At 64.0% G+C, this 57671-nt stretch carries 47 protein-coding genes and 4 tRNA genes (1 of these 51 only partly in view); 32 read left to right on the plus strand and 19 right to left on the minus strand.

Features of this window, described 5'->3' with window-relative positions; translation table 11 throughout:
* Positions 1-182: 182 nt before the first annotated feature.
* Positions 183-1205, plus strand: coding sequence for a UDP-glucose 4-epimerase GalE (gene galE, locus JS533_RS00850; protein ID WP_241512682.1), 1023 nt, complete (start codon positions 183-185; stop codon positions 1203-1205).
* Between the two features lie 146 nt (positions 1206-1351).
* Here galE and JS533_RS00855 read toward each other — a convergent pair whose 3' ends face one another.
* Both JS533_RS00855 and JS533_RS00860 read right to left on the minus strand, forming a co-directional pair.
* On the minus strand, positions 1352-1663 hold the full coding sequence (locus JS533_RS00855; RefSeq protein ID WP_241512683.1) for a hypothetical protein: 312 nt from the start codon (positions 1661-1663) through the stop codon (positions 1352-1354).
* 6 nt (positions 1664-1669) lie between these two features.
* Entirely contained in the window at positions 1670-2290 is a 621-nt protein-coding gene (locus JS533_RS00860; protein WP_241512684.1) for a hypothetical protein, read from the minus strand.
* On the opposite strand from JS533_RS00860, the gene JS533_RS00865 reads away from it, so the two are divergent.
* A complete protein-coding gene (locus JS533_RS00865; RefSeq protein WP_241512685.1) occupies positions 2277-3587 on the plus strand; it encodes a glycerate kinase in 1311 nt (436 codons plus the stop codon). The two genes, JS533_RS00860 and JS533_RS00865, sit on opposite strands and share 14 nt — an antisense overlap.
* 132 nt (positions 3588-3719) lie before the next feature.
* Here JS533_RS00865 and JS533_RS00870 read toward each other — a convergent pair whose 3' ends face one another.
* Positions 3720-4082 carry a hypothetical protein gene (locus JS533_RS00870; RefSeq protein ID WP_241512686.1) on the minus strand — a complete coding sequence of 121 codons (363 nt, stop codon included), beginning with the start codon at positions 4080-4082 and terminating at the stop codon, positions 3720-3722.
* 517 nt (positions 4083-4599) lie between these two features.
* Between JS533_RS00870 and JS533_RS00875 the strand changes: the two genes are divergently transcribed.
* The 4 genes from JS533_RS00875 (at position 4600) to JS533_RS00890 (ending at position 8271) form a co-directional block, all read left to right on the plus strand.
* On the plus strand, positions 4600-5163 hold the full coding sequence (locus JS533_RS00875) for a papain-like cysteine protease family protein (protein WP_241512687.1): 564 nt from the start codon (positions 4600-4602) through the stop codon (positions 5161-5163).
* Complete coding sequence (locus tag JS533_RS00880) at positions 5136-5981, plus strand: hypothetical protein (protein WP_241512688.1); 846 nt, start codon at positions 5136-5138, stop codon at positions 5979-5981. The genes JS533_RS00875 and JS533_RS00880 overlap by 28 nt, the downstream gene beginning before the upstream one ends.
* Before the next feature lie 173 nt (positions 5982-6154).
* Positions 6155-7705 carry a glycoside hydrolase family 30 protein gene (locus JS533_RS00885; protein WP_241512689.1) on the plus strand — a complete coding sequence of 517 codons (1551 nt, stop codon included), beginning with the start codon at positions 6155-6157 and terminating at the stop codon, positions 7703-7705.
* A gap of 152 nt (positions 7706-7857) precedes the next feature.
* Entirely contained in the window at positions 7858-8271 is a 414-nt protein-coding gene (locus tag JS533_RS00890; RefSeq protein WP_241512690.1) for a hypothetical protein, read from the plus strand.
* 143 nt (positions 8272-8414) lie between these two features.
* Here JS533_RS00890 and uxuA read toward each other — a convergent pair whose 3' ends face one another.
* The 3 genes from uxuA to uxaC all read right to left on the minus strand — a co-directional run bounded on the left by uxuA (position 8415) and on the right by uxaC (position 12788).
* The gene (gene uxuA / locus JS533_RS00895; RefSeq protein ID WP_241512691.1) at positions 8415-9545 is read right to left on the minus strand and encodes a mannonate dehydratase; all 1131 of its coding nucleotides are present in this window, start codon (positions 9543-9545) and stop codon (positions 8415-8417) included.
* 153 nt (positions 9546-9698) lie between these two features.
* On the minus strand, positions 9699-11333 hold the full coding sequence (locus JS533_RS00900; RefSeq protein WP_241512692.1) for a mannitol dehydrogenase family protein: 1635 nt from the start codon (positions 11331-11333) through the stop codon (positions 9699-9701).
* 36 nt (positions 11334-11369) lie between these two features.
* A complete protein-coding gene (uxaC, locus tag JS533_RS00905; protein WP_241512693.1) occupies positions 11370-12788 on the minus strand; it encodes a glucuronate isomerase in 1419 nt (472 codons plus the stop codon).
* A gap of 240 nt (positions 12789-13028) precedes the next feature.
* Here uxaC and JS533_RS00910 point away from each other — a divergent pair, with 240 nt between their 5' ends.
* From JS533_RS00910 to JS533_RS00930, 5 genes are all read left to right on the plus strand, one after another.
* A complete protein-coding gene (locus tag JS533_RS00910) occupies positions 13029-14060 on the plus strand; it encodes a LacI family DNA-binding transcriptional regulator (protein WP_241512694.1) in 1032 nt (343 codons plus the stop codon).
* An 81-nt stretch (positions 14061-14141) separates the two neighbouring features.
* A complete protein-coding gene (locus JS533_RS00915) occupies positions 14142-16928 on the plus strand; it encodes a 3-keto-alpha-glucoside-1,2-lyase-like domain-containing protein (protein WP_241512695.1) in 2787 nt (928 codons plus the stop codon).
* Positions 16929-17101: 173 nt separating this feature from the next.
* Positions 17102-20269, plus strand: coding sequence for a family 78 glycoside hydrolase catalytic domain (locus JS533_RS00920; RefSeq protein WP_241512696.1), 3168 nt, complete (start codon positions 17102-17104; stop codon positions 20267-20269).
* Positions 20270-20488: 219 nt separating this feature from the next.
* A complete protein-coding gene (locus JS533_RS00925) occupies positions 20489-21256 on the plus strand; it encodes a hypothetical protein (protein WP_241512697.1) in 768 nt (255 codons plus the stop codon).
* Positions 21257-21467: 211 nt separating this feature from the next.
* Positions 21468-23660: a right-handed parallel beta-helix repeat-containing protein gene (locus JS533_RS00930; protein WP_241512698.1), complete on the plus strand. Its 2193-nt coding sequence runs from the start codon at positions 21468-21470 to the stop codon at positions 23658-23660.
* Positions 23661-23788: 128 nt separating this feature from the next.
* Here the strand turns inward: JS533_RS00930 and JS533_RS00935 are convergent, their stop codons facing one another.
* Both JS533_RS00935 and JS533_RS00940 read right to left on the minus strand, forming a co-directional pair.
* On the minus strand, positions 23789-24646 hold the full coding sequence (locus JS533_RS00935; RefSeq protein WP_241512699.1) for a helix-turn-helix transcriptional regulator: 858 nt from the start codon (positions 24644-24646) through the stop codon (positions 23789-23791).
* Positions 24643-25692 (minus strand): LacI family DNA-binding transcriptional regulator, encoded by a 1050-nt coding sequence (locus tag JS533_RS00940; RefSeq protein WP_241512700.1) that lies wholly within the window; start codon positions 25690-25692, stop codon positions 24643-24645. The genes JS533_RS00935 and JS533_RS00940 overlap by 4 nt, the downstream gene beginning before the upstream one ends.
* Before the next feature lie 491 nt (positions 25693-26183).
* Between JS533_RS00940 and JS533_RS00945 the strand changes: the two genes are divergently transcribed.
* From JS533_RS00945 to JS533_RS00975, 7 genes are all read left to right on the plus strand, one after another.
* Positions 26184-27809 (plus strand): type 2 periplasmic-binding domain-containing protein, encoded by a 1626-nt coding sequence (locus JS533_RS00945; protein ID WP_241512701.1) that lies wholly within the window; start codon positions 26184-26186, stop codon positions 27807-27809.
* Positions 27810-27952: 143 nt separating this feature from the next.
* Positions 27953-28933 (plus strand): ABC transporter permease, encoded by a 981-nt coding sequence (locus JS533_RS00950; protein ID WP_241512702.1) that lies wholly within the window; start codon positions 27953-27955, stop codon positions 28931-28933.
* Positions 28934-28968: 35 nt separating this feature from the next.
* On the plus strand, positions 28969-29925 hold the full coding sequence (locus JS533_RS00955; protein WP_241512703.1) for a carbohydrate ABC transporter permease: 957 nt from the start codon (positions 28969-28971) through the stop codon (positions 29923-29925).
* A gap of 451 nt (positions 29926-30376) precedes the next feature.
* A complete protein-coding gene (locus JS533_RS00960; protein ID WP_241512704.1) occupies positions 30377-31480 on the plus strand; it encodes a glycoside hydrolase family 43 protein in 1104 nt (367 codons plus the stop codon).
* A 97-nt stretch (positions 31481-31577) separates the two neighbouring features.
* Entirely contained in the window at positions 31578-32714 is a 1137-nt protein-coding gene (locus tag JS533_RS00965) for a glycoside hydrolase family 43 protein (protein ID WP_241512705.1), read from the plus strand.
* A gap of 177 nt (positions 32715-32891) precedes the next feature.
* A complete protein-coding gene (locus JS533_RS00970; RefSeq protein WP_241512706.1) occupies positions 32892-35078 on the plus strand; it encodes a glycoside hydrolase family 31 protein in 2187 nt (728 codons plus the stop codon).
* A gap of 128 nt (positions 35079-35206) precedes the next feature.
* Positions 35207-36268 (plus strand): LacI family DNA-binding transcriptional regulator, encoded by a 1062-nt coding sequence (locus JS533_RS00975; RefSeq protein ID WP_241512707.1) that lies wholly within the window; start codon positions 35207-35209, stop codon positions 36266-36268.
* A 650-nt stretch (positions 36269-36918) separates the two neighbouring features.
* Here the strand turns inward: JS533_RS00975 and JS533_RS00980 are convergent.
* Together JS533_RS00980 and JS533_RS00985 are read right to left on the minus strand one after the other, a co-directional pair.
* Positions 36919-36992: transfer RNA gene (locus tag JS533_RS00980), tRNA-Lys, on the minus strand.
* Between the two features lie 152 nt (positions 36993-37144).
* Positions 37145-37741 (minus strand): TetR/AcrR family transcriptional regulator, encoded by a 597-nt coding sequence (locus tag JS533_RS00985; RefSeq protein WP_241512708.1) that lies wholly within the window; start codon positions 37739-37741, stop codon positions 37145-37147.
* Positions 37742-37929: 188 nt separating this feature from the next.
* Between JS533_RS00985 and JS533_RS00990 the strand changes: the two genes are divergently transcribed.
* Positions 37930-38220, plus strand: a complete 291-nt coding sequence (locus tag JS533_RS00990; RefSeq protein ID WP_241512709.1) for a hypothetical protein — start codon at positions 37930-37932, stop codon at positions 38218-38220.
* Between the two features lie 147 nt (positions 38221-38367).
* Positions 38368-39978 (plus strand): oleate hydratase, encoded by a 1611-nt coding sequence (locus JS533_RS00995; protein WP_241512710.1) that lies wholly within the window; start codon positions 38368-38370, stop codon positions 39976-39978.
* A 317-nt stretch (positions 39979-40295) separates the two neighbouring features.
* Here the strand turns inward: JS533_RS00995 and JS533_RS01000 are convergent, their stop codons facing one another.
* Positions 40296-41777, minus strand: a complete 1482-nt coding sequence (locus JS533_RS01000) for an FtsX-like permease family protein (protein ID WP_241512711.1) — start codon at positions 41775-41777, stop codon at positions 40296-40298.
* Positions 41774-42646 carry an ABC transporter ATP-binding protein gene (locus JS533_RS01005; RefSeq protein WP_241512712.1) on the minus strand — a complete coding sequence of 291 codons (873 nt, stop codon included), beginning with the start codon at positions 42644-42646 and terminating at the stop codon, positions 41774-41776. The genes JS533_RS01000 and JS533_RS01005 overlap by 4 nt, the downstream gene beginning before the upstream one ends.
* A 225-nt stretch (positions 42647-42871) precedes the next feature.
* On the opposite strand from JS533_RS01005, the gene JS533_RS01010 reads away from it, so the two are divergent.
* Positions 42872-43954, plus strand: a complete 1083-nt coding sequence (locus JS533_RS01010) for a VanZ family protein (RefSeq protein ID WP_241512713.1) — start codon at positions 42872-42874, stop codon at positions 43952-43954.
* Positions 43955-44098: 144 nt separating this feature from the next.
* Here JS533_RS01010 and JS533_RS01015 read toward each other — a convergent pair.
* From JS533_RS01015 to JS533_RS01025, 3 genes are all read right to left on the minus strand, one after another.
* Positions 44099-44170: transfer RNA gene (locus tag JS533_RS01015), tRNA-Thr, on the minus strand.
* Between the two features lie 530 nt (positions 44171-44700).
* Positions 44701-44788 (minus strand) — tRNA-Ser (locus JS533_RS01020).
* A gap of 323 nt (positions 44789-45111) precedes the next feature.
* Complete coding sequence (locus JS533_RS01025) at positions 45112-45528, minus strand: glycerophosphodiester phosphodiesterase (protein ID WP_241512714.1); 417 nt, start codon at positions 45526-45528, stop codon at positions 45112-45114.
* A 245-nt stretch (positions 45529-45773) separates the two neighbouring features.
* Between JS533_RS01025 and JS533_RS01030 the strand changes: the two genes are divergently transcribed.
* The 3 genes from JS533_RS01030 to JS533_RS01040 all read left to right on the plus strand — a co-directional run bounded on the left by JS533_RS01030 (position 45774) and on the right by JS533_RS01040 (position 48525).
* Positions 45774-46079: a hypothetical protein gene (locus JS533_RS01030; RefSeq protein WP_241512715.1), complete on the plus strand. Its 306-nt coding sequence runs from the start codon at positions 45774-45776 to the stop codon at positions 46077-46079.
* A 22-nt stretch (positions 46080-46101) separates the two neighbouring features.
* Complete coding sequence (locus JS533_RS01035; protein WP_241512716.1) at positions 46102-46662, plus strand: hypothetical protein; 561 nt, start codon at positions 46102-46104, stop codon at positions 46660-46662.
* Positions 46663-47010: 348 nt separating this feature from the next.
* Positions 47011-48525, plus strand: a complete 1515-nt coding sequence (locus JS533_RS01040) for a hypothetical protein (protein ID WP_241512717.1) — start codon at positions 47011-47013, stop codon at positions 48523-48525.
* Positions 48526-48527: 2 nt separating this feature from the next.
* Here JS533_RS01040 and rlmH read toward each other — a convergent pair whose 3' ends face one another.
* The 3 genes from rlmH to JS533_RS01055 all read right to left on the minus strand — a co-directional run bounded on the left by rlmH (position 48528) and on the right by JS533_RS01055 (position 51331).
* On the minus strand, positions 48528-49007 hold the full coding sequence (gene rlmH, locus JS533_RS01045; protein ID WP_241512718.1) for a 23S rRNA (pseudouridine(1915)-N(3))-methyltransferase RlmH: 480 nt from the start codon (positions 49005-49007) through the stop codon (positions 48528-48530).
* 12 nt (positions 49008-49019) lie between these two features.
* Positions 49020-50198 carry a UDP-galactopyranose mutase gene (gene glf, locus JS533_RS01050; RefSeq protein ID WP_241512719.1) on the minus strand — a complete coding sequence of 393 codons (1179 nt, stop codon included), beginning with the start codon at positions 50196-50198 and terminating at the stop codon, positions 49020-49022.
* Positions 50199-50317: 119 nt separating this feature from the next.
* Complete coding sequence (locus JS533_RS01055; RefSeq protein ID WP_241512720.1) at positions 50318-51331, minus strand: ribose-phosphate diphosphokinase; 1014 nt, start codon at positions 51329-51331, stop codon at positions 50318-50320.
* Positions 51332-51531: 200 nt separating this feature from the next.
* On the opposite strand from JS533_RS01055, the gene rpsF reads away from it, so the two are divergent.
* The 6 genes from rpsF (at position 51532) to JS533_RS01085 (ending at position 55190) form a co-directional block, all read left to right on the plus strand.
* Complete coding sequence (gene rpsF / locus JS533_RS01060; protein WP_241512721.1) at positions 51532-51828, plus strand: 30S ribosomal protein S6; 297 nt, start codon at positions 51532-51534, stop codon at positions 51826-51828.
* 48 nt (positions 51829-51876) lie between these two features.
* On the plus strand, positions 51877-52569 hold the full coding sequence (locus JS533_RS01065; RefSeq protein ID WP_241512722.1) for a single-stranded DNA-binding protein: 693 nt from the start codon (positions 51877-51879) through the stop codon (positions 52567-52569).
* 68 nt (positions 52570-52637) lie between these two features.
* A complete protein-coding gene (gene rpsR / locus JS533_RS01070) occupies positions 52638-52886 on the plus strand; it encodes a 30S ribosomal protein S18 (protein ID WP_033496388.1) in 249 nt (82 codons plus the stop codon).
* A gap of 18 nt (positions 52887-52904) precedes the next feature.
* Positions 52905-53351 carry a 50S ribosomal protein L9 gene (gene rplI, locus JS533_RS01075; RefSeq protein ID WP_241512723.1) on the plus strand — a complete coding sequence of 149 codons (447 nt, stop codon included), beginning with the start codon at positions 52905-52907 and terminating at the stop codon, positions 53349-53351.
* Positions 53352-53606: 255 nt separating this feature from the next.
* Positions 53607-53680 (plus strand) — tRNA-Lys (locus JS533_RS01080).
* Positions 53681-53876: 196 nt separating this feature from the next.
* Positions 53877-55190 (plus strand): tyrosine-type recombinase/integrase, encoded by a 1314-nt coding sequence (locus JS533_RS01085; RefSeq protein WP_241512724.1) that lies wholly within the window; start codon positions 53877-53879, stop codon positions 55188-55190.
* On the opposite strand, the gene JS533_RS01090 is transcribed toward JS533_RS01085, so the two are convergent.
* Complete coding sequence (locus JS533_RS01090; protein WP_241512725.1) at positions 55162-56433, minus strand: hypothetical protein; 1272 nt, start codon at positions 56431-56433, stop codon at positions 55162-55164. The genes JS533_RS01085 and JS533_RS01090 overlap by 29 nt on opposite strands.
* Positions 56434-56581: 148 nt before the next feature.
* On the opposite strand from JS533_RS01090, the gene JS533_RS01095 reads away from it, so the two are divergent.
* Together JS533_RS01095 and JS533_RS01100 are read left to right on the plus strand one after the other, a co-directional pair.
* Positions 56582-56830 carry a helix-turn-helix domain-containing protein gene (locus tag JS533_RS01095; RefSeq protein WP_241512726.1) on the plus strand — a complete coding sequence of 83 codons (249 nt, stop codon included), beginning with the start codon at positions 56582-56584 and terminating at the stop codon, positions 56828-56830.
* Positions 56831-57512: 682 nt separating this feature from the next.
* Positions 57513-57671, plus strand: partial view of a hypothetical protein gene (locus tag JS533_RS01100; RefSeq protein WP_241512727.1) — the beginning only. It continues 162 nt past the right edge of the window; 159 of the gene's 321 nt are visible here — the first part of the coding sequence; the start codon lies at positions 57513-57515; the stop codon falls past the right edge of the window.

Genomic DNA, 57671 nt, shown 5'->3' on the forward strand with positions numbered 1-57671 from the left:
TGTGGCGTACGTGCGCGGGACAACATGGCCCGAACATTTCTTGTGCGTTTTTGGTAGAACGTGGTAAAAAATGTTTGCTTGTGGTATGATGGGTGTCACTGGGACATAGAGCGGTCAGCAAGCGGCGGCGTGCCGGTTCGGCCCGTCCGCCTGATCCCACAGATGATGACAAGGAGAACGTCATGACAACCATTCTGGTCACCGGCGGCGCCGGATACATCGGTTCGCACACCGACGTCGAACTGCTCGAGCAGGGCTACGACGTGGTGTGCGTCGACAACTACTGCAACTCCTCCCCGAAGGCGCTCGAGCGCGTCGAGGAGATCACCGGCAAGAAGGTCAAGTCCTACGAGGGCGACGTGCGCGACGAGGCCTTCATGAACAAGGTCTTCGATGAGAACGACATCGACTGGGTCATCCACTTCGCCTCGCTCAAGTCCGTCGGCGAATCCGTCGCCAAGCCGATCGAGTACTACGACAACAATCTCAACAGCACCATCGTGCTGCTCAAGGCCATGCGCAAGCACAACGTGAAGAAGATCATTTTCTCGTCGTCCGCCACCGTCTATGGCACCCCGAAGCAGCTGCCGATCACCGAGGAGACCCCGACCGGTGGCACTACCAACCCGTACGGCACCACCAAGCTGTTCGAGGAGCAGATCCTGCGCGACGTGCACGTCGCCGACGACTCGTGGACCGTCGTCATCCTGCGCTACTTCAACCCGGTCGGCGCGCATCCGTCCGGACTCATCGGCGAGGATCCGAAGGGCATCCCCGCCAACCTCACCCCGTACGTCGCCAAGGTCGCCATCGGCGAGCTCAAGGCCGTGCAGGTCATGGGCGACGACTACGACACCCCCGACGGCACCGGCGTGCGCGACTACATCCACGTCGTCGACCTCGCCAAGGGCCACGTCGCGGTCATCAGCAAGATCGACAAGCCGGGCGTGTTCACCTACAACCTCGGCACCGGCCACGGCTACTCCGTGCTGCAGGTCATCAAGGCGTACGAGAAGGCCGCCGGCCACGAGATCCCGTACGTGATCGTGCCGCGCCGTCCCGGCGACATCGCCGCCTGCTACGCCGACTCGTCCAAGGCCGAGCGCGAGCTGGGCTGGAAGGCCGAGCTGGGCATCGACGACATGGCCGCCTCCTCGATGAACTGGCAGACCAAGAACCCGAACGGCTACCGCGACGCCGAGTGACGTTGCGGCCGATCAGGCCTAACGTTCACCGCATAACTGTCGCATGACTCCGCCGACGCGCATATGATCGCGCGTCGGCGGAGTTTGTATTATGCGCGTTCGAGTTTGGCGTAGCGCAGCCTGTGGCCATGTGGATCGCTCGACGGTCAGTGGCTGTACTGTTTGCGGACGGCCTCGCCGCTGATGTTCATCAGTTTGCCGATGTTGTTCCATGATTCGCCGCGGCGTCGCAGCTCATCCACGATGATGCGTGTCTGCCGTCGGTTTTCCTGTTCGAAGACCTGCTTCTGGTAGACGAGTCGTTTGAGGCGTGCGCCGGGGTTGGGATCGTCAGCGATGTCGACAGGTTCGGGATAGTCGGTTGACTCCGCTTCTTCACTGATGAGATCTCCGAGCCGTTCATAATAGGCACGGTTGATCCGCGGGTTGTCATGCTGGCCCTGCGGTGTGCTGGTCATCGCGGTCTACCTCCATATCGCATTCCAGTACCGGTTCTGATAACTTCGCCTCGCCGGCATGGCGTGACAGATCATGATTCTGCCGGCATCGGCTCCGTAGGGGGCCTCAAAGTATCCGATCTCATAGAGTCGGTTGCCTTGTGGGTCAGGACCGACCACCATATAGGTGGGCGGATCACGGTGCGCGTTCACGCCGACATCCTCGCCGTGCGCGTATGCGTGCAGTATCACCTCATCCGGTACGGGTGGAACGGGAATGCCGTTCACGATATGCGGTTTACGCGCACTGCTCAGAATGATCGGTTGCTCATCAGCATAGCTCATGTCGCAACCTTGGTTGTCATTCGACCGATGATGTGGACGCGCATAGAGTTGGATTGTCTCATCTTTCGCTCCTTCGTCGATGGGCCTGTCGATGCTGTCGATGCGGCGAGAATAGCGGACGTTCTGATTGCCGTGCAATGCAAACACGGGTGTGTGGTCGAATGGTCGGAGGTTATCCACAACAGGGGTTCTGTGCGGCGGATAATGTGGATAACTGTTCCGTGGATAACCGTTCCGCATGTTGCCGAAATTGCGGAAAGCCCACGGCATGCGGCATGGGAGGCTCGTCATGAAGATCGTCATCGCACCGGATTCGTTCAAGAACTGCATGATCGCGCGCGAGGCGGCCGAGGCGATCCGCGCGGGATTCGCCCGCGTGCTGCCCGATGCGGACTACGACCTGATACCGATGGCCGACGGGGGAGAGGGCACCGTGCAGTCGCTGGTCGACGCGACCGGCGGCGAACTGCGATACGCCGACGTGCTCGACCCGCTTGGCCGGCCGACCCGCGCCGCGTACGGACTGCTCGGCAAGAGCGGCGGCGATGCCGAGACTATCGATGCCGGCACTGCCGATACTGATGTCGCCGATAATACCGATGGTATGGATGCTGCCGATGTATCCGATGATCGTACCGGTATCGGCGATGACTGCGATGTTTACGATGACGGCAACGTTGACGCCGCCGCCACGCGAACGGCAGTCATCGAAATGGCCGCTGCAAGCGGCATCCAGTTTGTGGACGACGCGACGAAGAACCCGCTTGTCACCACCACCTACGGCACCGGCCAGCTCATCCGCGACGCGCTCGACGCCGGCGCAAGGCGCATCATCCTGGGCGTGGGCGGTTCGGCCACCAACGACGGCGGAGCGGGCATGGCCGAAGCGCTCGGTGCCCGTCTCCTGGACGTGCATGGCCAGCCCATTCCACGCGGCGGCGGTGCGCTCGACCGACTCGCATCCATCGACGTGACCGGACTCGACCTGCGTCTCGCCGCCACCGATATCATCATCGCGTCCGACGTCACCAACCCGTTGACCGGGCCGACCGGCGCATCCGCCGTATTCGGCCCGCAGAAAGGCGCGACCCCGGACATGGTCGCGCGGCTCGACGCGAACCTCGCACACTACGCGCGTATCATCGCCGCACAGCTCGGCCGCGATATCGTACACACGCCCGGCGCGGGAGCTGCAGGCGGACTCGGAGCCGGCCTGCTCGCCTTCACGAACGCGACGATGCGATCCGGAGTCGACATCGTCGCGCACACCGTGCGTCTCGCCGAACGCGCGGCCGACGCCGACTGGTGCATCACCGGCGAAGGTGGCATCGACCGGCAGACGCAGTACGGCAAAACCCCGGTCGGTGTCGCGCAGGCCGCACGCCGCGGCAATCCGCGCATCCGCGTCGTCGCGCTCGCCGGCCGCGTCGACTACGGCGAGGACGGGCGTGCGCTCGACCCGTTGCACGAGCTCGGCATCGACGCGGTCTTCGGCATCACCCCGGCCGCCATGCCGCTCGCCCGTGCGCTCGCCGCCGGCCCCGCCAATCTCGCCAACACCGCCGAAAACGTGGCCCGTCTCATCGCCCTGCGCCCGTAGCGCATCATCCCGTTGTACTGCAGACGGCCGTTGCAATGCAGCGGGATCGCATCTGGGCGCTGCAGGCGGATGCGGAGAGCGTCGATGATTCCAATGCGGCGAGGTTTCACCGCGTACAACGGCATAGGAGTTTTACGCCAAGGCCTTATCCAGCAGTTCGTTGATGGCGGCTTCCCGACTCAGGCCATTCGATTGCGCGTACAGAAGGATCTTCTCTTCTCGGGTAAGTCCCGATTGTGCGAGGCTGCTTCCCAGTGCTTGCCGTGTGTATTCGCTGGGGGTTATCTTTTTCGCCCGCGCGGCCGCTTCGACAAGCTGCCACAATTCTTCCGGAACCCGGATGGTATGGGCCTTCATCTCGGCGCGGCTGGGTGGAAATGGGTCCGTTTCCCTGGTGAGCGTTGAGTTGGGGAAACCGTCCTCGGCCTCCTGCGTCCATCGTTCCACCATGTCGTCGGTGATCGGAGCGCCGTCTTCTGCGATGTACTGCTTCATGCCTGGCTCCATTCCTTCAGGAATCACAGTATACACTGATGTATGACGATTGTCATACATTGAGGGTTCGACTGCGGTGTCCATATGGCCCCCTTTGCCTGATGTGGTGGAGTTGCGTGCGGACAAGGGTACTGGGGTTGGCGATGTGATCGGGCGAATTTAGACCCGTGTGGTCGAATAGTCGGTTCCTCGGTGTGTTGTGGCTAACTCGCTGTGGATGACTTGCGGCAAACGACACAGACCCAGAGATGCGGCCGTTATATGAATGTGATCGAAAGTGATGGAAGTGCCGCGGCGGGCTCGAATTAACTTAAGTAAAGTTGGATTTGTCTCGTGCAAAGGGTTGATTATCAATTTGATAAGTGATATACTTTTCACGCTGTTAGTTGTGACTCCGGAAACATGGTTGTTTCTGTGCTGTTATTGTTCGCAATTTGTTTGAAATAATTTACGCGCGCAGTGAGCAGATGTTTTTGTGTTTACCGCCTTAATGCATATTCAAGTCAAGGAACTTATAATGAATGTGATACGGAAAGAGACGCTTTCGGTAGCGGCCGCATTGTTATTGTGTTTGTTTGTTGTCTGTTGTGTTATCAAACCAGCGGAGGCCAAGGTCAGTAATTCGACGTTAAGTGTGCCGGTATATAGTCAGGAAAATCGCTCGAATTGGTGCTGGGCGGCCTCTGCGCGGATGATTAGTGCATACTCTATTGGAAACCGTGAGTCGACTTGTCAATTTGTCAAGTGGGGGAAAGGGACTTCCATATGTGAAGACGTTACCGGCTCTCTCTATGAGATACAAGGTGCGCTTAGCATGGCCGGAGTTCAGAATACGGGAAATGTTATTTACAGTTCGCTCAGTATGGCGGATGTGAAGACGCAAATTCTCTGGTTTCATCCCATGGCGGCTTTGTGGAATCATCCGACAGGGTTGCATCATATCGTGGTTATCGTAGGTCATACTAATGATAATAAAGTGATATACAACGAACCAAGATATGGAACTCAAACTAGTTTGCCTTACAATTCATTTAAATCGCATGATCGTTACACATGGGCTATGACGTTGAAGGATCTCTGATTATTATGCAACGATGCAGCAAAGGATATTTCATCACACTACTGGGTGCCTGTTCCTTGCTTATTGGATCTTTTATTGGTTTGGCTGTAGCGGTGGCGTCCTATGCCGATTCGCCCAACGAGTCGATTCCGGTGGATGTGGTGCGGGTTTTTCACGATGAAGCCGTAGATGCCACTCAATTTATCGGCGGGCAGGATGGGAATGCTGTGAGGACATACAACGATGCCCCGGAAACGGATTTGCGGTATATGCAACCTTACTTCACCATAATATCGGATGATAATGGAGGCAACAATCATTTGGTCGGGGATCGATGGATTGCGGCCGTATATATTAACGGAAAACCTGCCGGTTTTACCAGTGTCATCCGTAATTCGGAAACGAACGAGATCGAACCATATATGACGGCCGCGTACAAACCGGTGGCAGAGTATCTTGAAACGACGTATCGTCAGGGTGGTAATTTTGCGGAGTTGGAGATGTCTCCACTTGGCTATTTCATGTTCAAAGACGGCAAGGTCACTCCGCTCGGAGAATCGTCCACCGCTTATATCAGTGCGTCGGTCAGTGAACAGGAGTTCTTTGATACTTTGGATCGGATCATAATGAAAGCCTCGGCGGATGCGAAGGCTGATCCCCTTGCCGCCGGCGGTGGTGGGCCGGCAGCCGATGTCACGACAATCAACATTATGGAGCGGCAGTCAGGTGTCAGTTCCGAATCGGCGCTTGCAGTGGTGTTGACCTGTCTGGCGATAGGCGTTGTTCCTGCTGTCGTCCTGCTGTGGAAAAAGCGGCACGATGTAACCGGTGTCGGATGATCCGGTCTGAACGATATGCCCATCATGTGAGGGTGATCGAAAGTGATAGAAAGTGTGGGTGCGGCGGGCGAGTTGTTGATTGAATGTGTATAATTGTGATCGTAGTGCCGTGCGTACCGCCGTGCGGCGAACGATGTGCAAGACTCACGCTACAACACGAGGAAGTGACTGGAATGACTGGATTCCTGAATGACTACGCCCATGAGTACTGGACGCGCACCAGCGGCGACCTGACCAACCGCCGCACCCCGATCGCCACCCCTGTGATCGAAAGTGATCACGGAACGGCCGCGACGGTGATCATCGACCCGACCCGCCGCTACCAGTATTGGGAAGGCGCGGGCGCGGCCATCACCGACTCGTCCGCATCCCTGTTCATGCAGTCGATGACCGCCGAGCAGCGTCACGCGATCCTCACCGAAATGTTCGATCCCGAGCAGGGTGGCTTCTCGTCCGTGCGTATCTCCATCGGCGCGTGCGACTTCTCCAGCCAGCAGTACTACTCCTACGACGACCTGCCGGAAGGCGTGGTCGCCGACGCCGGCCTCAACTACTTCTCCATCGGCGAAGGCGAGCCGGGCGCGCCCGACGCCACCAAGGATCTCAAGAACGTCATCCCCGTACTGCAGGAGATCGTCGCGATCAACCCGGCCGTCAAGGTCATGGCCTCCCCGTGGTCCGCTCCGGCGTGGATGAAGACCAGCAACCGACTCGACGGCGCCGGCCGTCTGCGCCTCGGCGAGTTCGTCGGCAACGGCTACCGCTACCAGGACACCATCGACTACGTGTACGCGCAGTACTTCGTCAAGTTCATCGCCGCGTACGCGAAGTACGGCATCCGCATCACGTCCGTGACCATGCAGAACGAGCCGAGCAACGGCTGCCCGTGGCCGATCACCGTGTGGACGCCCGAGGAGCTCGCCAAGTGGGGCAGCGAATACCTGCGCCCGGCGCTCGACCGCACCTTCCCCGACGTCGAGATCTACTTCGGCGACGACAGCCTCCGCTTCTACCAGCGCCCGGTGAGCGAGTACATGACCCCCGCGCAGGCCAACGCGTTTGCCGGCGCCGCGTTCCACACCTACTCCGGCCTGCCCGAGTGGATCCACAACGGCACCCGCCAGTTCCCGCAGTGGAAGGCCGCGATGACCGAACGTCGCTGCATGCTCGACGAAACCGTCGACGAGGCCAGCCACGTCATGTTCGGCGAAATCGGCACTTGGCTCGTGCGCAACGGCATCGGCCTGATCAACCTGTGGAACATGGCGCTCGACGAGCAGGGCTTCCCGAGCTGGGCCGGCACGTCCGGCCGTCGCGGCGTCATCACCATCGACTCGTCCACCGGCAAGGTCAAGCGCAACCTCGAATACTTCATGCTGCGCAACTACGGGCAGGACGTCACGGTCGGCTCGCAGCGCGTCGCCTCCACCAACCGCACGCCGGACGGCCGTCACGGCGGGCTCGGCTCGGTCGCGTTCGTCAACGACATGACCGGCGATCTCGCGGCGATCCTGTACAACCCGACCGGCGAGGACATCGAGGCCGCGGTGACCGTCGGCGGCGAGGGCGCGCGTTGGCAGAAGGTGACCGTTCCGGCGTACGGCACGGTCACGCTGCACAAGGCGAACCATCCGGTGAACGAAAGCCAGGCCCCGGCCGACGACGAGTTCAAGATCACGTACACGCCGCACCCGGCCGATGACCACGACGAGACGCTGTTCTGAGACGGTCGGCGGCCGTCTGACCGACTGTTGAGACGGCCGCATCCGCCGACCTCGCGCGGACATGGCCGCGGACTACAGTGAACAACGGATATTCCCGGCACCCGTCGGTTTTCGACGGGTGCCGTGTCATGACGAATCAGGGGAGACCACTGATGGGCATCGCACTTACCAAAGAGGAAAGCCTCGCGTTCGAGGATCTGCACATCGAGCAGGACGCGCAGACCAAGGCCGAGATCGCGGACGTGGCCGCCGGCATCCACGCCTCGGCCGAGTCGCAGGCCGCGGCGGACGCGTACTGCGCGCTGCTGGACGCGCATCACGCGTGGAACAAGTGCTTCTCCGGTTACATCAACGCCGCCGGATACGGCTACACGTACGAGCCGACGATGGCCGTGACGATCGACGGCTGGGACGCGCACAAGGCGTTCCGCGAGCTCGACCACACCGCGCAGATGCTCGTCGTGGTGCGCGCGTTCCAGTCCGGCCACGACATCGACCGTGAATCCGGGCGCAACTTCCTCAAGCACCGCTGCGGCATCATCATCCACGACAACGCGCCGTTCTGATCGGTGCGGTATCGCGCATCGCGCGCAGCGCGATACCGAGACCAGGCGGACGCATTAGCGCATTACAGTGTGAACTGAACGAACAATGGCCCTCTTCGCAAGGAAGAGGGCCATTGTTCGTTAGCTACACAGACTTATTGCAATCACTTGTTGTACTTGAACGCGTCCCACACGCCCAGCAGGTACTGGATTCCCAGCGCGCGGTCGTACAGGCCGTAGCCCGGGCGCGGGCGTCCGGCCTCGGTGTTCTCGCTCCACAGGTGACGGCCGTGGTCCGGGCGGATGTAGCCCTGGTAATCGGCCTCGGCGTACGCCTTCATGATGCCGACGGTGTCCACGTCGCCCTCGCAGGCGCGGTGGCCGACCTCGGAGAACGAGCCCGCCTCGTCGAGGAACTTGATGTTGCGCACGTGCGAGAAGTGGATGCGGTCCATGAACGTCTTGACCGCGTCGACCGGGTCGTTGCCGCGGCGCGAGGAGAACGAGCCGAGGCACAGGCACAGGCCGTTGTACGGGGACTTGTTGAGGTTGAGCACGCGCTGGATGCCTTCCTTGGAGGAGACCACGCGCGGCCAGCCGAACAGGTCGAACGACGGGTCGTCCGGGTGCACGGCGAGCTTGACGTCGTACTTCTCGCAGGTGGGGATCACCGCGTCGAGGAACACCTTGTAGTTTTCGTAGTACTTGTCGTGGTCGATGCCCTTGTACGCCTCGATGAACTCGCCGAGGTGCGCGAGCCGCTCCGGCTCCCAGCCCGGCATGGTCAGGCCGTTGGCGCCGTCGAGCGTCTCGTCGATGAGCTTCTGCGGGTCGTCGAGCTGCGCGACCTTGTGCGCGTCGTAGTAGAGCGCGGTGGAGCCGTCCGGCGACGGGTGGAACATGTCGGTGCGCAGCCAGTCGAACACCGGCATGAAGTTGTACGTGACGACCTTGACGCCGGCCTTGCCGAGGTTCTCGATGGTCTTGATGTAGTTGTCGAGCGCCTCGTCGCGGCTCATGCCGAGCAGCGTCTTGCCGGTCTTGATCGACTCGTGCACGTTCACCGATTCGACGACGTCCGCGTTGAACGTCTTGGTGACGCCGCGCTTGCGGTCGTCTTCGGAAAGGCCGGTGATCTTCTTCATCTCGGCCTCGATCTCCTCCGGCTCCCACAGTTCGCCGGCCTGCTTGTGGTGCAGCGACCAGACGATCGTTTCGACGCCGGGGATCTGGCGGATGTCGTCGAGCGAGATGGTGTCGTTGCCCTCGCCGTACCAGCGGAATCCCATATGCATGGTGATTGTCTCCTTGTGTTGTGTGTGATGTCGTGCGTTGCCGCGCGGTGCGTTGCGTTGTTCGTTGCGCGGCTGCGATGATGCGATAAGGATGATGATGGCGGCCGTGCGCGTGCCTGTTTCGCGCGCGGCCGCACGATTGTCCGACGGCCGCTACTTGAGCGCCTTGGCGATGGTCGCGTCGACGGTGCCGGTGCCGGCCGCGAACTCGCGGAAGTAGCCGATGATCTTGTCGGCCAGCGGCGTCGCGTTCAGGTCGGTGCCGAAGATCGCCGCATCGGCGAGGATCGGACGCAGCTTGGCGTCCGCGTCCGCAAGATCGCCGCCGACGGTCAGTCCGGCCAGCGCGGCCTGCAGGTCGGCCAGTCGTGGATCGGAGCTGAGCGTGACCTCGCTGCCGTCGTCGCGCGTGCCCTTGCCGTCCGCGCCGAGCAGCAGCCGCAGCCAGCCGGCGATCGTCAGCGGGATCGCGACGAGCGAGCCGGCGTCGAGCGTGTCCGACTTGAGGTACTTGGAGATCGTCACGCCGTAGCGGATCGGGATCTTCTGCGACGTGTCGGTGGAGATGCGGGCCGGCGTATCCGGGATGTTCGGGTTCGGCACGCGCTCCTCGATGACCTGGCGCAGGAACTCCTTCGGGGAGAAGATGCCCGGGTCGGTCACGACCGGCAGGCCCTCCGCGTAGCCGAGGCGTTCGACGAGCTTGTGCAGCGTCGGGTCGGCGATGGTCTTGCTCATCGACGGGTAACCGAGCAGCATGCCGAACGTGGCGAGCGCGGTGTGCAGCGGGTTGAGGCAGGTGGTGACCTTCATCTCGTCGGCCTCGTTGACCGTGTCGCGGTCGGCGAGGTACACGCCGGCCTTGGTCAGGTCCGGGCGGCCGTTCGGGAACGCGTCCTCGATGACGAGGTACCAGGTCTTCTCGGTGTTGGCGAACGGCGCGACGTTGGTGCGCTTGGGCGTGTGGATGATCTCGGTGTCGCCGAAGCCCTGGCCTGCAAGCAGTTCGGAGACGGCTTCGGCCGGGTTCGGCGTGATGCGGTCGATCATCGACAGCGGGAAGCTGACCTTGGCCGGGTTCTTCACGTAGTCGAGGAAGTCGGAGCCGACGAAGCCGTTGGCGTGCCACCAGCCGGCCATCTGGCGGATGGCGGCGGCGAAGCGGTCGCCGTTCTGCGAGAAGTTGTCGGTGCTGACCATGGCGATCGGCGCGGCACCGGCCTTGAAGCGTTCGAACAGCAGCGCGGTGATCGCGCCCATCGCGGAGACGGCCTTGTCCGGGCCGCCGTCGGCCTCCGGCTTGATCCACGGCAGCAGCTCGCCGTCGGCGCGGGTGAGTGCGTAGCCCTTTTCGGTGATGGTGACGGTCGCGAACTGCAGCTGCGGGTCGCGGAAGACCTTGGCGAGACGGTCCCACTCGCCGTCGTGCGCGCGGATGCCGAACGCGTCGGCCACGGAGGCGATCAGACGCGAGTCGACGGAGCCGTCGGCGTTGAGCACGACCTGCAGGCAGCGGTTGTCGTACGGCTTGTACGCGAGATCGATGATGTCCGCGTCGAAGGTCTCGGCCACGAGGATGCCGGCCTTGGTCTCGCCGTTTTCGATCAGGTCCTGCGCGATCGGCGCGTGCACGGCGCGGAACAGGTTGCCGGCGCCGAAGTGGATCCAGTACGGGTGCTGCTCGGTGTAGTCGCGCACGGCCTTCGGATCGAAGCCCGGCACGGCGATGCCGGCGTCGCGCCACGCCGCGTAGTTCGCGGCGAAGTCGTCTGTCAGATGAACGGTCATGATTGGTTCCCTTCTTGGTTTGGTGGGCGTTGCCGCCTACAGCTTGAACACGCGCTTCGGCTGCGCGTCGACGGAGTCCTTGACGATCTGCGCGCCGGTCTCGAAGTCGATCTGGTGCGTGGCGACGAGTCCGGCCACGTACGACGACGTGAGTCGGCGGTTCATGTCGTGACGCGCCGGGATCGAGCACAGCGCGCGCGTGTCGTCGATGAATCCGGACAGTTTCGTGAATCCGCAGATCGGCACGACGTCGCCGAGATAGCGCGTGATCTGCACCGGCTGGTCGAGGAACCACCACGGCGCGCCCACGTACATCGCCGGATAGTAGCCGGCGAGCGGCGCGAGTTCGCGCGTGAACGTCGTGTCGTCCATCGTGAACGCGACGAAGTGGAAGTCCGGATTGTTGCCGTATTCGTTCAGGATCGGCTTGAGATCGACGGCGAAGTCGCACTTGGCCGGGATGTCCGCGCCGATGTCCATGCCGTAGTCGGCGAGTCCCTGCGGATCATAGCTGCGGTGCACGGCCGGGTGCACGGTGAGCACGAGACCGTCCTCCTGCGCGAGGCGGACCTGGTCGGAGAACAGGTGGCGACGCAGGCGCGTGGCGTCGGCCGCGCTGATCGTGCGGTCCATGCCCTGCTTGAACAGGCGGTTCGCCTCGTAGTCGGACAGGCGGTCGGAGCGAACGTCCATGTGGGAGTGGTCGGAGAGGACCGCGCCGTGCTCCTTGAAGAACACGCGGCGGCGGCGCATGGCCTCCACGTAGCCCGCGTAGCTCGTGGCGTCCACGCCGGCCGCGTCGCCCAGCTTGCGTACCAGATCGGGCCAGTCCTCGCGGGCCGGCTCGAGGTAGCGGTCGGGGCGGAAGGCCGGGGCGAGACGGGCCGGGAAGTCCTGATCGGCGCGCACCTGGTCGTTGACGGCCAGATCGTCGGCCGGGTCGTCGGTGGTGGAGATGAAGCCGATGTTGAAGCGCTTGACGAGGCTGCGCGTGCCGTATTCGTCGGTGGCGAGCATCTCGTTGAGCTGATCGTAGATGCGGCCGGCGCTTTCCTCGCCGAACGCCTCGGTGATGCCGAACACGTTGCGCAGCGAGTCCTCGAACCAGTAGCGCATCGGGGTGCCCGCGTAGGCCGGCCAGTAGTGGCCGAGCAGCAGGAACGCCTCGCGCGCCTGCTCGTCGGTGAAGTGCTTCTGGTTGACGCCGAGGGCGCTCAGCGGCACGCCCTGCGCGTGCAGGAGGCGCGTGACGTAGTGGTCGGGCGTGATGAACAGTTCGGTCGGGTTGGCGAAGTGGCGGTTTTCGGCGAACCACTCGACCGGCACGTGGCCGTGGGGGGAGATGATCGGCGCGTTGCGGACGAGGTCGTACAGGTCGTGCGCGATGGAACGGGTGGTCGGATCGGCCGGTAGCAGGCGGTCGTCGTATGAATCGAGCGGCTTTGATTGAGTCATGCCTCCAGTATGCGGGCTTGATTCCGCCGTTTTTCGCTTTTGCCACGCTTTGCAGTGGTCGCCGGCGCCGGTGGGACGCGGCGGCGCTGCGGTTGAAACGGAGCGATGGGGTGGCGGGGGAGGGGAAAGGTGGGTAAGGTTTTGAATCGTGCCGTGTGGCGTATGAGTGGTTGGTATACAATGCCGTGTAATGGTCGAAAGTGATCAAAAATGAACGAAGATGTGCAGAATGGAGTGAATGTGAGTGGAGAGCCCGCCGGGCAGGCGACTCGGGTCACCATCACCGACGTGGCCAAGGCGGCCGGCGTCTCGCCGTCCACCGTGTCGCGCGCCTTCGCGCGCCCGGGGCGCGTCAACGCGCAGACCGCGCAGCGCATCCGCGAGGCCGCCGACCGTCTCGGCTACCGTTCCACCGCCGTGCCGGTCGTCTCCGATGGCCTGCGCATGACCGGCCAGATCGCGTTCGTCGTCTCCGATCTCGGCAACCCCATCTTCGCGAACTACGTCAAAAGCGCGCAGCACGAGGCGCTCAAACGCGGCTACAGCCTGCTCGTCATCGACTCCGAGGAATCCGACGTGGTCGAACGCCGCGCCGTCGAATTCGTGCGCGATCACGTCGACGGCATCGTGCTCGGCTCGTCGCGTCGCTCCGATGCGGCCATCCGCAAGCTTGCTGAGACCGTGCCGGTGATCACGATCAACCGTCCGATCCGCGGCGTGCGCTGCGTCATCTCCGACGTGCGCGGCGGCCTGGGCAGCGCGGTCGGCCGACTGCTCGACCTCGGCCACCGGCGCATCGCGTACGTGTCCGGGCCGGAACAGTCGTGGCAGAACGGCGTACGTTGGCAGACGCTGTTGACCATGAGTCGCACGCAGGGCTTCACCGTACGTCGCATCCCGTCCGAATCGCCCACGTATGCAGGCGGCTTCCGCGCCGTGCAGGACGTGCTGTCGTCCTCGTGCACGGCGGTCGTCGCATACAACGACCTCATCGCGATCGGCCTGACCGCGGCGCTCACCGCGCGCGGCGTGCGCGTGCCCGAACGCATCTCGATCGTCGGCATCGACGACATCCCCACCAGCTCGCTGATCGCGCCCAAACTGTCCACCGTGCGGCTCAACGGCACCAAGGTGGCCGCGCGCGCCGTCGGCGAGCTCATCGACGGACTGCGCCGCGTGCCGGCCGCCGGCGACTACAAGCCGATCTTCATCGACTCCGTGTTCATCTCGCGAGAAAGCGTCGTGCCGCCGGCCGAGGCGGTCGGGGCGTGACCTGCGGCTGCGGAGAATGGGCCGCGAAGCGGACTCGAATCTTACGTATGCACTCACGTATGCAATGAAAGGAACGTTCTCATGACTGACTCCATCCTCGCCGACCAGACGGTCGACGTCGCGCTCGGCGCCGCCGACGTGGCAGCCGCCGCGCGCAACCGCAACGGCCTGACGTACAAGGGCTTCGGCGTGCTGTCCGGCAACGCGACGTCCGCGCTGCTCATGGACTACAAGGCCGAGCATCCGGACGCGTACTGGACGCTCGTGCGCACGCTGTTCGCCGGCGAGAGGCCGCTGATGAACACGGTCAAGATCGAAATGGGCAACGACCGCAACAATTCGACCGGCCCGAACGTCGCCACGATGCGAGACCGCGACGAATACCCGGCCGTGCGCCGCGAACCCGGCTTCCAGCTCGCCGCCGACGCCCGCCGCTACCAACCGGGCGTGCACGTGAGCATCCTGCGCTGGCATGCGCCGACGTGGGTGCGCGACAACGACGACGTGTACCGCTGGTACAAGAACACGATCCTGGCCGCCTACCGCGAGTACGGCGTGATGGTCGACTCCGTGAACCCGGACGTCAACGAGCGCACGGCCGACCTCGACTGGATCGCCGAATTCGCCGACCGTGTGCATCACGACACCGATGGATTCCTCGGCAACGGCCCGGACGATCCGAACGCCGGATTCCGCTCCGACCTCGAGCGCGACCTGTTCCGCGCGATCAAGGTGATCACCTCCGACGAGGAGACGACCGGCACGTTCGCCGGCGACGTGCTCGCAAACCCGCGATATCTCAAGGCGATGGACGTGGCCGCCTACCACTATTCCGTCGAGGACGACCCGCACGGCAACTTCAAGCGGCTCGCCGACGAGGTGGATAAGGAGATCTGGAACTCCGAGGCACAGGCCGTGTTCTCGAACTCCGCCGACCGGCCCAACAACACGATGGACAACGGGCTGGGGGAGCGTACCGGCACGCGGATCGGCGGCATCGGCGGTCCGCTCGAGATGGCGAACACGCTGATCAAGGGCTTCGTCGAGTCGCGCCGCACGGCCGCGATCTATCAGCCGGCCATCGGCTCGTGCTACGAGCATATGGAATACGCGTCCAAGGAGCTCATCTCCGCCCGCGACCCGTGGAGTGGCTGGATGTACTACGACGCCGGCTGCGCCGCCCTCGAACATTTCACCCGCTTCGCGAACCTCGGCTGGGAGCCGGCGAAGAACGGGGTTTCACGTGAAACACCCGTTTCCACTCGACCCATATGGCGCGCCATCCCGCAAGCCAGCGGATGCGAGGTCGGCGGCAACAACCCCGTCTCCGGCGCCCGCCACGGCGAGCCGTCCTACCTGACCCTCGTCGCGCCGGACGGCAGCGACTTCAGCACCGTCATCGTCAACGACAGCTCCTACGTCAAGACCTACCGCATCGCCGTCGACCCGGCCTTGCCGGCATCCGGCAAACCGCTCACCATCTGGCGCACAGCCGCGGCCGACCCCGGCCAGCCGTACGACGAGAACTGGCGCAAGCCCGTCGCGATCGCGCCCGCCGATGAGAACGGCACGGTCGAGATCGCCGTCGAACCGTGGACCATGGTCACCGCGACCACGCTCGACTCGGCCGTCGTCGACCCGGCGACCGGCAGGCTCGAACCCAAGCCGGAATACGCGTACACGATCCCGCGCACGCCGGAGAACAGCCGCCCGGTACTCGGCTCGGCCGCCGGCCACGGCGCCGATCCTGCGAACGGTGTCCTGTATGCGGACGATTTCAACTACGCCGACGAACCGCAGGTCGACGTCTACAAGTTCGACGAGCTCGTCAAGGAGGACTATCTGACGAGCCGCGGCGGCGAGAGCGGCGCGACCCCGCGCTACACCACCGACACCAACGGCGCGTTCGAGGTCGTGCCGGACGACGCCCGCGGCCACGCGCTGCGCCAGCAGATCGACTGGACGCACGCCGGCAACGCATGGATCGAGGGCGACCCGCGCACCGCCATCGGCGACATGCGCTGGACCAACTACCGCGTGTCCGTCGACGTGCGCTTCGAACCGTACGCCGGCCGCGCGCCGTACGCGCTCGTCGGCGCTCGCGAAATGGGCGGCAACAAGTTCACCACCGACATCTGCGGCGTCGACTTCAAGATCCGCGCCGACGGCGTATGGCTGCTGCGCAACTTCGGCAACGAGGTGCGCCGGGGCCATCTCGAGGACCTCAGGAAGCGCGCCGCCGAAGCCGGTGTGCGACCGTTCGCGCCGGGCTCGGGCGAGTGGAACACCCTCACGCTTGAAGTCGATGGCACCACGGCAACCGTATTCATCAACGGCGCGAAGATCACCACATGGTCCGACGCGAACCTGCAGTCCGCCGGCCGCGTGAACCTCGGTACCAGCTTCGACCACGTGCGCTTCTCGAACCTGCGCGTCGAACGCCTCGCCGCGCCCGGCGGCACCCCCGCCTCGCCGTACTACACGCAGCTCATCGACGACATGCACATGACCTCGTGGGACGACGGCTCGCCGATCCTCACGTTCGCCGGCAACTGGACGCACGACAACGGCCAGGGCATGTTCACCTACATGCGCACGATCTCACGCACCGAAACCGCCGAATCCGGCTTCTCGATCGCCTTCGAGGGCACCGGGCTGCACCTGTTCGGACCGAGCGACGGCCGCGCCGTGCTCGACGTGTACGTCGACGGGCATCTGGCCCTGCCGGTCGCGCCGGTCAACCCGACCAACGGCTCGCTGCGCTGCGAATTCCGCCTCGAAGGCCTTGAACCCGGCCGTCACGAGGTCGAATTCCGCACCGCCACGTCCGCGCCGTTCGCGCTCGACGCCATCGGCGTGCTCGCCTGAGCCGTTTGGCCGGTCGGCCTGCCCGGCCCGTGCGGCTTGCGATCGCAACGGGCCGGCCGCCATCTGCGCAAGACGCCGCACGATGGTGCAACATGTGGAAAACGGCAGGCAACATACACATCTGTATCGTTATGCTGAACGCGAACCAGCCTGTGGCAGAGAAGGAGTCGGTAATGCTGCTCGTTGACGATCGCCATGCCCCGGTCGACCTGAAGCCGGGAAACGCACCCGTGCTGCGATGGCGCGATGACGCCGGGCAGGTCACGGGAGCCGCGGCCGGCGGGGATCCGGTCGCGTACCGCATCGCCGTGGCCGCCACACGAGAGGACGCGGCCGCAGGCAATGCGACCGTGTGGGACGGCGGCTGGACCGACGGCGATCTGTGGGACGGCGCGACGCTGGACGGCGTCGACATGGCGCCGTCGCGCCGGTACTGGGTCGCGCTGCAGTGGCGGTACGCCGACGGTACGGAAGGCGACTGGTGCGAGCCGACGACGTTCGGCACCGCACCCGCCGGGGACGCATGGCAGGCCGCCAGCGTGTGGGGACCGGAGCCCCGCGCCGCTGCTGACGATGCCGCCGACGATGCGGGTGCCGCACACGCTGGCTCCGCTGCGAACGACGGCGACGCTGCCGTCCGCGACGACGATCCGGCACAGTCCGACGAGTCGTCCACCCCCGGCAACTCGGCCGGCTGGGCCGTACTACGCGGCACGTTCCGCCTGCCCGACAAGCCGATCCGCTGGGCGACGCTCACCGCCACCGCCTCGTCCACGCGACCCGCACGCCAGTTCGTCTACCGCATGTGGCTCAACGGCCCGTTCGTCGGCTGCGGCCCGACCTTCCCGATCGGCGACGAGGCGCGCACCGACGGCTACGACGTCACCGGACTGCTGCGGCCGGGCGAGACGAACGCGATCGGCGTGATCGCCTACACGATGGAGGATCGCCGCTTCGCGGCCCAGCTCGACGTATGCTTCGAGGACGGCTCCACCGAACGCTACGTCACCGACGCCGGATGGAAGGCCATGCCCGACCCCGCGTCCGTATGGCCCGACAGCGCATCCATCGGCACCCAATACTTCGAGGCGCCGGCCGAAAACATCCACGGCGACGCGTTCCCGTTCGGCTTCGCCGAACCCGGCTTCGACGACTCCGGCTGGACGGACGCCGTCGTCAAACCCGACTTCGACCACATCGAACCGGCGCCGACCGACAAACTGGGCCTCACGTACCTGCCGCCGCAATCGCTGCGCGTCGTCGACCGAACCAGTCCCGACCGGCCCGGCGAACGCGGCGTCGTCGCCGACTTCGGCGCCGGTTACATGGGCGGCATCAGACTCGACCTCGACCCGAAGGAACCGGTCGACGTGACCGTGCGCTACGGCGAGACGCTCGACGAGGACGGCTCCGTGCGCTACCGGATGTCCACCGGCAACGTGTACGAGGAGCACTGGCACATCGTGCCGGGCGGCAGACCGCTGGAAACCTGGGGTCTGCGCGTCTTCCGCTACGTCGAGATCGCGGTCGCGCAGCCGCCGGCCACGCCCGCCTCGTGGGACGTGCCCTCGCCCGCCGGCATCGACGAAGCCGCGGCCGCCGTCGCCGACCTGCTCACGCGCCCGCTCGCGGTCTCCGCCGCCGCGCTCGCCTACCCCGCGCTCGACGGACGCACCGTCGCGGACGGCGGATACGTTGGCAGATTCACGTCGTCCGACCCGCAGCTCGACGCGGTCTGGCAGCTGAGCGCGCATACGATCGCAGCGTTCAACGGCAACATCTACGCCGATTCGTGGACCCGCGAACGTGCGCCCTACGAAGCCGACGCATGGATCCAACAGCACGCGCACCTCGCGCTCGACAGCGCCCCGTCGCTCGGCCGCTACACCGTCGACTACCTGATCGCCAACCGCACCTGGCCCACCGAATGGCCGCTCTACCTCATCCTCGCCGTGCACGAGGCGTGGATGCGCACCGGCTCGCTCGCGCAGGCCGCCGAACAGTACGAGCATCTGCAGGGGCTCCTGCCCGACCGCTACCTCGACAACGAAACGGGATTCATCGTCAAGAACCCCGGCGAATCCAGCCACACCGACGGCGACCTCGTCGACTGGCCGCCGTCCGAACGCGACGGCTTCGTCTTCGGCCAGGTCAACACCGTCATCAACGCGCTCGCCGCCGAAGCGTACGACGACATGGCCGCGCTCGCCGGCGCGCTCGGCCGTGACGACGACGCGCAACGCTACGCGGACATCGCTCGCCGCATGCGCGAGGCGATCAACGGGCATCTGTACGACGCCGTCCGCGGCGCATATCTCGACGGACTGACCGTCACGACGACGCAGGACGAGACCGCGACGGTCGAATTCGCCGTCGTCGGCTCGCGTCGCCGTACGAACGATACTGCGAACGATGCGGACGCTGCGAACGATGCCGGCAACGCCGACAATGCGAACGTCGACGCCGTGGATGCGGCGGACGACGCCGTGGATGCGGCGGACGACGCCGCGAACGACGCCGCCGAACCGGACGATACGACGATGGACAGCCTGCCGGCGGTCGCCACGGACGACGACGGTTCCGACGACCGTCCGCTCCCGCCGCAGCCGTTCGAAGCCGGCGAACGCACGTTCACGCCGATCGACCACGCCTCGCTGCACGCGTCCGCGTTCGCGCTGGCGTTCGCGCATGTGCCCGCCGACCGCGTGCCGCGCATCGGCGAGACCTTGCGGGCCAAGGGCATGGCATGCAGCGTGTACACGGCCGTGCCGTACCTGATGGGCCTGTACCGCGCCGGACTCGGCGCCGACGCCGCGAAGCTGTATGCCGACCGGCGCACCACGCACTCGTGGCTGTACATGATCGCGCAGGGCGCGGGCGGCACGATGGAGGCGTGGGCGCTGGCGAACAAGCCGAACACCACGTACTCGCACCCGTGGGCCGCCTCCCCGACGTTCCTGATCGCCGAGGGGCTGATGGGCGTGCGCCCGATCGAGCCGGGATACCGCCGGTTCGCGGTCGTCCCGCAGCTCGGCGCCATGCGCATGGCCACGCTGACCCTACCGACCCCGGCCGGCGACATCGCCGTGGACTACAGTCCCACCGACGGCGAGCGCGACGGCATCACCATCGATCTGACCGTGCCCGCGCGCACGCAGGCCGACGTCGTGCTGCCCGCCGTCAACGCGGGCGCGTCCCCGGTCATCATGCTCGACGGATCGCTCGCCAACTGCGAACTGGTCACCGAGCCGACCGACGTGGCCGGTGTTCTGGTGCCGGCCGGATCCGTGCGCCTGCGCGCGCTCAAACCGGGCCTGCACCAGATCATCGCCGTCGGCTGAGCGGGCGGGAACGGCCGGACGGACGAGTCGCGCGTAGCCGCCGGCGCGGTTATTGGGCGGAACCGGTCGGAACGTCCGGTTTGCGGGAGGCTGTCGGGAGACGGCTCCAAGGCAATACCCAGCTGTCTGGGTATACTCGTGGGCATTGCGCATGGGCATGGTGCGGTCGCTGCGGAAGCGACGCGGCCCGGTCGCGTGCAGACGGGGAGGTTTGGATACATGGCATTGACGGACGGCGGCGGCAACGACGACAAGCGCTTCGGCACCAAGGAGTATGCGTTCACCGACGAGCAGAAGGACGCGATCGCCACGCTCGCCAGCTCGAACGTGTACGCCAAGCAGTCCAAGTGGAAGACGTTCCGCGAGTTGCCAGCGGACCAGAAGTGGCCGTTCTTCGTGCAGAACTTCCTGCTGAACACGGCGATCGCGGTCGGCGCCTCCGCCCTGATCATCGCGATGGCGTGCACGATGCTGTTCAAGGCTCCCGACCCGCAGATCGCGGTCGCCGGCTTCAACATGGCCGACGCCACCGATCAGTGCGACCAGCTGAAGGCCGGGTTCGTCAAGGACCAGAACATCTCCGACGACCGTCTCGTCGACATCGACTGCTCGTATCTGCTGACCGACGGCAACGGCTACACCGACGATTCCGCCAAGATCATGGCGATGGTCACGGCCGGGCAGATCAACATGGTCGTGGCCGGCAAGGACACGTTCGCCATGCTGGTCGAGCGCGGCTATGTGACGCCGCTCAAGAACATCGAGAAGTCGGCCGAGCTCAAGCAGCTGGCCGCCGACGGCGCGCTCGTCGACAAGAAGGGCGAGCCGACCGACGACACGGCCAAGGCGCAGGGACTCGATCTGGCGAAGTCCTCGACGTGGACCGGCATCAGCGGTCTGCCCGACGACGCGATCATCGGCGTGAGCAACGTCACCAAGGGCACCGACCACGTGCGCGACTTCATCGACTTCCTCAAGTTCGAGTAGCGGGCGGGTCGCCGCTGCCGCCATTGCCGCCGCCGACTCACGGCGTGTCTGAGCGACTTTGTATGTAGATTGAACTATATCCGGTCGTTGATAGTGGCGATGTCAGTGTTGTCAATGACTGGAACGTTGTAGAAGAACGTTGTGGAAACCGTGTCCCGACGCGGACGCAGCAGTGGGGCGGCGCCGGGACGAAGCGAAGGAGCGTAACGGCATGACCGTATACCATGTCTCACAGCAGGCGGCCATTGCCGCCGCGGACGGCAGCGAGGCCCGTCCGTTCGCGACGATCAACGAGGCGGCATCGATCGCGCGCGCCGGCGACGAGATCGTCGTGCACGCGGGCGTGTACCGCGAGTCGGTGGATCCGCGGTACGGCGGCGAAAGCGCGGACAACCGCATCGTGTACCGCGCGGCCGAAGGCGAGCCGCGGCCGGTGATCAAGGGTTCGGAGCGTGTGACGACGTGGGAGCGCGTGGACGAGCAGGGCTCGCCCGTCGCCGCCGATGCGCCCATCCCCGCGGACGGCGCGGTGTGGAAGGCCGTGCTGCCGAACGCGATGTTCGGCTCGTTCAACCCGTACTCCCGCACGGTGTACGGCGACTGGGTGATCGACGCCAGCTCGCACGCGCGTGCGCTGCGCGAGGGCGACGACGGCCTGTCCGCGGCCGCGCAGGCCGCCGCAGCCGGATATCTCGAGCGTCCCGCCTGCCATCTCGGCGACGTGTACCTCAACGGCAAGTCGTTCTACGAGGCGTTCAGCCTCGCCGAAGTCGCGCATCCCGCCCCGCGCACGGTCGGCTTCGACTACGGCGCGTGGCGCAACGGCCCGATCCTCGACGATCCGGCCGCCACGCTGAACGTCTGGTACGCCAAGGTCGAGGGCGACGAGCGCACCGGCACCACGACGATCTGGGCGAACTTCCACGACGCGGACCCGAACGAACAGCTCGTCGAGATCAACGTGCGCGAAACCTGCTTCTACCCGTCCAAGCCGCAGGTCAACTACATCACCGTGCGCGGCTTCGAACTCGCGCAGGCGGCCACCCCGTGGGCCCCGCCGACCGGCGACCAGGTCGGCCTGATCGGCGCGCACTGGTCGCGCGGCTGGATCATCGAAGGCAACGTCATCCACGACGCGAAATGCTCCGCCGTCTCCCTCGGCAAGGAGGGTTCGACCGGCGACAGCGACTGCACGCGCACGCGCCGCAAGTCCGGCTACCAGTACCAGATGGAGGCCGTGTTCAAGGCGCTGCGCTTCGGGTGGAAGAAGGGCGTGGTCGGCGGACACGTCGTGCGCGGCAACGTCATCCACGACTGCGGGCAGAACGGCGTCGTCGGCCACATGGGCTGCGCGTTCAGCACGATCGAACGCAACGAGATCTTCAACATCGCGACCAAACACGAGTTCTGGGGCCACGAGATCGGCGGCATCAAGCTGCATGCGGCCGTCGACACGGTCATCCGCGGCAACAACGTGCACGACTGCACGCTCGGCATGTGGCTCGACTGGCAGACTCAGGGCACGCACATCGACCGCAACGTCTTCTGGAAGAACATGCGCGACATCATGATCGAAGTCAGCCACGGACCGTACACGGTCAGCGACAACGTGCTCGCCTCGCCGATCAGCCTCGACGTGATCTCCGACGGCGGCGCGTACGTGAACAACCTCATCGCCGGCACGATCCGGCTCGGCCGCGTGCTCGACCGTTCCACGCCGTACCACTTCCCGCACACCACCGAGCCGGCCGGTTCCGCGTTCGTCTACGGCGGCGACGACCGGTTCGTCAACAACCTGTTCGTCCAGCCCGCCGGCACGCCGGCCGACGCTGACGAACAGTCCGGCTGGATGGCCGAGGGTCACGGCACGCGCGCGTACAACCTGCAGGCCCGGCACGAGAAGATGCTCGGCGCGGGGGAGCACGGCGAGCGTCCGGTCACGCTCGACGACTACCGTGCGCTCGCCTCGCGCGTGGTGGGCGCCGCCGACGAGGAGGTGTTCCGCAACGTGCCGCAGCCGGTGCTGGCCCGCGACAACACGTATCTGGGCGGCGCGCGCGAGCTGCTCGGCGAGCCGGGCGCGATCGTGCGCGGCGGCGACTGGACGGTTGCGCTTGCGCAGGATGCGGACGATCGTCACGTCACGCTCACGGTCGCCGCGGTGCCGGTCGATGCGGCCGACGCTGCCGATGCGGCTGACCTGTCCGTCTTCGGCGAGGGTGCGATCGTGTGCACCGCCGATCTGGGCGAGCCGCGCGTCGTCGAGGCCCGCTTCGAGCATCCGGACGGCATGCCGTTCGTCTTCGACACGGACATCAATGGCACGCCGCGCGCCGAGAGCAGCTCCCGCGGCCCGCTCGCCGGGCTTGCGCCCGGTAAGTCGGCGACGGTCTGGGCACGCTGAGATCGTTGATCGCCATATAGCCACGCTCAGGCGGGCCTGGGCGTGGCTATATGGCGAGTACTGCCCGTTGTGCCACCATATTGAGGCATATTCAAGGCGGACGTCGGGCGGTCTCTCCTGACGGGGACCTACTTGTCTTCGACAAGCCCCGACGGATCGGTGAACCGCTGGCGGTATTCGCGCGGCGACATGCCGATGACCCGCCGGAACGCCTTGGAGAACGCGAATGCGCTGCGGTAGCCGCATGATTCGGCGATGTCCTGCACGCTCATGCCGGTCTTGCGCAGCCATTCGCACGCCTGATACGTCTTCGCCTTGGCGATGAACAGCTGCGGTGTGGTCTGCAGATGCTCCTGGAACAGCTCGTACAGATACGTGCGGCTGATGAACAGCGCCTCCGCGATCTCGCCCACGTGCAGCGGCGAGTCCATATGCCCGTAGATGTACTGCATGGCTCGCGTGATGTACTCGTTGCTTTTCGGCGTGATGTTGGCGGGTATGTTCTGCGGCGGCGTCGCCGTGGAGGACGTTTCGATGACGGTGGCGAGGAACTGCGAGAGCAGTCCGTTGAGTCGCAGTCCGTTCGAGAACGTGCGTTCCGAACAGCCGAGCATGTCGGTGACGATGCCGTCCAGCCGCGCCGGATCGGCGATGTCGATCACCGCGCAGGTCGGTCCGAATCCGCAACGCGCCATGAGTTCGAGCACGTCGTCGCCACGGAACGTCACCCAGGACGTGGTGCATACGTCCGCAAAATCGGTGTGGTGCATGACCGGCGTGTCCGCGGGCAGGGAGATGCACTGGCCGGCATGCACCGGCCAGTAGACGCCGTCGATGTAGTAGTGCGCGCGGCCTTCGGTGATCAGGTGCAGCGAATGGAACAGGTGGGCGTTCGGCCCGTAGATCGCGCGGATGTCGTGCTCGCGCCCGGCGGACAGGAACCGGACGTCCGGCGGGGCCACCTCGTATTCAAGCGACTGCTTCATCGCGACTGCGTGGACTCGCGTTCGAGCAGCGTGAAGCCGATCGTCGTCTTCGTGGCCGTCAACGGCTCGCCCTCATGGTCGATCTGCTGTTTGAGACTGAGCATGACGAGCCTGGCGAGCTGCTGCATGTCCACGCTGATCGTCGTCAGCGACGGGACATGGAAGCCGCCCTCGCGCACGCCGTCGAAGCCGATCACCTTCACGTCATCCGGCACTCGGATGCCGCAGTCGGCCAGCGCGCGGATCGCGCCGATCGCGGCCGAATCGTTCAGACAGAACAGCCCGTCGAACGGAATGCGGCCGGACTTGGCCAGCTCGTGCACCGAGTCGATCGCATGCTCCTCGCTCATGCCCTCGACCGCGATCACCGTCGACTCGTCGTACGGCAGGCCGAGGTCGAGCAGCGCGGCCCGGGCGCCGCGCATGCGCAGCTTCATCGGGCTGGGGGAGTGCAGGAAATCCTTCTTTTCCAAGTACGACGGGCCGATCAGCCCGATGTTGCGGCAGCCGCGTTCGGCCAGGTACTGCACGGCCGCGCGCGCCCCCTCCTCGTTCGGGAAGACGACGGACGAGACGACCGGCTGCTCCTCGCACGAGTCGATGAGCACGGCCGGCTTGCCGTGGACGATCTTCTCGAACAGGTCGCCGGACAGGCCGGACGCGTGCGCGATCACGCCGTCCGACAGTACGCCGGAGAACAGCGAGCTCGACAGCGTGCTCTGCAGCGCGGCCGACGAGTATTTCGTCTGCTGCAGGAACGGCGTGTATCCGTTCGCGACGACGGCGCTCGACATGACGTCGATGAGCTTGGAATAGAACGGGATGTCGTATTCGTTGACGATGATCTGGATGATGCCGCTGCGGCCCGTCTTCAGCGCGCTCGCCGACACGTTGGTCTCGTAGCCGATGTTCTGCGCGATGGCGAGGACGCGTTCGCGCGTCTTGTCGCTGACGCCGGGGGCGTTGCGCAGGGCTTTGGATACGGTCATGGCGGAAACACCGGCCGCCGACGCGACATCCTTCAAAGTTGCGGCGCTGCGTTTCATGGCTGACTCGACTCTCCTTGTGCGCCTTCGCGCGTGGTGATGCTTGCTAAGACCCGGGGCTCGCCATCGGTGACGGGTTCGGGGCCTATCCTTCTTTGGCTTATCGATAACTATAGCATAACCCTAACGTTGGCTGATCGTGTCATCGTTAACAACGTTAATGATTGCGTTGACAATGCTGGGCATAGTGCGAAACGCCGGGAGTTCTAAGTGTTGAAAGCGCTTATGGTGCAACGGTTGTCGCGTGTCAACGGCGATTTTTTGACTCGATTCATTGAATTTCCGCCACTCGTGAACATTGGGATATGTTTTGTGGACAAATGCACGTTGCGAAGGTTATGGGGCTGGTGCATTATGGTTAGCGTTAACCCCCACAACGAGGTGAACCGAACAACAGAACCAACAACTTGGACGGTGGCTTTCCTGGCTGTTCAAGCCGTTGGTTTGCGAGGTTCGAGCATGCATGGCGCATGTTGAGGAAAGGAACAATCATGAACAAGGGTGTGGCTAAGAAGGCTCTCTCCGGCGTCGCTGCCGCGGGTGCCGCCGCGATGCTGCTGACGGGCCTTGCGGCCTGCGGCCAGAGCACCGCCGCCAACAAGAAGACTTCCGATGGCAAGCCGATCGTCACGATCCTGGTGCAGCAGAACACCACCCAGATCCCGATCGGCCAGATGACTTGGGCCAAGGAGCTCGAGAAGGAATCCGGCGCGAAGATCGAGTGGAAGGTCGTGCTCGACACCGCATGGAGCCAGCAGAAGAACGCCGCCCTCGCCGCCGGCGATCTGTCCGATCTGAACATTCGCGCCTACCACCCGGATGACGCCTCGCAGAACCCGAGCGCCTTCGAGGACCTCGCGCAGGACATGGACAAGCTGCCGAACGTCGAGGCGTTCTTCAAGGAGCAGCCCGTCGCCAAGAAGTTCGTCGAGGTCGAAGGCCACCTGTGGGTGCTCCCGTCCAGCCGTGGTAAGGCGTTCTCCGCCTCCGGCCAGCACATGCTCATCAACAAGACCTGGCTCGACAAGCTCGGCCTGAAGGTTCCGACCACGTGGAAGGAACTCACCAAGGTCCTCGAGGCGTTCAAGACCCAGGACCCGAACGGCAACGGCAAGCAGGATGAGATCCCGATGAACCTGCGCGCTCTGCCGACCGACCAGCTCGCCGGCTGGTGGAGCCCGTTCCTGTTCATGAACTCGACCGGCATCGCCACGCACTTCAACTCCGGCCCGTCCGGCACCGGCATCTACGTCAAGGACGGCAAGGTCGGCAACATGATGCAGACTGACGAGTTCCGTCAGGTGCTCAACTACCTCGCCTCCCTCAAGAAGGAAGGCCTGGTCCCGGATGACTGGGTCACCTCCGACAAGTACGACTCCCGTAACCAGGTCGGCGGCAACACCGCCCAGGTCGGCGTGGTCTTCGGATGGGACGCCACCGCGTTCGGCACCGTCGGCTCCGACCTGTACAACCAGTACATCACCATCCCGGTCCCGTCCGCCGACGGCGTCTCCGCCGACGACACCGTGTGGGATGCCTCCGGCGTCTCCGGCGCCAACGAGTACGAGGACTACCACATGGCCATGTCCTCCAAGGCCGCCAACAAGGATGCCTGCCTGAAGATCATCAACCTGCTCTATTCGGAGAAGTACTCCGTCCAGCAGCTCTACGGCTCCATGACCGACGGCTACCTTGAGAAGACCGGCGACAACACCTACAAGGTCACCGAGAAGTTCGTCGAGGAGCGCGACGCCCAGAAGACCCCGGCCCTCGAGGATCGTCTCGCCGGCTGGATCCCGGACGCCGATGAGTTCGAAGGCGACAAGAACCTGACCTCCATCGTCGAGGCCGACAAGCCGTACGCCGAGCAGTACTCGCACCTGAACGGCGAGAAGGACTACATGCCGATCTACGTGCGCCTGTCCGCCGCCGACCAGACCACCTACGCGAACAACAACACCACCATCGCGACCACCGCGATGCCGCTCATCGCGAAGATGGCCCAGAACGGCGCCGACGACGCCACGTGGAACAGCCTGCAGGATCAGCTCAAGTCCATGAACATCCAGCAGAACGTCGACCTGTGGCAGAAGGCCTACGACAAGTACGTCAAGTAGCCACTGACCTGAAGGCGTGAAGGCCATAGATACGCCCCTGTGACCTTCACGCCTTTTCTTTTGCCTTTCGTCCGTCGCCTCCTTGCGGGGAGGCCTCGGCAATGTATCAGATCCAAGTATTCACATCTCATATCAAGGAGTTCATGATGGCGGTTAAGGAGAAGGCTGCCGCGTCCGTGGTCGATGCCGCGGGCGTGGTTGATAATACTGCCGCGCGTAAGGCGTTGCCGTGGCCGAAGCGTTTGGCTTGGCACATTCAGCATTATTGGCAGCATTGGTTGATGGCCCTGCCTGCGATGGTGTTTGTGTTTATTTTCGCGTATATCCCGATGTATGGCATCCAGTTGGCGTTTCGTGATTTCGTGCCGTCGAAGGGTTTGACTGGTGGCCAGTGGGTTGGGATGAAGTATTTCAACCAGTTCTTCACCTCTCCGATGTTCTCGAAGGTGATGGTCAACACGATCAAGATCAGTCTGGGAACCCTGGTGTTGGGGTTCATCGCGCCGATCGTCCTGGCGTTGTTGATCAATCAGATCCATTCGACGAAGGTGAAGGGGTTCGTGCAGACGATCACGTATATGCCGCACTTCATCTCGACGGTGGTGATCGTCGCGATGTTGAACATCTTCCTGACTCCTAATACGGGTTTGTTGGGTCGTTTCTTCGGTGGGACGAGCCTTCTTGATAATCCGGATATGGTCGCGCCGATCTATTGGCTGAGCGAGGTGTGGCAGCATTGTGGTTGGAACGCGATCATCTATCTGGCGGCGCTTTCTTCGGTTGACGTGAGCCTGTATGAGGCGGCGAAGATCGATGGTGCGGGTCGTATGCAGTTGATCCGGTATGTGGATATCCCGACGATCATGCCGACGTGCGTGATCCTGTTGATCATGAACATGGGCAGCATCCTGAGCGTTGGTTTCGAGAAGGTCCTCCTGATGCAGAACGCCATGAACCTGCCGGGTTCGCAGGTGATCGCGACGTATACGTACATGATCGGCCTGAAGTCGTTCCAGTTCTCGTATGCCACGGCGATCGGTTTGTTCAATACGTTGATCAATTTCGCGTTCCTGATCCTGGCGAACTGGATCAGCAAGCGCGTGTCGGACACGAGCATCTTCTAAACGGCGTGGATTAGTGGGAAAGGTTAGGTAGCGTCATGTCGAGTGCAAGCGTTTCCGTCGCGCCGAAGAAGAGCGGCGCGGATATTCCGTTCAACAAGCATGTGGCCCAGCATCGTGAGCCTGGTGATTGGGTCGCGGACATCGTGATCTGGGTCCTGTTGGCTTTGATCGTGGCGGTGGTGGTCTACCCGTTGTGGTTCGTGGTGATCGCGTCGTTCTCGAATCCGGCGATGGTCTCGACGGGCAAGGTCACGATCCTGCCGGTGGACATCAATTTCGGCGGCTACGAGAAGGTGTTCTCCGATAGCCGTATCTGGATCGGTTACAAGAACACGATCGTGTATTCGGTGGTGGGCACGGCGTTGAACATGATCGTGACCCTGCCGGCCGCGTTCGCCCTGTCGCGGGTGGATTTCAAGCCGCGTCGCGTGATCCTGTTCCTGTTCACGTTCACGATGTATTTCGCGGGCGGCCTGATCCCTTCCTACCTGTTGTATAAGGATCTGAACCTGTTGGACAACATGTGGGTGTTCATCCTGCCGGGCGCCGTGAGCGTGTGGAATCTGATCATCGCGCGCTCGTTCTTCGAAACCTCGATCCCTGAGGAGTTGCATGATGCGGCGCAGATCGACGGCCTGTCGTTCTTCGGGTATTTCCTCAGGATCGTGATCCCCCTGTCGAGCGCGATCATCGCCGTGCTGGGCCTGTACTACTTCGTGGGCCATTGGAACGACTATTTCACGGGTCTGATCTATATCCGTACGGATACGAAGCAGCCGTTGCAGATGGTGTTGCAGAACATCCTGCTGGCGAACCAGACCCAGCAGGGCGGTGCGGGCAACGGCGGCCAGTCGGCGTTGCAGCAGCAGCAGTTGGCGGACCAGATCAAGTACGGCGTGATCATCGTGTCGACCGCCCCCCTGCTGATCCTGTACCCGTTCCTGCAGAAGTACTTCAACAAGGGCGTCATGATCGGCGCCGTCAAGGGCTGACGGGATCGGCCTGCCGGCCGATACTGTGTCATCAGCGGCTAGAAAGCTGGCGGAGCCTCGGCCCCCTCACTGAGGGGGCTCCCGGCGAAGCCGGGTGGGGGAGCTCCGCGGCCGAAGGCCGCCGACAACCCAGCATCGCGCGTAGCGCGATTCCGAGGCTATGGACTCGCACTGCGTGCGAGACTGTTTTTTGGCGGCCTGGCGGCCGCGAGCTCCCCCAGTCTCGCTTCGCTCGACAGCCCCCTCAGTGAGGGGGCCGAGGCTCCGCCAGCATCTTTGGCACTATCAAACTCTTCCGGGGATGGGCCCCCGAGGCGAGGAGGTTTCTCCTTCTCCTTCCTGCTTGCTCGCCAAGTGGCCCATCCCCGGTTTTTCATATTCGCTATACTATTTATATCGTTGCAAATCGAGTGTCGCACAGCAGCCACTCGCAGAAAGGAAGCCACATACCATGACCACCATCACCCGCGTCCCGCAGCCCGAACCGCCGGCTGACCCGTACGGCTACCTGCTCGTCCACTTCATCGAGGATCCAGACGGCTACGCCGAACGCATCTACCTCGACCTGTCCGACGGCGACAATCCCGAGGTCTGGCATCCGCTCAACGGAGGCAAGCCGATCCTCACGTCGAACCTCGGCACCACCGGCGTGCGCGACCCGTACCTGACGCGCAATCCGGAAACCGGCCGCGTGTACGTCATCGCCACCGACCTGCGCGTGTTCGATCCGAACGCGGACCAGTCGAAGCAGAACTGGTATGAATGGTCGCATCACGGCAGCGCGAATCTGATCATCTGGCATTCCGACGATCTCGTGCACTGGAGCGAGCCACACGAACTCAACGTCGCCCGCCGCCCCGACGGTACCGACGCGCAGCTCGGCATGGCGTGGGCCCCCGAAGCCCTGTGGGTTCCGGACTACTATCCGGAAGGCTCCGAGGCCGAGCACAACGGCAGCCGCGGCGCGTTCGTGCTGTACTGGTCGAGCAAGACGTTCGCCGACTCCGACACGGACCATGCCGACGCGGACTCCTACGACCGCATCATGTGGGGCGTGACGAGCGACTTCACGGACGAGACGTACGAGTACGGCGGCGTGTTCATCGACGCCGGCCATCCGACGATCGACACGACGATGCTGCAGCGCGCGCTGCCGGACGGCACGATCCGCACGTACCGCGCGACCAAGGACAACGGCCCGCACCCGGGCATCTGGGTCGACCGCACCGACGCGCCGCGCTGGTGGGAGCCGGGCGTGCTGTGGACGCCCGTCCAGTACGAGATCGGCAAGGATTGGACCGAGAACGGCGCACCCGGCGGCGTGGAGGGCCCGGCGTTCTTCGCCTCGCACTCCGACGACCGCGTGTACCTGTATGTGGACGTGATCCCGTCCATCGGATACCGCCCGATGGTCACGACCGATCTCGACAAGGGCCTCGACTACCTGCGTTCCGACGATTTCTACATGGCCCCGCACACCAAGCACGGCGGTGTCCTGTCGCTGTCGCGCGCCGAGTACGACCGCCTGCGCGCCGCGGACGGCACGATCGGCTGAAAGGTGGTACGCTGGCGTACGTCAACGTACGTTAGCGTTAACAATGTTGTGAGCAGAAGGGTTGGTGGTATGAATGAGTGACCCGTATGAAGCCTATGTGTGGGCATATTTCACCGGAGACCGCGGCGACAGCGAGAAGATCAGCCTCGCCGTCTCCAACGGCAACGACGCGCTCAGCTGGCGCGCGCTGAACGGCGGCAGACCGCTGTTCGTCTCGCAGTACGGCGAGCGCGGCCTGCGCGACCCGTTCATCATGCGCTCGCACGAGGGCGACCGGTTCTTCATCATCGCCACCGACCTCAACGTCGCCTCCCGTCACGGCGACTTCGGATCGGCCCAGCGCAACGGCTCGCGCTATCTTGAGATCTGGGAGTCGACCGACCTCGTTCACTGGGGCGAGCAGCGTCACGTCCTCGTCTCGCCGCCCGCCGCGGGCAATTCGTGGGCTCCCGAAGCATACTGGGACGACGAGATCGGCGCGTACGCGGTCTACTGGTCGTCGAATCTGTACGACGGCGCGGCCGCGACCGACGACTCGCTGCGTGACAAGCCGACGTACGGCCGCATGATGATCGCGACGACCAAGGACTTCCGCACGTTCAGCGAACCGCAGGTATGGATGGACGTACGCCGCGGCGACGGACACGACGGACGCGGCCTGATCGACGCGACCGTCGCGCGCGACGGCGACTGGTGGTACCGCTTCGTCAAGGACGAGCGCACGATGACGATCCGCGAGGAACGTTCGCATGATCTGCTCGGCAAGGTGCGCGGCATGCTGCCGGGGGAGATGTTCAGCTCGTTCGACTCGCTGTCCGAACTGGATGCGGACGACGTCGCGGGGAACGCGGACGCCGGCGAGGAGACGGATGGCGGCTGGGAGCTGGTGCGTGAGAACGTCGGCGTCGGCCTGTCGAACGGCGAGCATGCGGAGGACGGCTCGCTCAAGCCGTTCACGCGCGGCGAGGGCCCGTGCATCTTCCCGGCGAACCCGGGCGACGTGAACGGCTATCGCTGGTTCCTGTTCATCGACCAGCCGAGCTATCACGACGGGCCGAACCACTACATCGGCTTCGCGACGCAGGATCTCGCCGATCCGCACGGCTGGGCGCCGGTCAGCGGCAAGCTGCGCGAAGGACTGCCGGTCAGTCCCGACGGCGGCAAGCCGCGCCACGGCACGGTGATGCCGATCACCGCCGCCGAACGCGACCGCCTGATCGCCGCCTTCGGCTGATCGGCGCGTTCTCCTTCTCTCCTTCGGAATCACGCTGCGCGCGATGCCGCAACAAGCCGGCGCTTGTTGCGGCATCGTGATTTTAGCGCTACAATTTGGTGGGGGAAGGAAAAGCGGCCGGCGAACGCAGACGACCGCGCAACACATCCGATCAGGCAATCTCGTCAAAGGAGCAACATGACTTCCGCAACCACCACACCGTCCGTCGAAACGCAACGCGCATTCGCGGACGAACTCGCCGGCGCGGCCAACGGCGGCGCGGGCGACGTCAGCGTCGAAAGCGCCAACGCGTCACGCAAGACCGTCGACATCGCCGCGCAGGTCTTCCGCATCGTCGACGACGGCGCCGCGATCGAATGGAACTGCGACGGCGAATACGTGCGCGTCGACGCATGGGGAGCCAACAGCGTACGCGTACGGTCGCGGCTCATGCAGCCCGTCGTCGACGCCGACTGGGCGCTGCTCGCGCCGGCCGCCGACCTTCCCAAGCCGCAGATCGCGCTCGGCGAGACCGCGGCCGCGCTCGTCAACGGCGGCATCGCCGTCAAACTCGCGCTGACCGGCTGGCAGAAGGACCATCTGCTCATCTCCTTCCTCAACACGGCGACCGGAGCCGTCCTGCTGAGCGAAACCGACGACGGCGGCGCGCTCAGACTGCGCGCACGCGCGCACCACCCGCTCGAAAGCGGTGCGGAATCGCCCGTCGCGACGTTCGAGGCATACGAAAACGAGCACATCTACGGCATGGGCGAATACCAGCAGCCCGTGCTCGACCTCAAAGGCTCCACGCTCGAACTCGCGCACCGCAACTCGCAGGTCAGCGTGCCGTTCATGGTCTCCAGCCGCGGATACGGGTTCCTCTGGCACAATCCGGCCGTCGGCCGGGTCACGTTCGGCCACAACCGCACCGAATGGAGCTCCGGCGTCGCCGACCAGATCGACTACTGGGTCACCGCAGGCGACACCCCCGCGCAGATCGAGGCGCAGTACGCGGACGCGACCGGACACGCGCCCGTCATGCCCGAATGGGGCCTCGGCTTCTGGCAGTGCAAGCTGCGCTACTGGAACCAGGAGCAGCTGCTCGAGACCGCGCGAGAATTCAAACGCCGCAACATCCCGATCGACCTGATCGTCATCGACTTCTTCCACTGGCCGCTCATGGGCGACTTCCGCTTCGACGAGGAATTCTGGCCCGACCCGGCCGCCATGGCCCGCGAACTGCACGAGATGGGCATCAAGCTCATGGTCTCCGTCTGGCCGCAGATCGACCTCGAATCCGAAAACTACGACGAGATGCGCCGCCGCAACTTCCTCGCCAAAACCCGTCAGGGCAAGGACGTGGGCATGTGGTGGCCGCGCGACAACCAATTCCTCGACGCCACCAACCCCGAGGCCCGCGCCTTCGTGTGGGGACTCGCCAAGAAGAACTACACCGACCTCGGCGTCGACGCGTTCTGGCTTGATGAGGCCGAGCCCGAATGGGGCGGCGACTACGACTACGCGCACTACCTGTACCACATCGGCCCGGTCGGCAAGGTCGGCAACGTGTACCCGCAGCTGTACAACAAGACGTTCTACGACGGACAGCTCGAAATCGGGCGCAAGGACGACATCGTCAACCTCACCCGCGCCGCATGGGCCGGCTCCCAGCGCTACGGCTCGCTCGTCTGGAGCGGCGACGTGCACTCCACGTTCGACGACCTGAAGGCGCAGATCACCTGCGCGATCCACATGGGCGCCGCCGGCATCCCGTGGTTCACCACCGACATGGGCGGCTTCGCGGGCGGCGACCCGAACAGCGAGGCGTTCCGCGAACTGTACGTGCGCTGGTGCCAGTTCTCCGCGTTCAGCGCCGTCATGCGCAACCACGGCGACCGCATGCCCGCCGTCAAGGTGCCCGGCAAGCCCACGTTCGACCGCAAGGGCAACCCGATCGACCACATCCACACCGGCGCCGACAACGAGCCGTGGACGTACGGCCCCGAAGTCGAACGCATCATGGTCAAGTACATCAACCTGCGCGAGGCCATGCGCCCGTACACGCGCGAACTGTTCGCCGAGGCGCACGAATCGGGCCAGCCGCTCGTGCGCGGCCTGTTCTACGAGTTCCCCGGCGAGGAGGAGGCGGCGAACGTGGCCGACGAATACCTGTTCGGTCCGGACATCCTCGTCGCGCCCGTCACCGAGCTCGGCGCGCGCTCGCGCAGCGTGTACCTGCCCGGCGGCGAGACGACGACGTGGACGAACCTGCACACCGGCGAGACGCTCGCCGGCGGGCAGACCGTCACCGTCGACGCGCCGCTCGATGTGGTGCCCGCGTTCGCCCGCAACGGACGCGATCACGGGCTCGCCGGACTGATCTGACCGGATCCGATCCCGTCCGCCGACCGACTGCGGTCGTTCGCACAGCGACGTGCGGACGACCGCGGTCCCGGGTCCCGTGTCCTCAAAGCCCGCGTCGGTATAATGAGCCCTTCGAAGACGAAGGAGGCATGATGGTCACACTCGACGACGTGGCGGCGCTCGCGGGAGTCTCCCGCATGACCGCGTCGAACGCGCTGCGCGGCAAGTCGATCGTCCGTCCGGAGACCGCGCGTCGCGTGCTCGACGCCGCCGGACAGCTCGGATATCGGCCGAACATCGCCGCACAGCAGCTCAGCTCCGGCCGTACGCACGTCATCAGCGTGTCGCTGTCCGACTTCGATCTGATCTTTCCGGCGAAATTAGCGGCGGAACTGTCCGATCAGGCAGTCCGCCGCGGCTACCAGATCGTCGCGCAGCAGACGCGCTTCTCCTCAGACTACGAGCAGGCCATGCTCTCGAGCGCGTCGATGCAGATCTGCGACGGTGCAATCGTATGCTGGCCGCGCAATGCGGCCGCGGATTTCGTCGGCTTCTCCAAACGGCATCCTCTGGTGATGCTCGATGCGTTCGAACTGGAGAGGCAGGTCGACTGCGTGTTCACGCCCTGCGTCGAAGGCGCCGCCGCCGGCGTGCGCCATCTGGCCGCCCACGGCGCGCGACGGATTGCCGTGCTCGGCTCGCCGCTCGACGTGCTGGCCGACGATGTGCCGCCCAGCTCGAGCAAGCTGCGACTGACCGGTGCGGTCCGTGCGCTGCGCGAACGCGGGGTGGGGGAGCGCGAGCTGGGCGAGCTCGTGCTGCCGTGCGGATGGAGCCGCGAGCACGGTTACGCCATGATGCGTGCGCTGCTGGCCGAACGCGGCTGGCGGCCGGGATGCGACGCGGTGGAGACGCTGGGGTTCGACGCGGTCTTCTGCGTGTGCGACCCGCTCGCGATCGGCGCGCTCAAGGCGCTCACCGACGCCGGCGTGCGCGTGCCGCAGGACGTGATGCTGGTCGGCTTCGACGCGGTCGTCGACGGCATGTTCATGACGCCGGGACTGTCCAGCGTGCGCATCGATCCGGCCGAAATGGCGCGTAACTGCCTCGACCTGCTGTTGGCTCGCATCGACGGGCCGGCTCCGGCCTCGCCGCGTACGGTGACCGTGTCCCATGCCGTCGCGGCGCGCGGCAGCGGCGAGCGGGAGTAGGGGGCTTGCAAACCGATCTGTGGTGCCTTCGGTTCGGGATTGCCGGCTAAGATTATCAGTCAACTCTCAGGAATCCTCTACCGTACGCTATGAAACGGGTGGTTATATATCTATCAGCAGCCGAAAGGCCGCGACAACTGAACCTTTCTTCTTCTCTCCTTTCTTCCTCTGAAAGCCCGGCCCCCATCGGCCGGGCTTTCTGGGTTCTCGGGCGCTTGCCGGTCGTCGTTTGCCGGGCTTGTCCGGGCTTGCGTCGATGCGGTTCGCCGGTCCCCATGATTCGTCGGCAGGATTCGTCGGCATGCACGGCCGTGACGGGGCCTCCGAACCGTTCCGTTCATGTCCATGCCGGGGTAAATTCATTTTCCCTTGGCCGGGCGCACATCATCCGGAAACACGGGAGAGGTAGACCGGATACCGATACGGATAGAGGTTGAGCAAAGGAACGATCATGAACAACAACGGCAACCATCACGACATGCACCACGCCGAGCCGCAGTACTCCAGCGACCGTCAGTACGACGCCTACATGTTCGCCGAATACGGCATCGAACGCTGAACCGGACCGGCGTCCGCAGGTGGCCGGTGACGTCCACGGCTGCGGGCGAGATACGAAAAAGGCCGGAATCTTCTGATTCCGGCCTTGTCCGTGCCCCCGCAGGGATTCGAACCCTGGACACGCTGATTAAGAGTCAGCTGCTCTAACCAACTGAGCTACAGGGGCTTGGTTAGATTCGTTGCCGTGTTTCATGCAACGAGTGACTAATATACACGATTCTGAATCTGACGCAACTCGGACGACACGGCGGGTCGCGTCGGGTCGGGGCGTGTCGGATCCCATTTACAGTTTCATTCAGGTCACTTACCTGCTCAGCCTCAACGGCCGGCCGTGCGATGGTCCAGCAGGTCCGGCGAGGCGAGGGCGACCATGCGGCCGACCTCCCGGGAGATGTCGTCCATCGAACAATCGAGGCCGCCGGCGAACCAGAGTTTGTAGAGATTGACGATGCCGCCGGCGAAATAGTTGACGCGCAGCACGTAGGAGCGGCTTTCGCGTATCGCGGCGGGAATCGCCTCGTCGGCGACCATGCGCTCGGCGAAGACCGTCTGGAGTTTGTCGAGGAATCCCGCGGCCCCGCTGGCCTGGATGAGGATGCGGTAGTAGTCGCGTTCGGCTTCGAGCCGGCGCCCGATCCGCATGATCATCGGCGTGGGATCCTTGAGGAAATCGGCGGATTCGATGCCGTCGAGCACTGCCATGAGCTCGGCGATTGTTTCGTCCTCGATCTCTTCGATCACGCCGCGCACGTCCGGATAGTGCGCGTAGAACGTGGATCGGTTGACGTCGGCGAGTCGGACGATCGCGGTGACGGTGATCTTGTCGGCGTCGTGCGTGCGCAACAGGTCGATGAACGCCTTGCGGATGGCCTGACGGGAACGTTGTGCGCTGCGGTATTCCGCCTTGTTTGCCATGGAATCTCCTTAAAGGTCCGACATCGCTTCCCGTATTGTACAAAGTCCGACAGATGTCTGTCTTTTAGTGGTTGTGCCGGAATTTCGCCGTTTGTACGATGTGGGGCAACAGACAAAATCCAACACATGTTTGACATTGCAAGACGTCAGGCATGAGCAACAAAAAACGACAAGGAAAGACGGCAACCATGATCGACGGAACCTACAACGTGACCGTACGCACCCCACTTGGGGCACGAAAGGGCGTGGTCGAACTCAAGGACGACGGCGGGACGCTGGTCGCCAAGGTCAACGTGAAAGGCAGAAGCCAAACCGCCGTCGGCACCGTGGACGGCACCATGTTCGCCTTCTCGGGAACGATGAAGACACCGGTCGGCCTGCTCGACTACCACATCGGCGGTTGGGTCGACGGCGACGACATCACCGCGGTATGCGCGACTTCCAAGGGCAAGTTCTCCGTCAACGGCAAACGGGTCTGATCAAACGAATCCAAGCAACCGAAGCTGGACCCAAGTCATATCGAACATATCGAGACGACGATCGTCACCGCAGACAAAACGTCGCGCGACCATCGCGGCGACCATCATCGCAAGCAATCAACAAATACTCAACGAAAGGACATCATCATGCTGGGCAACGCAAAACGCACCGACGACAAGCAGTTCTACTTCGTGGGAGCCGGACTCGGCACCCTCACCGGCGCGGCCTACCTGCTGCGCGACTGCGGCTTCGACGGCCGCAACATCCACATCATCGAAGCCCTGCCTGTCCCGGGCGGCTCGAACGACGGCGCCGGCGACGGCGAGCGTGGCTGGGTGGCGCGCGGCGAGCGCATGTTCTGCAAGCTCACCTACGAAAACTTCTGGGACATCATGGGCTCCATCCCCTCCCTCGAACACGAGGGCAACTCGGTGACCGACGACATGTTCGCCTTCGCCGCAACCCAGCCGGTCTACGCGCGCGCCCGCTTCGTGGGCGGCGACCGGGAGATCCTGCCAACCGATCATTACGGACTCGACAAAAGCGAGCTGATGAAGCTCGGCTCCCTGATCAAGGCGGATGAATCCGATCTGGGGGACCTGACCATCGAGGACTGGTTCGGCGAGCGCGACTCCCACTTCTTCCACACGGTGTTCTGGTACTGCTATGAGGCCACGTTCGCGTTCACCCCGTGGACCAGCGTCATGGAATTCCGCCGTTACGTGATCCGCCTACTGCCGCTCATCATGCGGCTTCCTACGGCCGAAGGCGTGGTGCTCACCCAGCGTGACCAGTACGACGGCATCATCAAGCCGCTCATGAAGGTGCTCGAGGACGCCGGCGTGGACTTCGTCTACGACACCAGCGTCTACGACATGGACTTCGCCGATTCGGACGGCATCACCGTGACCGCGCTGCGCACCGTGCGGTCCGACGGTACGCGCGACGTGATCGCGACCCGGCCGCAGGACGACGTGGTGGCCACGCTCGGCTGCATGACCGACAACGCCACGTTCGGCGGCACCGACCGGACCGCCGTCGTGGACGACTCCTATCCCCAGAGCGCGACGCTGTGGAGGAACATCGCCGCCAAAAAGCCGGGACTTGGTAATCCGGACGTGTTCTTCGGCCACCCGGACAAGTCCAACTGGATGACGTTCAACTGCACCTTCGCCGGCAACACGCTCATGGACTGGCTGGAAGGATGGACGCACAACAGGACCGGCCAGGGCCTGTCCACCACGTTCGTGGACTCGCCGTGGTTCATGGAGCTGCGCAATCCCACTCCGCCCTACTGGGACAACCAGGACGAATCCCGCTCCTACATGTGGATGTGCGCGTTCCACTGCGACGAGCCCGGACGCTACGTGAAGAAGCCGATGTGGGAGTGCACCGGCCGCGAGATCCTCGAGGAGCTTCTCCAGTCCCTGCCCATTCCCGAGGATGTGCGTGAACAGATCCGCGCCGAAGTGGTCAGTGCGGTGCCCGTGGCGATGCCGTACATCAACGCGCAGTTCATGCCGCGCTCCGTGGGCGACCGGCCGGACGTGGTGCCCGCCGGCTCCACCAACCTCGGTTTCACCGGCCAGTACTGCGAGATCCCCGGCGACATCGTGTTCACCGAGGAATACTCGGTGCGCGCCAGCCGCATGGCCGTTTACCAGCTGCTCGGCATGACGCGCGAGGTCGCGCCGATCAAACCGCTCAACTACGACATCCGCGTGCTCGGCGCGGTCGCATTGAACCTGCTCAAATGAAACGATGGCGGCGGAGGACGATCGAATCTCACTCGTCGGCCCCTCGCCTAACCATGCACGCTCTATGTTCCACTGACGAAGCGCAGCGGACGGGAACTTTCTCTAAACTCTGAGGCAGTTTTGGCGCGTTCCCGAGGTCTTTCTTCAAACTATGAGGCAATCGGCACGCAAGATCCCGCCGATCCATACCCCCTAAGTCATTGCCATGGCCCTGATCTCTTAGATCAACTGCCTCAGAGTTTGAAGAAAGACCTCCGCACGTCGCGGAAACCGCCTCAAAGTTTCGAGAAAGCCTCCGCAGCGTCCGATGTGCCCAGCTAGTCATCGGCGCGATAATCGGCTAGATTGAGGTTGGCGGCCACGCGATTGGAGGCGAATGCGCCGATCGCAACCAGCGCATAACACAGCGCAAGACCGCCGAGGAAACTGAGCAGCGTGGCCGGCTTGGTCATCGACGCGGCGAACAGCGGCGCCATAAGCAGCATCGAACAGCCGCCCGCAACGACCACCACGACATTGAGCGGCGTGAGCACTTCGACGAATCGCGCGCGGTTTAGGGTCTTCACATCCGTGCCCTCGAGCATGAGCATACGGTACCCGTCCGCCTGATCGTAGACGCTACCGGCCTGCATCACGCCCGAGCTGACGGCCGCGAGCACGGCGGCGAACACCAACGTCAGCAGTCCGCCGGTGCCGATGTCGCGCAGAAACAGCGTCGCCGGATCATTCGGACCGTCGCCGGTCGCAGCCGAGCCGAGGAATCCGCAGATCGACGTGATGCCGGCGATGAACACGGCTAGTGCGATGCCGGAGACGTTGCGCCAGGCGCGCTTGGGATCGTCGAGAATGCGGCGCATGGCGATCATGGTCGCGGCGTCCTTGGGATGACGGGCCTTGGATTTGGCTCGGGCTGTGACCACCCACGAACCGATGAGGTTGAACAGCGCGAAGCAGAGCAGCACGAAGCCGATCACCACCGCGTAGATCATCGCCGTGCCCATGCCGAGACTGACCAGCATCGCCGGACTCTTGAACACGATCACGGCGGCGAGCATCGCGACGACGAACATCACCATGCGCCAGGCGGACGGCAGCGGCCCTGCCGCGCGGTTCGTGACGCCAAGCGGCGAAATGGCCACGCGACGCAACGTCATCAGCGAAGAAACCAGCGCCAGCACGGCGACGCCCACGACGGTGGCGACCAAGGCAGGGCTCCCGACCCAGAGCTGCTCGAACGTGAACCCCTGATTCTGGAAGCGCAACAGCATGATCAGCGGCATGAGCGCGCAGTATCCGAGGATGCCGATCAGCGAGCCGACCAAGGCCTGCCCGGCGGCGTCGAGCGCGGTGAGACGAACCACTTGACCGGTGGTGGCGCCGGCCAGTCGCAGGGCGGCAAGGCGCGCGTCTCGGCGGGATGCGGCCAGTCGGGCCGCGGAACCGGCAAGCGCCACGAACGGCACGACGAGCAGCAGGCAGGCGAATCCGGCGAGCATCACGTACGTGGAGGCGTAGGAGGCCGGATCGGCGGGATTGGTAAGCCGGTGCCGCCAGATGGCCAACGTGCCGGGGCTGCATGCGGTTTCGTTGAACAGGCATCCGAGCGTGTGGTCGGCGGAGGCGCGCCATACGAACCCGTGCACGCCGCCGAGCACCGTGAGGAAGATGGCGGTGGCCGCGGCGAACGCGATGACCGCCAGCGCCGAGGTGTGTCCGGACGGGTTCAGCGACCGGCCGGTGCGGCTGGGCGGACGATGGGGCAGACGATGGAACAGCCGCCAGAGTGCGAACGTGCTCATCGTGCGTTTCCTCCCAGTCGCCCGTCCCGCATGGTCACGGTGCGCGAGCAGAAGGCGGCCACGTTCGGGTCGTGGGTGACGACGACCACGGCCGCGCCGTTGTCTCGCGCGGCGCCCATGAGAATGCCCATGACCTCGCGGCCGGTGGTCTGGTCGAGCGCGCCGGTCGGCTCGTCGGCGAAAACGACGGCCGGTCGTACGGCGAGCGCCCGGGCGATGGCGATGCGCTGCATCTGGCCGCCGCTCATCTCGCCGGGCCGGTGCGTGGCGAGCGCCTTGAGACCCATGCGTTCAAGCCAGAGCATGGCCACGTCCGTCGCGTCGCGGTACGGTGCGCCGTCAAGCATCATCGGCAGGGCGATGTTCTCCACGGCCGGAAGCTCGGGCAGCAGCTGGCCGGATTGGAATACGAAGCCGAAGGCGTTGCGGCGCAGCTTGGTGCGGTCGGCGTCGCTCATGGTTCCGAGATTCGTGCCGCGGAACGTAACGGTTCCGGAGGTCGGGCGGATGATGCCGGCGAGCGCATGGAGCAATGTCGATTTACCGGAGCCGGACGGGCCCATGACGGCCACCGTCTCGCCTTCGCCGAGTGTGAAGTCCACATGGTTCAGGGCGAGCATGTGCTGGCCGGGGCCGAACGGCGGGTTGGGAACAGGGGAGGCGACAGGAGTCGGGGTCGATGCGAAGGCGGTCGGGGCCACTCCGGTGGTCGCACGACCGGCCTGCGTGGCGCGCATCGCGGCGGCGTAGTCCATCACGAGATCATGCGCCTCGAGTATCGGCGACCACGTGCGCGGCTGTCGGAATTGGGATTGCGCCGGCTGGACCGCCGGTTCGGTGCGCTGAGGTTGCTGCGTTGTTGCGTTCATGCTTCCGAGGCTATGGCCCCGCCGTCCGGCCTTCCATCGGATTGCGGGATGAATTGGCGATGGAATCGCACGCCGTCTCATCCGCAAGGATCGCTCGCAAGGATGAGGCCATGCATATCATCCCGTTGGGTGATGCCGGCCGACATGACCGGCCGATACAGTGTCGTATCGCGTCGCCGGCCACGGCGGACGCGCAGAGCAGAAGGAATCGCAAGAGGAAGAACCATGGGATACATCGCCTATTTCAGCCGGCCGTTCATGCTGGCGGTCGCATTGTGGCCGCTCGTGTCGGCCGTACTCACCGTGCCGGTGCTCGCGCTGCTGTACCACCGTTACAATCGCATCCGTTTCTCGCAGGCGATCGTCGCGTACGGCACGGTGCTGTACGCGATCGGCTTGCTCTGCTTCACGCTGTATCCGATGCCCGAGGACGCGGCCGCGTACTGCGCCGCGCATCATCTCGCCCCGCAGCTCAACCCGCTGCGGTTCGTCGGCGACATCCGCTCCGACGGCCTGTCCGCGATCATGCAGCTTGCGTTGAACGTCGTGTTCTTCCTGCCGCTCGGCTTCATCATGGGCCGCGTGTTCCGCTGGCCTTTCGCCGCGGCGCTGCCGTTCGGCTTCGCGACGAGTCTGATGATCGAAACGCTGCAGTTGACGGGATTCCTCGGCTTCTACCCGTGCTCGTACCGGCTGTTCGATGTGGATGACCTGATCACGAACACGTTGGGTGCGGTGATCGGTTACGTCGCGGCCGGACTGTTCGATCGGCTCGTGCCGCCTCGCACGAACGATCTGACGACGGTGACGCAGCCGGGATTCCTGCGTCGCTGCATCACGTATGCGATTGATCTGACGATTGTCACGGTTATTTCGGTGTCGGCGAGCGCGCTGATCACGATCGTCTACGACATCACGGTGGTGCGTGATATCGCGACGTGGCGGTCGATTCCGGCCATCGGCCACGTGTTCGGCAACGAGGTCAGGGTCTCCGACGTGGTGACGTTGATCTTGCTGCTGGTGTGCGAGTTGGTGGTGCCGTGGATGCGCGGCGGGCGGACGCTCGGTGGCGGGTTCACGCACATGACGTGCGAGACGCGGCCGCGTTCCGGCTGGCGGCGCGTGCTGTTCTATGCGGTGCGCACGATGGTGTTCGTGATCGCCGTGTTCCCGCTGCTGATTCCGCGGTCCGGACTGGTCCTGTTCGTGCTGCTCATCTTCTACTGGGTGAAGAAGCAGATGCCGTATGATCTGCTGCCGGCGGATGATGATGGGGCGCGCAATGCCGGGGTACTGACGGTGGTCTGATCGGTGATCTGATCGATGGTGTATTTCCGGGATTTCCGGGATTTCTGGGATTTTCAAGATTGCCGGGGTTTCTGGGATTTCCGGAGGCGCTGAATTCGGATCATAGGCCGTGCGTCTTGCGCGGCCGGGATACCTTAACAAGAGAGCCCCGAGTGAGAATTGGACTCACGACCTCTTCCTTACCAAGGAAGTGCTCTACCACTGAGCTATCGGGGCATTGCGCCTGACGGTGTCAGGACAACCTGAATATCATGCCACGGGATCGCGTATGGCGCAAGTCGGTGTCGCCGCGTGTCAGCGTTACCATTCAATCCGTCAAACAACCGAACGCGGTGTCGCCATGCGGTTTGCCGCGCTGATCGGTGAATGTTGGTGTGAAAGACGCGGGGCACTTCACATGTACGGTTTATGCCCACAATCGGTGCGAGAAAGGGGAGTCGGGGATGGTTGGGATTTGGCGTTGTGGGCATAGACGGGATCTTTGCGGGTGCCATTGACGGCGGAGGGGCTGTGAATACCGGATAATGCGCCGGATTGTGGGCATACACGGTACATGACGCCTGTCGGATTGTGGGTGGTTCCGGACATCGTGGGCATAGACCGGCCATGTAGGAGCCTTGCGAGGCCTCTTCATGACAGGTCTATGCCCACAATCCGTGCTGTGGTGCTTTCCTATCTCAAAAATGCGCCCCGCGCGGCGGGTCTTGGTAACAAAAAAGGCTTTCGGATTGTTCCGAAAGCCCTGATGGCGGAGGATACGAGATTCGAACTCGTGAGGCTGTTACACCAACACGCTTTCCAAGCGTGCGCCATAGACCACTAGGCGAATCCTCCATTCGTGTTACCTCCGCGCGAAAGCATCAGCACACAATCAGTAGATATTAGCATGTTTTCCGGATATGCCAAATCGAATGACGGCGGAGGATACGAGATTCGAACTCACGGGGGAGTACGATCCTCGTGAACGAGTGCTCGTTTCCCAATGGTTCCAATGGTTTTTGCAGCATGAAGCGCAGGTGTTGCGACTTGCCTCGGAGCGATGCCCATCGGCGTGTCGCGACGCCTGCGCTTGGTGGCTTGAGCGTGTCCGGCGTGGCCTACGGCGTCGATTCATTCGGGCCGCCCGGATCCGCCGGATCCTGCCGCAACCCCGACGATCAGTAGTTGTTGGAGCCGGGGCCCTCGAAGCGCACGGTGAAGCCGTGCTCGTAGTGCAGGAACATGTTGGCGCCGTAGCGGTCCACGTCGCGGTGGGTGAAGAGCATGCGGATGGCGAAGGCGATCTGCACGTCCTTCGGCAGGCTCTTGAACGCCTTGTGCGCATCCCAGTTCGGCGCGGCGATGGCCTGGTCCGGCACGTAGGCGTAGCCGTAGCCATCCTCGTTCACGTAGCCCATGAACGGCAGATCCCAGGCGTTGTGGTCGGTGAGCGCCTGCTTGAAGTCCTCGACCTCGGCCAGCGCCTCGTCGCTGATGCCGAAGCTCTTGGCGACCTTGTTCGCTTCCGCGGTCTTGGTGGCTGGATCCACGCCGAACAGCGTGGTCTTGACGATGATGGTTTTGTCCTGTGCCATGATTGGTCCTTTGCTGGAATGGCGGCGTTGAATATCGAAGGTTACCATGTGATATCTCACACGTTAACTGTTCGTTATCGTTGGCTGTTGCGTTGGGGTTGGGTTGTTGTCGTTTGCTGACGTGATTTACGGTACCACTGCTTCGATGTGCGAAAAACCGGGCGAATGTGCGCTTTGTTTAGTGGGTGAACGATCTTGCGTCGCGTAAGACCGCGCTGTATATGATGTTTGTTCGATGTTCGACGATGACAAAAGCGAACATTATTCATGTTCGTTTTGATGGCCGGATCGGCGTGTCGCGGATGGGATGCGACGTGCGTGCGACGAGCGTGAGACGCGCACGCGATGCGTTCGCAGACGTGCGGTCGGTGTGTCGCCGGCCGGTCCGCGATGTTGCGCGGGTGGGGAGGTCTGCCGGCGTGTGTGGTGAATCCGTGCCGAAAATGACGGCAACCGGCGGCAAACGTGACGGTATGGTGGGGGAGTTGCGCACATGGACGCATATTGCGGCCCATATCGGGCCGCGTGCGATAGGCTCGGTGAAGTTGTAACGAGTGATGTGAGGGAGCCGACATGTCGGATGTGCGCCGCTATCAGGGTGACGACCCCGCGTCCGGCGGTGTGCTGCCGACCGTCATGATCCCCTTGGACGAAGCCTCCGACCTGGCGTCGTCGATTCGTTTCGTGGGCGAGCGGCCCGCGGCGGAGCCGGATGAGGATGGTTCCGACGGCGCCGAGCCCGATTCGATTCCCACCATGCCGGTCGATCCGGCCGATGTGGCGACCGCCGAGCGTGCCGCCGTATCCTCGTCTCCGGCCCCGTATCCGTCCGGTTCGTCCGACGTATGGGGCGAGGAGACCGTGCCGCTTCGGCCGCTGTCCGATTCCGCCCCGGTGCCTCCGCCGCCGAGCTTCTTCCCCAGCAATACCACGGGCCGTATGCGGCCGGTCTCCGTCCCGGTGGCGGCGCAGTCGCGTATGGTGTCCGGATCGTCGTCCTTCCGGTCCGTTCAGCCTGAACGGCAGGGGGCGAAGGATGAGTCCGGCTTCGGTGGTGCCCGGCAGGTGCGCGCCGCCGGCGAGCCGCGCATCTGCTATTCGTCGCAGTATCGGGCGCTGCATCCGACGGATTGAACCCGGCGGGCTGAACCCGTCCGCACGTCCCTGCCGCGCATGCGTTGCCCCTCCAGTGAACCTCCGCCGAGCCTTCGGCATATCGTCCGGATGTGTCCAATTGGAGAGACGCGTCGTTGCGTCGCCGGTGTCGGCATGTCACTATGGGGATCGTGCCCAAAAGGCGTCGTCGTATTCACCCCAATAATGCCAACGTTGTCATAGCAGCTGTCGTAACAGCGTCGGCGTCACCCAACGGCCACGGTCCATCAGCCGTCGCAGAAGCGGCAACGGGCCCATCGCGGCCATCTCGCCCGGCAGGGCGATCACAGAGAACACAGAGAGAACAAGAAGAGACAAGGAGTCACCATGGGTGATTCTCATACCATGGACGTCGTCGGCTTCCTGACGGCGGCCCAACGGCTCGGCGAGCGTTTCGATACGCTGATGAGCCGCGTGACCGGACGCGGAAGAGCCGCGGACGCCAGTAATGCCAACAATGACAACGATGACAGCAATGCCGTCGCCGCCACCGGCGGCGATGTCGGCAAGCCGGACCGGCCGGTCCTCGAGCCGCAGGGCCCTCCCGACGGCCGCCTGATGTCAGCCGCATCCGGCCGCCTCGTCGGCGCGACGGTGGACAAACGGATGTTCATCCTGTCCGGCGGGCTCTACGGAGGTTCGTCATGGGCCACCATGTTCTGCATCGCCACGGCCACCGGGGAGGAATCCCTTGCCAACGAGTGCAGAATATTCCTGCACGACAGCATCGCCACCGTCAACGAACTCGGGCTGAACGCATGGATCTGCAATCTGGTCGACGATGCGCGGCAGGCGGCGTTCACCGGCGTGCCGTCGTCGAACATGCCGCTGCTGATCCGGTCGATGCGAGGCGAGAAACTCGTCCGGCAAAGCCTGACCGTCGGCAGCTCCCGGTACGGCGACCGCAAGCTGCGCGGCGAGGCCATTCTCGAGCACTGCGAGCAGACGCACCGGCTCGCCGCCTACAGCCTGCTGCAATGGGGGTGCGACGAACGCGACAACGACGTCGCGTCCATGCTGCTCGCCCGGCCGAACATCGGCACCGCCCTGCTGCGCGAGCGTCGCACGTTCGCCCGCGGAGGCAAGTCGCAGGATTCCGCGGCACGACGGATCGTCTCATATCTGTCGGATCTGCAGGCGCAGGCCGACCGTCAATACGCGTGGATGCGTGGCCGGCACCGCGCGTTCGGCCTGCTGTCGGACGACGCCGACGCGCTCGCCCGACGTTCGTCTTCCGCCCGCGACGACCCGGGAACGCTGCTGTTGGAGGCGGATCGCCGGTACCTGTTCGACGCCAGGCATGTGGTCACCGCGTACCGGGACATGTGGGATCTGCCGGCATCCGAGGCCTGCGCCGAGCCTCTGATGGAGATCGGCCGTGGCGGCGAACCGCCGTGCGAGAGCCTGTGGCGCAATCAGATCCACCTGCGACGGACCGCGGAGGCATTGCTGGGATCCGTCTCCTCGGCCGATCTGACGGACGGATTCGCCGCGCGGAACCGTGAACGGTTCGAATACGGCGTCAGTCGGCTGGAACAGGTCGCCGCGATCGTACGCGACGCCGGTCTCGCCACGGCACCGCGCACGATCGCACCGTCGGTCTGTCCGAACTTCGGCGAACTGAAACTGCTGTCGTCCGGCGCGCGCGATCGTCGCCTGCGCGAGCACGCGCGCGTCGAGTCGGACATGGCCGCCGTCATGCTCGCGTATCTGCCCGACTCCGGCATCGCACGACGGGCCGGGGCCGCGCTGATCCGCGGCGATCTGACCGCGTACGGCACCATCGTCGACATCTGGCGCGACGATCTGCGCGCGCGATCGCACGACGCCGCCTTCGCGTAGCGCTACTTGTGATACGGCTCGTGCGCGTTGATCTTGAACGCCCGGTAGATCTGCTCGAGCAGGATCACGCGCATGAGCTGATGCGGGAACGTCATCTTCGAGAAGCTGAGCTTGTAGTCGGCCCGGCGCAGGATCGCGTCGTCGAGTCCGATCGACCCGCCGATCACCAGCTGGATGTGGCTCACGCCGCGCAGTCCCAGCTGATTGATCTCGTTCGCGAGCCCCTCCGACGAGAGCATCCTGCCATCGATCGCAAGCGCGATCACGTATGCGTTGTCTCGCAGATGCCTGGCGATGCGCTCGCCCTCCTTGGCCCGGATCTGCCGTTCCACGCCCTCGCTGGCATTCTCGGGCGTCTTCTCGTCGGCGACCTCGATGATGCCGAGCTTGCAGTAGCGGCCGAGCCGCTTGCTGTATTCGGCGATGGCGTCGCGCAGGTACGATTCCTTGACCTTGCCGACGGCGATGATGTCGATCTGCATACGGCGGTCCGGCTACTTCGCGATCAGCGGCAGCACCTGCTCGTCGAACGCGGTCAGCGCCGTGTCGATCACGTTGTGCATGTCGTAGTACTTGTACGTGCCGAGGCGGCCGCCGAACACGACCTTCGGCTCCGCGGCGGCCTTGGCGGCGTACTTCGCGTACAGCGCCTTGTCCTCGTCGGTGTTGATCGGGTAGTACGGCTCGTCGCCGCGCTCGGCGAAGCGGCTGTACTCCTCCCACACCACGGTCTTGGAGTGGTTCTGCGAGTCGTGACGCTCCGGGTTGAAGTTCTTGAACTCGATCGCGCGGGTGTACGGCACGTCGGCGTCCGAGTAGTTCATCACCGGGCAGCCGAAGTGGTCGTCCTCGTCGTAACGGCGTTCGACGAAATCGACCGTGCGCCACTTGAGATCGCCCAGCTCGTAGTCGAAGTAGCGGTCGACCGGGCCGGTGTACACCACCGGCACGCCGGCGGCGAGCAGCGCCTTCTTGTTGTACGGCTGCGACTCGTCGAAGAAGTCGGTCTTCAGCGACACCGTGATGCGCGGATCGTCGATCATGCGTTCCATCCACGCGGTGTAGCCGTCCTTCGGCAGGCCCTCCCACGTGTCCTTGAAGTAGCGGTTGTCGTAGTTGAAGCGCACCGGCAGGCGCTTGATGATGTCGGCCGGCAGGTCGGCCGGATCGGTCTGCCACTGCTTGCCGGTGTAGTTCTTGATGAACGCCTCGTACAGCGGGCGGCCGATGAGCTGGATGCCCTTGTCGTTGAGGTTGGCCGGATCGGTGCCGGCCAGTTCGCCCGCCTGCTCCTCGATGAGCTTGCGCGCCTCGTCCGGCGTGTAGGACGCGCCGAAGAACTGGTTGATCGTGCCGAGGTTGATCGGCAGCGGGTAGACCACGCCGTCGTGCGTGGCGTAGACGCGGTGCACGTAGTTCGTGAACTCGGTGAAGCGGTTCACGTAGTCCCACACGCGCTTGTTGGACGTGTGGAACAGATGCGCGCCGTACTGGTGGATCTCCGCGCCCGTCTCCTTGTCGAAATACGAGTACGCGTTGCCGCCGATATGGTCGCGCACGTCGATGATGTGCACCCGCGCGCCGGTGCGCTCCACGGCCTGCTGGGCCACGGTCAGGCCGAACAGGCCCGCGCCCACGATCACCAGATCCGGATACTGCGTGTTCTCCGCCATCGAAACAAACCTTCCATGCGAAATGTGCCGTTTTCGCTCTTCAGCCTAACGCACGGGGGCTATACGACGAAGGCGGCCCCGTTGCGGGAGCCGCCTTCGTGAAAATATGGGATAGCCGATCAGGCGTAGATGTTGCGCGGACGCATGTCGGCCGGCAGACCCTCGAGCAGGTGCGTGACCGAACGAGACTCGAACACGGAGCGGATGCCCGCGGCCAGCAGCGGCGCGACGGACAGCACGGTCATGTTCGGCAGTCGCTTCGCGTCCGGCACCGGCACGGTGTTCGTCACGATGATCTCGCGCGCGCCGCAGTCGCGCAGCCGTTCGGTCGCCGGTCCCGACAGCAGGCCGTGCGTCGCGACGAGCGTCACCGACGCCGCGCCCGCGTTGCGCAGCGTGCGCACCGCCTCGCAGATCGTGCCCGCGGTGTCGATCATGTCGTCGACGACGACGCAGTCGCGTCCCTTGACGTCGCCGATGATGCCGTGCGCGGTCGCGTGGTTCGGGCGCGTCGTGTCGCGCGTCTTGTGGATGAACGCGAGCGGCAGGTTGCCGAGTTTGGCGGCCCACTGCTCGGAGACCTTGATGCGGCCGGCGTCGGGGGAGACGATCGTCGCGTGCTCCATCGGCACGTTGTTGCGCACGTAGTCGAGCAGCACCGGCATGGCGGTCAGATGATCGACCGGGCCGTTGAAGAAGCCCTGCTCCTGCGCGGCGTGCAGGTCGATCGTCATCATGCGGTCGGCGCCGGCGGCGCGGAACAGATCGAAGATCAGACGGGCGGTGATGGGCTCGCGACCCAGATGCTTCTTGTCCTGGCGCGAGTAGCCGAGGAACGGCGCGACCACGGTGATGGAGCGGGCCGACGCGCGCTTCATCGCGTCGATCATGATGAGCTGCTCCATGATCCACTTGTTGATGGGCTCGGTGTGGCACTGCAGGACGAACGCGTCCGCGCCGCGCACCGGCTCGGTGTAGCGGATGTACATCTCGCCGTTCGCGAAGTCGTAGGCCGTGGTCTCGAGCACTTCCGTCCCCAGGCAGGCCGCGACCTCATCCGCCAGTTCGGGGTATGCGCGACCCGTGACCAACGCGAGTCGCTTATCCGGTGTGCCTTCGAGAATCGCCGACATGATCCGCCTTCCAATTGCTCCAACGGGGAAATTTAAGCCACATTCCAATATAACAATGCGTCTGGAGCCGACACCCCGCGTCCGTGGCGCTGTCGGAAGGTGGGGATACTCTGTACAGGTTGCCCGCAGGCCGCGGGCAGCGCGTATACACACTCCTGCCGCGGAACGTCCGTGGCCGAATAGTCCGAAGGAGGTGGGTGATGTCTGCGCATAAGTACGAACTGATGTTCATTGCCGATCCCGAGCTGGATGAGCGCGGTCTGAAGAAGCTGACCGAGCAGTATCTGGAACTCGTCACCAAGGAAGGTGGTTCCGTCGAGAACACCGATATCTGGGGACGCCGTAAGCTCGCTTACGAGATCGCCGGCAAGACCGAAGGCAACTACGTCGTGGTGAACTACACCTGCGAGCCGGCCGTCAGCGACGAGCTCGACCGTGTGCTGAACCTCAACGAGTCCGTGATCCGTACGAAGATCCTTCGTAAGGACGTCAAGTAAGCTTTCCCTCAGCGTCATCGCTGAATCGCAAAGTAAGAAGGTAACGTCATGGCAGGCGAAACGATTATCACCGTGGTCGGCAACCTCACGTCCGACCCCGAGCTGCGTACCATCGGCTCCGGCGCGAACGTCGCGAGCTTCACGATCGCCTCGACGCCGCGCACGTACAACCGCCAGTCCGGCCAGTTCGAGGACGGTCAGGCGCTGTTCATGCGCTGCAGTGCATGGCGTGATCTGGCCGATCACTGCGCCCAGACCCTGACCAAGGGCATGCGCGTGATCGCCCAGGGCCGTCTGCAGCAGCGTTCCTATCAGGCGCAGGACGGCTCCACCCGCACCGTGGTGGAGATGCAGGTCGACGAGATCGGCCCGTCGCTGCGCTACGCCACCGCCCAGGTGAACCGCATCTCGAGCGGTCAGGGCGGATTCGCCGGCCGAGGCCAGGGCGGATTCAATGGCGGACAGAACGCCGGCAACAACGGTTTCGGCGGCAACGGCGGCTATTCCGGCGGTGCCGGATTCGCCGGCGGCAATGCCGGGTATCAGGGTGGCGCAGGCTACTCCGGCGGTGCGTCCGCCGTGCAGCAGCAGCCCGCAGCGGCCCCGCAGCCCCAGCAGCCGGCAGCCGATCCGTGGGGATCCTCCGACTCCTCGAACGGCGGGTTCTCGTCGTTCGGCGGCAGCTCCGATTTCGGCGGCTCCACCGACTTCGGCGGATCCTCCGACGAGCCCGAGTTCTGATCCCGCCGCGGCGCCACGCATATACCGCTTACCACGCGAACATCAACACAGTTTTTAAGGAGAACATCATGTCACGCAAGAGGCCGCAACCGCCGGTCAAGCCGTTCAAGAAGAAGCCGAACCCGCTGAAGGCTGCCAAGATCACCACGATCGACTACAAGGACGTCGCGCTGCTGCGCAAGTTCATCTCCGATCGCGGCAAGATCCGCTCCCGTCGCATCACCGGCGTCACCGTCCAGGAGCAGCGCGAGATCTCGAAGGCGATCAAGAACGCCCGCGAGATGGCCCTGCTGCCGTACGCCACTTCCGGCCGCTGATTGAGGAGGTAAAGGAACATGGCTGATACCAAGGTTATTCTCACCGCTACCGTTGCGAACCTCGGTCACTCCGGTGACGTCGTCGAGGTCAAGGCCGGCTACGCCCGCAACTACCTGTTCCCGCAGGGCCTCGCCTTCGCGTGGACCAAGGGTGCCGCCGCCCAGGTCGAGGCGATGAAGCGCGCCCGCCTGGCCAAGGCCGTCGCCACCCGCGAAGAGGCCGTCGCCGCCAAGGAGCTCATCGAGGGCACCACCGTCGAGATCGCCGCCAAGGTTTCCGAGTCCGGCAAGCTGTTCGGTGGCATCTCCGCCGACAAGATCGCGATCGCCCTGTCCGACAAGGCCGCCGTCAACCCGAAGAACATCGAGGTTGAGCCGATCAAGACCACCGGTGACTTCCCGGCCAAGGTCGCTCTGCACCCGGAGATCACCGCGTCCTTCTTCGTGAAGGTCGTCGCCGAGTGAACCATTCCGGCTCCGCCGGAATCATCCAGACTCCATAAAGTCTGAGCTTAAGCATTGCCCCGTCAGGCGCTCTCCGCCCGGCGGGGCTTTTTCGTACCGTCTCCACGTCTCTCCACGTCTTCTGTGCCGCATGTGCCGTTTTTCGATATGCCGCAAACCGTTGGAAATCAAGGCGACACGCCGTAAGTTGCATCTGGGCTGAGATCGTGTATATTTATCACTCGTTGCAAGGAACACTTCAACGCATCTAACCAAGCCCCTGTAGCTCAGTTGGTTAGAGCAGCTGACTCTTAATCAGCGTGTCCAGGGTTCGAATCCCTGCGGGGGCACAGACAAGGCATCGACTTCGGTCGGTGCCTTTTTTGTTTCCCTTGAAAACCGTTGGGATCATTGGGGTTCCCCGGCGTGTCGCGAGCAGTGTCGCCGAGTGTGCTTTTTCTTCGGGAGTCGTCAGAAATGGTCGGTTTCACCTGACTTAGGTTACAAGTTAGGTCACAGATTTCCGGGGGTCCTACCGTGAGACGCATGAGGAAAAAGCAGCAACGACGCGGTTTCGGGTCGATCATCGAACGCACCAACGAGGCGGGATACGTCACCTCCCTGATCGTTAGGTATCAAAACCCGCTTGACCGGTCCAAGAGGATCACGAAGTCGTTCAAGGCCGGTCAGCGAGCCTTGGCCGAGTCTTGGCTGGACGCGGAGAAGGATTATCTGGATCGGTGCGAGAGGGGTCTGGATACGTGGATAAGTCCCGCCGACCGTGAGAGGGCCAAGGAAGCGGCTCTGGTGCTGTTCGGCGATTACGTGGAACGGTGGATCGAGGGGTATCGCAAGGTTGATGGCGGCGAGTTGTCCGGCAGCTCGAAACGTAATCTGCGGGCGGACTGTTCGCATTTCCTGCCTGCGTTCGCCTCCATGCCGGTCCAGGAGATCACGCCCGAGGATATCAGGCGATGGTATGACCGGCCGCATCCGGAGGGCCGTCACGCCTTCCGTAGGGCGTGCCAGCGGTTCAAGGCGATCATGAAGACGGCCAGCACCGAGGGAATGGACGGATCCGCGCCACTGCGTGCGGACAACCCGTTCATTTTCCCGATCCCGACCGTGCCCGAATCGGATAGGGTGAGGCTCCGCCCGCTGTCCCGTGAGGAGCTGAAGGCGCTGTACGACGCTATGCCCGATTACACGCGTCTGAGCGTCTACCTGTCGGCGTTGGCCGGTGGCCTGCGTATCGGCGAGGTATGCGCGTTGCAGCGTCGGGATATTGACCTGGATCATCTGATCCTGCATGTGCGGCATTCGGTCAACCGCGGCCCCGAGGATCGCGGCGAACTGGTGCTGTCCCGGACGAAGACCGCGTCGAGCGTCAGGGACGTGGTGATCCCCGTCGAACTGGTCCCCTTGATCCGCGAGCATTTGGACGCGTATTGCGATCCCGGACCGACGGCGATGGTGTTCAAGGCCAAACGGGCGCGGATGCTGGGCCAGAACGTGCTCAGGAAGCAATTCGATATCGCCAAGAAGGCCGCTGGCCGCCCGGACATCGTGTTCCATACGCTCAGGGCCACGCACGCCACGCTGCTGATCCTCGCCGGCGGCACCTTGCGCGAGGCCATGAACCAATTGGGACACACGTCGACGGACGTGGCGATCCGTCACTACCAGCGCGCCGTGGACCAGCACACCAAGCAGGTCGCCAACGAGCTGGCCGTCGAGATGATGCCCGTGGCGCGCACCCGCGAGGTCGTCGAGGGCGAGCTGCTCCAAGCCCAGGACGACCTCAAAACGGCGCGGGAACGGGTGCGCAGGCTTAAGGCCGAGCTGATTCTGATGGGCTAGACGGGTTTCCTTCTGTCTTTGCCTGCTCCGTTTCCTTCCGTGCCTTCTCCTCGGCCCTTTTTCGCTTCGCTTCCTCGTCGTCTCGCGCTTCGAGTATCGAGGTGATCCACGGGTCGGTCATGCGCGTCCTGACTTCGTGGATGTCGTCCTGGATGTCCATCCAGTGCTCGCCGTTTTGCCAGTATTGCCGGCCGACTACTTTCCGCCCCTGTTCCGCCGATAGGTCGGCCAGCTGGCCGTACAACCACTTTCGGAGTTCGGGCTTGGCCAGTTGTTCCTTGGTCTGTCGCTGCTGCTCCCATTCGTAGTCCGCGCCGATCACCTGGTCCTGGGAGAACGTGGTCCTCGGGTCCATGTCGAACCCGGTTTCGGGGTCCACGCCATACGCGTAATGGGGGCGGTCGGCTTCCTTTTGGGCCAGCCGCTCGTAGTCGTTGACGAGGAACGTCAGGAGCGGCTTCGCGTCTTCGGCGATGGTCGGGGATGACGGATCGGGCATCGCGTGGTGCTTTTGCAGGTACAGGCGCCCGCCGGACAGCATCTGCCATGCTTGCGCGATGGCCTCTTCCGTCTTGAGGAAACCGGTCAGGTCGAATATGTCCTTGTTGGCGTCCTTTGGTCCGACCGTAGCGACGGCGGGACGGTAGCGCCAGGCCTTCCTCCGTCCGTTTTCCACCGTGTACGCCGTCAGAACGCCTCTTCCCAGCTGTTCCTGGAACTTGCCGCGCTGCTTTTCCAAACGTTCGAGTTCGAGATGGTTCTCGTCGATGAGCTGGACGGCCCGCATCAGTTCGCATCCCTTTCGGGTCAGTTCGTCCGAATCGTCTCGGAACCATTGGCTGAGTTCTTCGTACACCTTGTAGTTGGCCTGATCCGCGTACGGTTCTATGCCGCAACGGTCGAACGGCTTGTCGAGGTCGATGAGCAGCGCCAATGGCGATACCCCCAGCGCCTTGGACAGGATGATGACGTCGCTTACGGTGATGTGCTTCTTACCCTGCCGAGCCTTTCCCGTCCGGACGTCCCGGCTCTGTCGCGGCCTGGGGGCGCAGGCCATCTTCCTGACCCAGGACAGACTGTCTTTCCCACCTCGAAGCAAGGCGACCTTTTCCGCGAGCTGCTTCAGGCTCATGCCCTTGGGTAGCTTCTCGCTTTCACGCGCCATCTTCCGGTATCTCGCCACTCGCCGGATGAACGCGTCGTCGCTTCCGCTGTCCACCGTTTTCTCTGGTCCGTCCGTCATATCGTTTTTCCTTTCTTTCCTGCCGGCGCTCTGGCTTGCTGCTGACCGGTCTAGGTCCATCCTGACGTCTTCCAATCAAAAAAGTTATGAAATGTAACTCATTGTACGCCGTTTTCTATCTTGGGAATCACTTAGCAAGGAGGACGACATGGACAACGGCAGCACGCGCAGGACGACGGGTTCGACGGTTCGTCCGTTGGTGGACCTGTCCGACCTGCCCAGGCTTCTGACGAAGCCGGAGGTCGGCGACCTGCTGCGTATCTCCCCCTCGGGGGTGGATCGCCTGCTCTCGTCCGGCCGTCTTCCCTGCTATCACCTCGGACGCCGGGTGCTTGTCCCTCGGGACGCGCTCGAAACGCTGCTGGCCCGCCCGTTCAACGCGGCGGTGCTCAGGTGACGACAGCCGGTCCTATGTATAACGCGACGGTTTCGCCGGGCTGCGGAACGCCGTCCGTACGCCTTGACGCCCTGGTTTTTCTCCCCGCCTGTACGGGGATGACCCAGTTTCAGTCATGCCGTCGCGGTTTCCCCGCTCTTACGGGGATGATCCTGTCGGGTTTTTGTCCGGTTCGCCGGACGCTTCGTTTCCCCGCTCTTACGGGGTTGACCCGACAGCAGGACCGGCTCTGTTTCTCTTCCGGACGCCGGACGTGGCCCTTGGACTTCGTCCGAAACGCTATTGGTGCAGCCGTTCAACGCGGCGGTGCTCAGGTAACGACTCAAGCCGGTCCTATGTATAACGCGACGGTTTCGCCGGGCTGCGGAACGCCGTCCGTACGCCTTGACGCCCCGGTTTTCTCCCCGCCTGTACGGGGATGACCCAGGTCTAGTCATGCCGTGGGCTACGGGACCGTCGCGGTTTCCCCGCTGGTACGGGGATGATCCTGTCGGGCTTTTGTCTGGTTCTCCGGACGCTTCTTTTCCTCGCTCTTACGGGGTTGACCCGACAGCAGGACCGGCTGCCGTTCCCCGGACGCCGGGTGCTTGTCCCTCGGGACGCGCTCGAAACGCTCCTTTCCCCGTCCGGCCTCTCTCGGGGCCGGGCATCCGTTCTTTTATTTCGCATGAAAGCAGAAATTATGGCAGCGAAGGTTTTCAAGCAAAGCATGAATCAGGCGGTGGCCCTGATCGCCGAGATCGGCGGCTACGAGGAGTCCAACGACCCGACACCGGTGATGATGGGCCGCATGGAGGGGTCCGGCGATGACGCGACATGGGTCGCGCTGAACACGCCGTTG

The sequence above is a fragment of the Bifidobacterium amazonense genome (genome assembly GCF_018555435.2).
GTDB lineage: Bacteria > Actinomycetota > Actinomycetes > Actinomycetales > Bifidobacteriaceae > Bifidobacterium > Bifidobacterium amazonense.

Bases quoted from the DNA above. Each gene is read 5' to 3' on its own strand.
- JS533_RS00950 (WP_241512702.1), top strand. From the start codon at position 27,953: ATGATGGCGGTTAAGGAGAAGGCTGCCGCGTCCGTGGTCGATGCCGCG.
- uxuA (WP_241512691.1), bottom strand. From the start codon at position 9,545: ATGCATATGGGATTCCGCTGGTACGGCGAGGGCAACGACACCATCTCG.
- JS533_RS01035 (WP_241512716.1), top strand. From the start codon at position 46,102: ATGTCGGATGTGCGCCGCTATCAGGGTGACGACCCCGCGTCCGGCGGT.
- JS533_RS00930 (WP_241512698.1), top strand. From the start codon at position 21,468: ATGACCGTATACCATGTCTCACAGCAGGCGGCCATTGCCGCCGCGGAC.
- JS533_RS01090 (WP_241512725.1), bottom strand. From the start codon at position 56,433: ATGACGGACGGACCAGAGAAAACGGTGGACAGCGGAAGCGACGACGCG.
- uxaC (WP_241512693.1), bottom strand. From the start codon at position 12,788: ATGACTCAATCAAAGCCGCTCGATTCATACGACGACCGCCTGCTACCG.
- JS533_RS00960 (WP_241512704.1), top strand. From the start codon at position 30,377: ATGACCACCATCACCCGCGTCCCGCAGCCCGAACCGCCGGCTGACCCG.
- JS533_RS00885 (WP_241512689.1), top strand. From the start codon at position 6,155: ATGACTGGATTCCTGAATGACTACGCCCATGAGTACTGGACGCGCACC.
- JS533_RS00985 (WP_241512708.1), bottom strand. From the start codon at position 37,741: ATGGCAAACAAGGCGGAATACCGCAGCGCACAACGTTCCCGTCAGGCC.
- JS533_RS00875 (WP_241512687.1), top strand. From the start codon at position 4,600: ATGAATGTGATACGGAAAGAGACGCTTTCGGTAGCGGCCGCATTGTTA.
- JS533_RS00860 (WP_241512684.1), bottom strand. From the start codon at position 2,290: ATGACGATCTTCATGACGAGCCTCCCATGCCGCATGCCGTGGGCTTTC.
- JS533_RS00900 (WP_241512692.1), bottom strand. From the start codon at position 11,333: ATGACCGTTCATCTGACAGACGACTTCGCCGCGAACTACGCGGCGTGG.
- JS533_RS00955 (WP_241512703.1), top strand. From the start codon at position 28,969: ATGTCGAGTGCAAGCGTTTCCGTCGCGCCGAAGAAGAGCGGCGCGGAT.
- JS533_RS00915 (WP_241512695.1), top strand. From the start codon at position 14,142: ATGACTGACTCCATCCTCGCCGACCAGACGGTCGACGTCGCGCTCGGC.
- JS533_RS00940 (WP_241512700.1), bottom strand. From the start codon at position 25,692: ATGAAACGCAGCGCCGCAACTTTGAAGGATGTCGCGTCGGCGGCCGGT.
- JS533_RS00945 (WP_241512701.1), top strand. From the start codon at position 26,184: ATGAACAAGGGTGTGGCTAAGAAGGCTCTCTCCGGCGTCGCTGCCGCG.
- JS533_RS01005 (WP_241512712.1), bottom strand. From the start codon at position 42,646: ATGAACGCAACAACGCAGCAACCTCAGCGCACCGAACCGGCGGTCCAG.
- rpsR (WP_033496388.1), top strand. From the start codon at position 52,638: ATGTCACGCAAGAGGCCGCAACCGCCGGTCAAGCCGTTCAAGAAGAAG.
- JS533_RS00995 (WP_241512710.1), top strand. From the start codon at position 38,368: ATGCTGGGCAACGCAAAACGCACCGACGACAAGCAGTTCTACTTCGTG.
- JS533_RS01095 (WP_241512726.1), top strand. From the start codon at position 56,582: ATGGACAACGGCAGCACGCGCAGGACGACGGGTTCGACGGTTCGTCCG.
- JS533_RS01055 (WP_241512720.1), bottom strand. From the start codon at position 51,331: ATGTCGGCGATTCTCGAAGGCACACCGGATAAGCGACTCGCGTTGGTC.
- JS533_RS00855 (WP_241512683.1), bottom strand. From the start codon at position 1,663: ATGACCAGCACACCGCAGGGCCAGCATGACAACCCGCGGATCAACCGT.
- JS533_RS01000 (WP_241512711.1), bottom strand. From the start codon at position 41,777: ATGAGCACGTTCGCACTCTGGCGGCTGTTCCATCGTCTGCCCCATCGT.
- JS533_RS00890 (WP_241512690.1), top strand. From the start codon at position 7,858: ATGGGCATCGCACTTACCAAAGAGGAAAGCCTCGCGTTCGAGGATCTG.
- JS533_RS00935 (WP_241512699.1), bottom strand. From the start codon at position 24,646: ATGAAGCAGTCGCTTGAATACGAGGTGGCCCCGCCGGACGTCCGGTTC.
- rpsF (WP_241512721.1), top strand. From the start codon at position 51,532: ATGTCTGCGCATAAGTACGAACTGATGTTCATTGCCGATCCCGAGCTG.
- JS533_RS00920 (WP_241512696.1), top strand. From the start codon at position 17,102: ATGCTGCTCGTTGACGATCGCCATGCCCCGGTCGACCTGAAGCCGGGA.
- JS533_RS00865 (WP_241512685.1), top strand. From the start codon at position 2,277: ATGAAGATCGTCATCGCACCGGATTCGTTCAAGAACTGCATGATCGCG.
- galE (WP_241512682.1), top strand. From the start codon at position 183: ATGACAACCATTCTGGTCACCGGCGGCGCCGGATACATCGGTTCGCAC.
- rlmH (WP_241512718.1), bottom strand. From the start codon at position 49,007: ATGCAGATCGACATCATCGCCGTCGGCAAGGTCAAGGAATCGTACCTG.
- JS533_RS00970 (WP_241512706.1), top strand. From the start codon at position 32,892: ATGACTTCCGCAACCACCACACCGTCCGTCGAAACGCAACGCGCATTC.
- JS533_RS00880 (WP_241512688.1), top strand. From the start codon at position 5,136: ATGGGCTATGACGTTGAAGGATCTCTGATTATTATGCAACGATGCAGC.
- JS533_RS01065 (WP_241512722.1), top strand. From the start codon at position 51,877: ATGGCAGGCGAAACGATTATCACCGTGGTCGGCAACCTCACGTCCGAC.
- JS533_RS01085 (WP_241512724.1), top strand. From the start codon at position 53,877: ATGAGGAAAAAGCAGCAACGACGCGGTTTCGGGTCGATCATCGAACGC.
- JS533_RS00990 (WP_241512709.1), top strand. From the start codon at position 37,930: ATGATCGACGGAACCTACAACGTGACCGTACGCACCCCACTTGGGGCA.
- JS533_RS01025 (WP_241512714.1), bottom strand. From the start codon at position 45,528: ATGGCACAGGACAAAACCATCATCGTCAAGACCACGCTGTTCGGCGTG.
- JS533_RS00925 (WP_241512697.1), top strand. From the start codon at position 20,489: ATGGCATTGACGGACGGCGGCGGCAACGACGACAAGCGCTTCGGCACC.
- glf (WP_241512719.1), bottom strand. From the start codon at position 50,198: ATGGCGGAGAACACGCAGTATCCGGATCTGGTGATCGTGGGCGCGGGC.
- JS533_RS01030 (WP_241512715.1), top strand. From the start codon at position 45,774: ATGACAAAAGCGAACATTATTCATGTTCGTTTTGATGGCCGGATCGGC.
- rplI (WP_241512723.1), top strand. From the start codon at position 52,905: ATGGCTGATACCAAGGTTATTCTCACCGCTACCGTTGCGAACCTCGGT.
- JS533_RS01040 (WP_241512717.1), top strand. From the start codon at position 47,011: ATGGGTGATTCTCATACCATGGACGTCGTCGGCTTCCTGACGGCGGCC.
- JS533_RS01010 (WP_241512713.1), top strand. From the start codon at position 42,872: ATGGGATACATCGCCTATTTCAGCCGGCCGTTCATGCTGGCGGTCGCA.
- JS533_RS00975 (WP_241512707.1), top strand. From the start codon at position 35,207: ATGATGGTCACACTCGACGACGTGGCGGCGCTCGCGGGAGTCTCCCGC.
- JS533_RS00870 (WP_241512686.1), bottom strand. From the start codon at position 4,082: ATGAAGCAGTACATCGCAGAAGACGGCGCTCCGATCACCGACGACATG.